Here is a 56,943-nt window from a genome sequence, read left to right as displayed (position 1 = left end):
GCAACCAACGTCGAACACAACAATCGAGCGAGCGGCTTGCGACACACAGTTGCGAGATCGCATTGCTACGGAACACCACCGGTCTGACGCGTTCGACCACAGCACGGACGAGACGCCTCGTAACCGTAGACTCACGAGATGCGACTCCATGCGCCTGCACCCTTCCCTGCACCGTTAGAGGGATCGGGGAGGTGCTCGTTCACGCAGAGAATGCGTAAGCGAATACGAATACGAATACGAGAACCACATCGGCGACCAGGATCGCCATTCCTGACCAATAAGCGGAAGCACCCGGCCCGCGATGCATCCTGACTCGCCCAAAGCCCTCAGCTCGTACAGTGTGCCTCGCGCTGAGCAGAATTAGGAACAGGCCAAACACAGCCACAACTACCAATGCTGCCCAGATCAACCAGAACAGGGTCACGTTCACGGCAATATCTCCCTAGAGCCTCGTGGGTAGGAAACGTGTCGCAGCAACTCCGAGTCCGCCTCCGACGAGACCCGATACTCCACCTTCCACCGCTCCCTCGAGCGCGCTCTGGCCGTAATTCGAACCACCTTCAACAGCTTCGGATGCAACACCCCCAGCCGCACCAAAGGCGACCCCCACCGCAACGCCCCCAAGAAGGCACCCGAGCCCGCCAGTAGACGCACAGATTACCGCGCCGGCAGCCACGCCGAGACCGTTCACCACACCACTAGCAGCGGCACCGGCGACAGACCTACCTGAGGGATCCGAGGAGTTGATCGGGTCCGCTCCTGCGAACGCGTATCGGTTGGCGTTGGAAGGGCTGAGGGGTGCGTCGAGGGTGTCGCGGTCGATCCATCCACCAGTGGTGCTGGATTGCCAGCGGTAGCCAAATTTGGTGAGCCCGGTGTCGGTGTTGCTGGAGCGGAGTCCGTTCTTGTACCGGTCGATGCCGCCGATGACTTCGCAACTAGCGAGGTCAAGGGAGAGTGCCCCTTTAATACGAGGCGCTCTCCCTTGAGAATACTTCAGCGATTAGCTCGGCTTGAGGAAAATCGTAATCAGAAGCACCGCAATTCCAATCAGAATCGCACCAATTGCCGGCGCAATGAGCACTCCAGGGGAGAATCGCTCAGGATGCGCATCCCTGTTAAGGCGTGAGGCGGACTGGAAGAATTGTGCTGCTTTGCTCGGGATTACAAGCAATACAATCCCAACGATGATTACTGCCGGACCGAGAAAAAACCCTGGTATCCACATACTTATCCAATGTCAAACTGTGTTTGGTACTGACGCCCTACCGAGATACCCCAGCCTGCGCCGACCTCGATCGCACCGGATCCGCTCCAGCCCGAGCCCAAAATAGAACCGGTCTCATGGCTTGCGTTGCCGACGATGCCCCCACCATACGCGGCGTCTGCACTGATGGAAGTGCTGTCGCTATTAGTGTTCCCGCCGGGGCCACCCTGAACACTGAAGGATGCCGATGCACGCGGGCCGAGTCCCCAACCATAGGTCACGCCGATGCCCTTGTCGTTGAAACTGACGCCAACGTTGCCGCAGATGAAAGCACAGACGTTGAACGAAGGCCCAACCCAGGCGCGACCGGAAGGATCGCTGCCGTTGATTGGATCGTCTGCTGCGTATGCGTAGCGGTTGGCATTGCTTGGGTCGAGGGGTGCATCGAGGGTATCGCGCTGCGTCCAACCACCTGTCGTCGCCGTCTGCCAGCGATAGCCGAACTTGGTGAGGCTGTTGTCCTCGCCGGCGCGGATGCCGCCCTTGAAGCCGAAAGGGTTCTGCTTCCACTGCTGGCTGCCCTCACCGTAGGTCACTACTTCCGTCCCGTACGGGTCGTAGCTGACGGTGTACGCCTTCTCCCCGGTGTCAGCGATCGCAGCAGCAGGGTTACCGATGCCGTCGAGAACCCACATCGACGTGGCGCCGTCCGTGGTCCGCAGGTTCAACGGCTGCCCGGTTGTCGGATCCATGAGCACGGCGGCAACGCCACTATCAACGACTTCGCGGGAGGTGAGGCCCTTGCCGTACGTGTACCGGTACTCGGCGCCGTCTTCGGTTCGCTGCGACAGGAGGCGCGTCATGTCCGCGCCGGCGTATGTGTAGGTGGTCTTCTTCCCGTCCTTCGTTGACGACGTCATCTGCTGCGCACCGTTGTAGGCGAACGTCGCGCCAGGTGCGGCGGTCATATTGCCGGTGCCGTCATACGAGTACCCGCTGTTGGTGATCTGACCGACCGCGTTGAACTTCAACGCCTGCGACGTGCTCCGGTCCCCGGACACGGTCTCGGTGAGCCGGTTTCCCGCTGAGTCGTACGTGTACGTCCAGGTGCTGTTCGTGTCGCCGCCGGCCTGGGTCGCCTTCTGCAGACGAGTCGTGTTCGAGGTGGTGCCATCGGAAGCCTTGGCGGTGTAGTCGTACTCAGTAGTCTGCTCGCTGATGTTGTCCTTCAGCCACTGCAGCCGATCGCGGTCGTTCGTCCCGTCCGTCGCCGCGCACGCCGAACCGACGGCAACACCCTCGAGGTAGCAGTAGGTGGTGTCGACGATGACCTTCGGGGCGGCACTGTCGGCCGAGGCCTGGACGCGGGTGACCTTGCCGGACTTGTCGTACGTCAGCTTCTGGTGCGCAGCCCACACCTCCGGATCCTCTGCCGGGTCCGCGTTCGGCGTCGCGTTGAGCCAGGTATCCGTGCGACGGCCATGGTCATCGGTCTTGTACAGCTGCTTCGCCGTACCGGAGCTCGTCGGGTACGTCGTCGACGTGAGCACCTCGGAAGGGTCGTACTCGTGCGTGACGGTGCCCTGTTCATCGGTGACCTTGACGGTGTTCCCGGCGAGGTCGTAGCCGTAGGACACGGTGCCCCCGCCGGCGGTGTTCACCGTGGAGGTGAGCCGGTTCCGCTGGTCGTACGTGCTGGTGATGGTGCCCGTGGCAGAGGTCTCGGTGAGACGGTTCCCGTTGCCGTCGTACGTGTTCGTCACCGTCGCGGTGCCGTCGTCGAACTCCGTCGTCAGGAGCCGGTCGTCGTTGTCGTACGTGTACGTGGTGACCCCACCGCCACCGTCGGTGTGGTTCTTCACCCGGCCAAAGTCGTCGTAGGCGTACTTCTGCACCCCGAGGCTGGTGCCGGTGGGCGGGGTGATCGACCCGAGCTGGTTGTTCGTGTCGTACGCGTACACCGTCGGGTTGCCGCTGTTGCCCGGGGCGGTCGCGGTCTTCACCGCACCCCACGCGTACTTGTCGCCGTCGTCCTTCTTGTTGTACGTCACCTCGGCCATGGCCGCGGGATCACTACCGGACTGCGAGGACGTCTGGTTGCCGACACCGTCGTAGCCGATGCTGGTCGACGTCTTCGAGCTCGAGGTCACCTTCGACGGCAGGTACGCCGTCGCCGCGCCTGATGCGTAGTCCGTTGTCGATGTCGATCCGGAGCTGGACTGGGACTGCGTCAGCGATTGGCCGTCGTTCTTGTCATACTTGTTCGTCGTCGTGCCGGTACCGGCAGCTCCGTCAGCGCCGACCTGCGACGTCGCGACCCCGTTGTTCGCCGGGTTGTACGTCTTGGAACGCTCACGCTTTGCCGGGTCAACGGCCTTTGTTACGAGGTCGTTGCCATCGAGCGTGTACGTCGTGTGCTTCGCGGCAGCGACCGTCGCCGACTGATCCGACCGCGGGTCAGCGACCTGCGTCGTCGTGTCATCCGCGTAGGAGAACCGGGTGACCGCGGTACCCGGCGAACCAGCAGTGGTGTTGCGCTGCTGGACCTGCGTGACCCGGTCGGACGAGTCGTACGTGAACGTCGTCACCCCGCCCGTCGGCGCCGTGATCGAGGCCAGGTCGCCGTTCGTGTACGCGAAGGTCGTCTTCGCACCCGTCGCGTCCGTGTACGTGGTGATGTCACCGGTGCTGTTCTTCGCCCACGACACGGACCGGCTGCTCGAGCCGCTGGTCTGCGAGAAGGTCTGCACGCCGTTGGCGTAGGACGAGTTCGCCGTCCGCGCACCGGTCGTGCCCGCGGTGGAGACGAGCGAGGTCAGCGCGTACCCGTCGGAGGTGTTGAAGCTGACCTGGTTCTGGTTCCGATCCACGATCGAGGTCGGCTGCCCGGCGAGGTTGAAGTGCGTGGTCGAGTTCGACGTCCACCCCTTCAACGTGTACTCGTGGGTGGTGCTGTTGTCGACCTTCGTGAGGGTCTGCTGCAGCCCCGCCGGCGTGGTGTACGTGCCGACAGTCGTGCCCGGGGTGAACTGCCACGCCGTACCGACGGCGTCGGTGTAGACCACACCGTCACCGTTGGAGGTGAGGTTGCCGGCACCGGCGAGGGCGTACTGCCACCGGTTCGCGTTCATCGTGGTGCTGTCCGCGACGTTCTTCGCCCGCGAGTTGTACGCAGCACCGATCGTGCTGTTCTGCGTCACACCCGGCAGTGACATCGCCGACGTCGTCACAAGCAGGTTGCCGGTGCCGACGTCCACGCTGGCGTTGGTCTGGTCGGTGATCGGGAACGGCAACGTCGTTGCCGACGTCCGCTGCCCGGTCTGGTTCGTGTCCGCCGGCCCCGTGGGGAGGGCGTTGTAGTAGCCCTGCAGGTCGATGATGTAGTCCGCCGTGTCTGGACCGTCGGAGTACAGCTGGATGTTGCCGTCCGCGCCGAGCGGCACGATCGCGGTGTTCGAGCGGATCGTGTTCTTCGGGAACGTGATCGAGTACATCGAACTCGGCCGGCTCACCCCGGTCGGCCACAGTGTGGCCGTACCGCCATTGGCACCCGGGTGGATCGCGGTCAGCGTCACCGCGACCGCGGACACACCGGTGCCGTTCTCCGGGACGCTCTTCACGCCCGCGATCTTGATGGTGCGGGTCTCCTTCGCCGCGTAGGACCCAGCAGTGGTGCTCTTCGATTCGTAGAGACGGTCCGCTGCGGGCGTGAACACGCCACCCGGGTTGCTCTTGGTGAAGTACCCCTGCAGCGCGATGACCATGTCGATCGTGCCGTCCCGGTTGTAGACACTCATCTTGCCGTCCGCGCTCCACGGCACCTGCATCGACATCGACGACGTCACCGCCGCCGGGTAGTTCATCGCCGTCGACCCCACCGTGCCGCCCGTGGCGTACGGGGTGATGTACCCGTTGGTCTGATTGCGGCTCAGGACGAGGAAGTTCACTGCGACCGCGGACGCACCCGCCGGAACACCATTCCGGCCGGTGACCTGAATCTGAACCGTCTTGCCCGGCCCGATCTGCGCCTGCGGGATCTGCGACCCCGACACCGAACTCGCCAGCGAGGAACCGTTTCCGGCGACGAACCCACCGGCCGCGACACCACTGTCGGTCGACGTGTAGTAGCCCTGCACGTCCAAGACCAGGTCCACAGACGTTTCCGTCGTGACCGTCACCTTGCCACCCGCGCCGATCGCGAGGGTCGACGAGTTCGTCGAGGTGTCCAGGCCGCCACCGCCGTACACCATCATCAGCGACGCACCAGGCGTATCGGCGTCCGCGCGGCCGAACAGCTGCCCCTGACTCGCCGGGTGCACCACCGTCGCAGCGAGCACCACCGCGGAAGCATTAGCGGGGATACCGAACTTGCCAGTGATCTGCACCGTACGGCTCTTGTTCGCCGCCATCGGCGTCGAGTACCCACCCGTGCCATCACGCGTGTCCAACACGCGGCCGGTGGTCGTGACGAACTGACCACCATCCCCCGTCACCACCGCCTGCGCTGGAGCAGGCGGGCTCACCACCGCCAACAGCGACCCGAACACCGCCACCAACGTGACGACCGCGAGAAACACCCAACGAGAACGAACAGACGACAGCGACGATGCGAACACGCGCAGAACCCCTCAACAGGCCGCAACCAGCGATGCCGCCCCCATGGCGTCGCCGAGCAACCAGAAAGTCACGCTACGGAACTACTCGCCCACCCGCACCCCCACATGAGGGGGTCGAATCAAGCTGCACCGACCCGATATAGCAGGCACCGATAGGGCTCGGGCCCGGTCAGTAGATAGATCCGCACAGGCTTCCAACCCAGTCCGGCAGCCGATCGACTTCCGGGGTGCGATCACGCCACGCGCGACGGCACCAGCATTCGGGAGCCGCACCGGTCACCTCAGCCTGCGCAGGCGTCTGCTGCGACACCACCACCAGCAAGGGCCAAAGGGGTCGACAGTTGCAGCGTGGAACCAATAGGGAGCTGGCACCGAGGTCCCGCTCGTAGGGTCGAGTCGTACCGACCGCACACCCGGGTGGGTCTGCGCCCCACAGCAGGCCTGACGACGGGAACAGATCGTCCCTGTTGCCGGTTGCACCACACGGTGTCGCAGCCAGTGACACGAGAGCCCAGGAGGCCACCATGACCACCACCGAGACCGCCATCCTCGCCGGCGGCTGCTTCTGGGGAGCGCAGCAGCTCCTCCGTCGTCGTCCCGGCATCGTCAGCACCCGCGTCGGCTACTCCGGCGGCGACGTGCCGAACGCGACGTACCGCAACCACGGCGACCACGCCGAGTCGGTCGAGATCGTCTTCGACCCGTCCCAGATCTCGTACCGGGACCTGCTGGAGTTCTTCTTCCAGATCCACGACCCGTCGACGAAGGACCGCCAGGGCAACGACATCGGTCGCAGCTACCGTTCGGCCATCTTCACCACCTCGGACGAGCAGAAGCAGGTCGCACTCGACACCATCGCGGACGTCGACGCGTCGGGCATCTGGCCCGGCAAGGTCGTCACCGAGGTCACCGCGGCCGGCCCGTTCTGGGAGGCCGAGGACGAGCACCAGGACTACCTCGAGAAGAACCCGCACGGCTACACCTGCCACTTCGTGCGTCCGGGCTGGAAGCTCCCGCACCGCGACGAGGCGACCGCGGCCGTCTGACCTGACGACCGCCGCGGATCAGCGTGATCCGCCGAGCAGTTCCAACCAGTCCCCGGGAAGGCGATCCGCCGGCCCGGGGACTGCCTGCGTCACGGGGTGGCTGGTGGGTGCTGCGAGCTCGAGCCCCTCGGAGCGGGTGTCGTCGCGGTAGTCCCACGCCCAGGTCTCGCCGGGCTCGTAGCTCTGGATGACCGCGTGCCCGGTCTCCTCCCAGTGCCGCGTCGCGTGCGTGTTGAGGGAGTCGTCGCAGCAGCCGACGTGGCCGCACGCCGCGCAGCGGCGCAGGTGCACCCACCACGAGCCGGTCGCGTCGCACTCGACGCACCCGTCTCCGCTCGGTGCGATCTCGGGGTGGATCATCTCGGCCTGGTCCGTCATGGCACCATCATGGCCTGAGACAGGGCACATGCGGTCGGGAGGCACGGGGCGGGCCCGCACCGCGCCTCCAGGCCGTCGTCGGGTCGCGTCCAGGGCGAGGCATGGGGCGGTCGTGCGGGTGGCCGGGCCAGGATGGCCTGGGGCCGACAGCCGATCGGCTCGCAGAGGGAGGACACCGTGGACACAGCGCCGTACTCGCAGCCGTTGCGGGAGTACATCGAACAGCTGCGGACCGAGGGGTACAGCGTCGCGGACGGCCAGACGGCCGACCCGGAGCTGATCGACCCGCACGGCAACCCGGTGCTCACCTGGCAGGACGACTACCCGTACTCGGAGCGCCTGCCGCGGGACGAGTACGAGTACCAGAAGTACCTGCTGCAGATCGAGCTGCTGAAGTGCCAGTACTGGCTCGAGGACACCGGCCAGAAGGTCGTCGTGCTCTTCGAGGGGCGTGACGCCGCGGGCAAGGGCGGCACGATCAAGCGGTTCACGGAGCACCTCAACCCCCGGACCTCGCGGGTCGTGGCACTGAGCAAGCCGACCGAGCGCGAGCGTGGTGAGTGGTACTTCCAGCGGTACGTGCAGCACCTGCCGGCCGCCGGTGAGATGGTCCTGTTCGACCGCTCCTGGTACAACCGTGCCGGCGTCGAACGGGTGATGGGCTTCTGCAGCGACGACGAGTACGAGTCGTTCATGACCCAGGTGCCGCAGTTCGAGCGGATGCTCGTCGACTCCGGCATCCACCTGACGAAGTTCTGGTTCTCGGTGACCCGGCGCGAGCAGCGGACACGGTTCGCGATGCGGCAGCTCGACCCGGTGCGGCGGTGGAAGCTGTCCGACATCGACCTGCTGTCGCTCGACCGGTGGGAGGACTACACCGAGGCGAAGACGGCGATGTTCACCCGGACGAGCAAGCGCTACGCGCCGTGGACGATCGTGCGGTCGAACGACAAGAAGCGCGCGCGGCTCAATGCGATGCGGTACTTCCTGACGCAGTTCGACTACCCGGACAAGGACACCGACGTCATCGGCAAGCCGGACCCGCTCATCGTCCGCCGCGGCAAGCGGGACGTCGACGTCGAGTGATCCCCCACCGGTGATCCCCCGCCGCTGATCCGCCCGCCGACTCGGAACGTTTACACGCCGAGGCCTGCCGTCACGCACTCGAAACAGACGGGCAACGGCGACGACACAGGGCCGCAAGACACTTGTCGCACTACCTGTCACCCGACAGGTACTCCGCGAAAGGTCTGCAGTCATGCGTTCTCCGCAAGCACCGCTCCACGCACCGCGCGCCACGTCCGACGTCGACACCCAGGGGCTCGCCCGCCTCGGCTACGAGCAGGAACTCCACCGCGGGGTCGGCTCGTTCTCCTCCTTCGCGGCGGGCTTCTCCTTCGTCTCGATCCTCACCACGGTCTTCCAGCTGTTCGGACTCGGCTTCGGGCTCGGCGGTGCCGCGTTCTTCTGGGCGTGGCCGCTCGTCTTCGGCGGGCAGCTGCTCGTCGCGCTGAACTTCGCGCAGCTCGCGGCCCGCTGGCCGATCTCCGGCGCGATCTTCCAGTGGTCGAGCCGCCTGGCCGGAGCCCGGTTCGGGTGGTTCACCGGCTGGACGATGATCATCGGCCAGATCCTCACCGTCGCGGTGGCGGCCATCGCCGTGCAGGCCGTGCTCCCCGCGATCTGGGACGGGTTCCAGGTCGTCGGCGGTCCGGGAGCGGACCCGTCCGTCGCGTCGCCGACCGGTGCCGCGAACGCGGTGGTCCTCGGTCTGGTGATGCTCGCCGTGACGACGATCGTGAACATCACGAGCGTCCGGCTGATGGCCCGCGTGACGAGCTTCGGCGTGCTCATCGAGATCGTCGGCGTGGTCGTGCTCATCGGCGCGCTGTTCCTGCTGCCGCACCGCAGCGCGTCCGTGGTGTTCACGACCGCCGGGTCGACGAGCACCGAGCCGTACGTGTGGGCGTTCCTGGCGTCCTCGCTGATGGCCGCGTACGTGATGGTCGGCTTCGACTCGGCCGGTGAGCTCGCCGAGGAGACCCACAACCCGCGCCGGACCACCCCGAAGACGATCGTCCGGGCACTCACGGTCTCCGGTCTCGGCGGCGGGCTGCTCATCATCGGCGCCCTCGTCGCGGCCCCGAACCTGACCGACGGCAAGCTCGCCACGCAGGGTCTCGCCTGGGTGATCACGTCGACCCTGGGCGACGTCTTCGGCCGGCTCCTGCTCTGCACCGTCGCCGTCGCGGTCTTCGCCTGCACCCTCGCCGTGCAGACCGCCGGCGCCCGGATGGTCTACTCGATGGCGCGCGAGAAGGCGCTGCCCTTCCACCGCACCCTCGCCCGGGTCTCGCCCCGAACCGGCACCCCGATCGCCGCGTCGATCGTCGTCGGGGTCGGCGCCGGGCTGGCCCTCGCCGTCAACATCGGGCAGTCCGCGATCTTCACCGCCCTGTCGAGCCTGTGCATCGCGATGCTCTACCTGGCCTACCTCGGGGTCACCGGGCCGCTGCTGGTCCAGCGGATCAAGCTCCGGCGCACGGGGCTGCCGACCGGGGTGGACGAGGACGGCAAGCCGCTGTTCACCCTCGGTCGCTGGGGCATCCCGCTCAACGCGCTGGCCGTGGCGTTCCAGATCGGCATGGCGATCAACCTCATCTGGCCCCGGCCGGAGATCTACGACCTGACCGGCACCTCGTGGTGGCTGCAGTACAGCGCCCTGCTGTTCATCGGCGGCGTGCTGCTCGTCGGCTGGGCGTGGTCGAGCTGGCGTCACCGGACGCACGGGCCGATCACCCTGGCCGAGGTCCCCACCACCGCGGCGGTCCCCGTCCCCGCAGCCGTGACTGCGGCGAGCCCGACCGCCGCCTCCGTCGAAGCCTGATCCGGAAGGAACCCCATGCGCGACCTCCACCAGACCGACAGCGTGCTCGCCTCCCGATCCGATGCACGCGCCCAGGCCGGCTCGCAGTCCGAGTACATGCCGTACCTGCCGGCGTCGTCGTCACCGTTCGCCCCCGAGGGCGTCGACCCCGCGCAGCTCGTCTGGGCCGAGACGGTGGCGCCGGGCGGCTACACGCACAAGGTGCTGGCTCGTGGGTCACGGCTGCGGTTCGACGACCCGACGGGTCAGGCCTGCGCCAACGTCCTGGTGTTCAACGCGCTCGAACCGTGGGAGCGGCTCAACGTCGCCGACACCCAGAAGATCCCGTGGCAGGCGTACCTGGGCCAGGGTTCGCCCCTGCTGAGCGGGGACGGCCGGGCACTCGCGACCGTGCTCGAGGACACCTCGGGGCACCACGACGCGTTCTGCGGCACCTCGACCGACGCCTGGAACGAGCGGAAGTACGGCGACGCGGCACCCGAGGGGCGCACCCCGAGCGGTCGGTCGCTGTTCGCGAAGGCCGCCGCCAAGCACGGGCTCACCAAGCGGGATCTGCCGCCGAGCATCTCGTTCTTCCAGGGCGTGCGGATCGACCCCGAGGGGGCGATGACCTTCACCGGTTCGGCCGGCGCGGGCACCCACGTCACGCTCGTCGCCGAGCTGCCGCTGCTCGTGCTGGTCGCGAACGTCGCGCACCCGATCGACCCGCGCCCGGACTACCTGGTCGGACCACTGCGGGTGCACGCCTGGCGCGGGGCCCCGACGACCGCGGCCGACGAGCGGTTCACCGCGACGCCGGAGCTCACCCGCGCCTACCTGAACTCGATCGACCACGCGGAAGCCCGAGGCCTGTGATGACCGACACGACGACCCACACCCCCGCCTCGACCGTCCCGGTCGGAGCCGTCCACGACCCGGACGTCGCCCTCGACTGGAGCGAGTCCCTGGTGCCGGGCACCGTGGTCCGCGACGACCGGGTCGCCCCGCTCGCGCCGTGGTCCGCCGTGGTCCGCGCCGGCGAGGTGCTCACCATCGTCGACGTCGGCGGCAACCAGAGCGCCGACTGCCTGCTCTACGACGCGCACGACCCCGACGAGCGGTACAGCGTGCCGGACACCCTCGCCGCGCAGGGCAACGCGTACGTCCGGACCGGCACCGTGCTGATGTCGAACGAGGGCCGCCCGCTGATGACCGTCGTCGCGAACGAGATCGACCGGCAGGACACCATCGGCGGCGCGTGCTCGAAGGAGTCGAACACCCTGCGGTACGGGCACCACACCCGGTACCAGCACGGCTGCCGCGAGAACTTCCTGGCCGAGGCCGGCCGCCACGGACTCGGCGCCCGCGACATCGTGTCGAACCTCAACTGGTTCATGAACGTGCCGGTCGAGGCCGACGGCGCCCTGGGGATCGTCGACGGCATGAGCGCCCCCGGCAAGCGGGTCGCGATCCGGGCCGAGCGGGACGTGCTCGTCGTCGTCTCGAACTGCCCGCAGATGAACAACCCCTGCAACGACTTCTCCTGCACACCGCTGCGCATGATCGTGGTCCAGCCGTGACCGCCGCGCCCGACCCCACCGGGACCGCCACCGTGAACCAGACCCCCACCCTTCGCACCGACACCGTCCTCGTCGCGAACCGCGGTGAGATCGCCCGCCGCATCATCCGGTCCGCGAAGGCGCTCGGCATGCGCACCGTCGCCGTCTACTCGGACGCCGACCGCGCGGCACCCCACGTCCGCGAGGCCGACACCGCGGTCCGGCTCGGTCCCGCCCCCGCCCGCGACTCGTACCTGCGCATCGACGCGGTGGTGCAGGCCGCGAAGGACACCGGTGCCGGACTCGTGCACCCCGGCTACGGGTTCCTGTCCGAGAACACCGACTTCGCCCGGGCCTGCGAGGACGCCGGCATCCGGTTCGTCGGGCCGACCGCCGACCAGATCGTCCGGTTCGGCGCGAAGCACACCGCCCGCGAGCTGGCCGCCGCCGCGGGGGTCCCGATGCTCGCCGGCACCGGGCTGCTCGCCAATGTCGACGACGCCGTGACCGAGGCCGAGCGCATCGGGCTGCCCGTCATGCTCAAGGCCACCGGGGGTGGCGGCGGGATCGGCATGCAGGCCTGCTCGACCCTCGACGAGGTCCGCGAGGCGTACACGAGCGTCGTCCGCCTGGCGACCGCGAACTTCGGGTCGGCCGGCATCTTCCTCGAGCGGCTGGTCCGGCCCGCCCGGCACGTCGAGGTCCAGCTCTTCGGCGACGGCGAGGGCCGCGTCGCGGTGATCGGCGACCGCGACTGCTCCCTGCAGCGCCGCAACCAGAAGGTCATCGAGGAAGCCCCGGCACCGGCACTCCCCGAGCACGTCCGCGCCGAGCTGCACGCGTCCGCCCGCCGCCTGGCCGAGAGCGTCGGGTACCGCAGCGCCGGCACCGTCGAGTTCGTCTACGACCCGGTGCGCGAAGAGGCGTCGTTCCTCGAGGTGAACACCCGCCTGCAGGTCGAGCACCCGGTCACCGAGGAAGTGTTCGGCGTCGACCTCGTCGAGCTCATGCTCCGCCTGGCCCGCGACGGTGCCGCCGGCATCGACCCCGACGTGTTCGACCGCACCTGGACCCCGAACGGCCACGCCGTCGAGGCCCGCGTCTACGCCGAGGACCCGGCGAAGGGCTCGCTGCCCTCCAGCGGCCTCGTCACCCAGGCCGTGTTCCCGAGCGCGACCACGGCATCCGGCGAGCGCACCGGCATCCGCGTCGACGGCTGGGTCGAGACCGGCTCCGAGGTGTCCGCGTTCTACGACCCGATGCTCGCCAAGGTGATCGCCACCGGGGAGACCCGCGACGACGCGCTCGACCTGCTGCGCGACGGGCTCGCGGCCACCCGCATCGACGGCATCGTCACGAACGCCGGGCTCCTCCGCGCGCTGACCGACGACCTCGAGCTCCGCACCGCCACGCACTCCACCTCGACGCTCGACGCGACCGAGGACCCGGACCCGCGCATCGACGTCGTCGCCCCGGGCACCATGACGATGATCCAGGACCTGCCCGGCCGGGTCGGGTACTGGCAGGTGGGCGTCCCGCCGAGCGGCCCGTTCGACGCGGCGTCCTTCGCCGAGGCGAACCGCGCCGTGGGCAACCCGGACGGTGCCCCCGCGCTCGAGGTCACCGCCACCGGCCCGACACTCCGGTTCTCGGCCGCCGCGGTGGTCGCGCTCACGGGTGCACCGGCACCGGTCACCCTCGACGGCGAACCCGTGGCGCTGTGGGAGCCCGTCGAGGTCGGCGCCGGCCAGACCCTGGCGATCGGCACGGCCCCCGGTCCGGGCCTCCGCACCTACCTGGCGGTCCGGGGCGGCTTCGACGTGCCGACCTACCTCGGCTCGACCGCGACCTTCACGCTCGGTGGCTTCGGCGGCCACGCCGGGCGGGCCCTGCTCGCCGGCGACGTCCTGCGCCCGGGCTCCCCGGACTCGGACGCCCCGCACCCGGCGTTCCCGTCCGGAACCCGTCTGGGCCTGGTGGGCGGCCCGACCCCGGCCGACCGCCGCACCGCGGTCACCGACGCGTGGGAGATCGCCGTCACCGAGGGGCCGCACGCGGCGCCGGACTTCTTCACCCGCGCCGACCTCGACGTCTTCTACGCCACCGACTACGCCGTGCACCACAACTCGGCGCGCACCGGCATCCGGCTCATCGGCCCGCGGCCGGAATGGGCGCGGACCGACGGCGGCGAGGCCGGTCTGCACCCCTCGAACATCCACGACACCCCGTACGCCGTCGGTGCGATCGACTTCACCGGGGACACCCCGATCATCCTCGGACCGGACGGGCCGTCGCTCGGCGGCTTCGTCTGCCCCGCCGTGGTCGCCAGCGGCGACCTGTGGAAGCTGGGCCAGCTCCGACCGGGTGACACGGTCCGGTTCGTCCCGGTCCGCGAAGCCGCCGCCGCCGCGCTCGACGCACACCGGGCCTCCAGGACGGTGCCGCGCACCGGAGGCGACGGCGACGACGGCGTGATCGCCCGCCTGGACGCGACCGACGTGCGGCCGAGCGTCGCGTACCGACGCGACGGCGACGACAACGTGCTCGTGGAGTACGGCGACATGACCCTCGACATCGCGCTGCGGATGCGCGTGCACGCGCTCATGACGAAGCTGCAGGAGCACACGCCGAAGGGGATCCTCGACATCACTCCGGGCATCCGCTCGCTGCAGGTGCACACCGACGCGTCCGTGCTCAAGGCGCGCGACGTGGCGGGGCTGCTCCGCGAGCTCGAGGACGAGATCCCGCCGACCGACCAGCTCGTCGTGCCGTCGCGCACCGTCAAGCTGCCGCTGTCGTGGGACGACCCGGCCACCCGGCTGGCGATCGAGCGGTACATGAACGGCGTGCGGAACGACGCCCCGTGGACCCCGTGGAACATCGAGTTCATCCGTCGCATCAACGGGCTCGAGAGCGTCGACGACGTCTTCCGGACCGTGTTCGACGCGAGCTACCTGGTGCTCGGCCTCGGCGACGTGTACCTCGGCGCCCCGGTCGCGACCCCGCTCGACCCCCGGCACCGCCTGGTCACGACGAAGTACAACCCGGCCCGCACCTGGACCGCCGAGAACTCCGTCGGCATCGGTGGCGCGTACCTGTGCATCTACGGCATGGAGGGGCCCGGCGGCTACCAGTTCGTCGGCCGCACGGTGCAGATCTGGAACCGGTTCCGCCGCGGTGGGCTGTTCCAGGAGAACCCGTGGGCGCTGCGGTTCTTCGACCGGATCGAGTGGTACCCGGTCGGTGCCGACGAGCTGCTCGAGTTGCGCGCCGAGACCGACGCCGGGCGGGGCTCGTTCGAGACCGTCGAGGGCGAGTTCTCGATCGCGTCGTACAACCGCTTCCTGTCCGACAACGCCGGGTCCATCGCGGACTTCCGGGCGCAGCAGGCGCAGGCGTTCGGCGAGGAGAAGGAGCGGTGGCGGGCATCGGGCGAGTTCGACGTCCGTGATGAACCGGCCGCCGTGGTGGCCGACGCCGTGACCGTGCCCGAGGGGTCGACCGCCGTGTACGCCCCCTTCACCTCGACCGTGTGGCAGGTGGACGTCCGACCGGGAGACCGCGTGGACGAGGGGCAGAAGCTGCTGGCCGTGGAGGCGATGAAGATGGAGTCGATGGTGCACGCACCGGTGCCGGGCCACGTGCTCGAGGTGTACATCAAGCCGGGCGACCAGGTCGCGCCGGGGCAGGTCCTCGCCGCGATCGGAGCGGCAGCGTGAGCGGGATCAGCGCGGCGAGTGCCGGCACGAGCGCCGGCTCGGCCGCCACGACGTTCGCCTCGGCCCGCGTCCGCGACGCCTTCGCCCGCATCGACGCCGTCGACCGGCCCGAGGTCTGGATCACGCTGCGCGACCGCGCCGACGTGCTGGCCGAGGCCGAGGCCGTCGACCCGAATCTGCCCCTGGCCGGCCTGCTCTTCGCCGTGAAGGACAACATCGACGTCGCCGGCCTGCCCACCACCGCAGCCGCCCGCTCCTACGCCCACGACCCCGCCGCCGACGCCACCGCCGTCGCCCGGCTCCGCGCCGCCGGCGCCGTCGTCGTCGGCAAGACGAACCTCGACCAGTTCGCCACCGGCCTGGTCGGCACCCGCTCGCCCTTCGGCGCGGTCCGGAACGCCTGGGACCCCACGCGGATCTCCGGCGGCTCGTCGAGCGGTTCCGCCACGGCGGTCGCCCTGGGCATCGTCGACTTCGCGCTCGGCACCGACACCGCCGGGTCCGGCCGGGTGCCCGCCGCGCTCGGCAACCTGGTCGGGGTCAAGCCGACGAAGGGGCTCGTGCCGAACACCGGCGTCGTCCCCGCCTGCCGCTCGCAGGACTGCGTCACGGTGTTCGCCCGGTCGCTCGACCTCGCGCGCACGGCGGCCGAGCTGATGGCCGGTCCGGACGGCGTCGACCCGCTCGCACGGCCCGACCGCGCCCTCGCCGACCTGCCCGCCGTCCCGCGCATCGCGGTGCCGCTGCCGTCACAGCTCGAGGGGCTCGCACCCGGCTGGGCCGAGGCGTTCGCCGCGGCCGTCGACCGGTTCCGCGCGCTCGGACACCAGGTGGTCGAGGTCGACATCGCACCCCTGCTCGACGCCGCGTCGCTGCTCTACGACGGCGCCTTCGTCGCCGAACGGTACGCGGCCGTCGGCGCCCACATCGAGGCCCACCGCGACGAGATCGGTGCCGACCTCGACCCGTCGGTCGCCGCGATCGTGCTCGGTGGTGCACGACCGACCGCCGCGGAGTTCTTCGCCGACCAGGAACGGCTCGACGCGTTCGGGGCAGCCGGTCGCGCCGCACTCGAGGGCACCACCGCCCTGCTCACCCCGACGACGACGTGGCACCCGACGCTCGAGCAGGTCGCGGCCGACCCGATCGGCGCGAACAGCCGGATGGGTCGCTACACGAACTTCGCGAACCTGCTCGACATGGCCTCGCTCGCCGTGCCCGCCGGGCTCGTCGACGGCCTGCCGTTCGGCGTCATGCTCACCGGTCCCGCGTTCAGCGACCGCCGTCTGGCGGCGTTGGCGGCCGCGTTCGCCGCCCCGACCGTCGACCTGCTGGTCGTCGGGGCGCATCTGCGCGGGCAGCCGCTGAACGGGCAGCTGGTCGCGTCCGGCGGATCGTTCCTCCGGGAGGCCCGCACCGCGCCCGACTACCGGCTGTACGCCCTCGACACGGTGCCGCCCAAGCCCGGGCTGGTCCGCGTGGGTCCGGTCGCGTCCGGCGCCGCTGCGCCGGGGTCGGGCATCGTCGGGGAGGTCTGGCGCCTGCCCGCCGCCGGCTTCGGCACCTTCGTCGCGGCCCTGCCGGCACCGATGGCGATCGGCACCGTGGCGCTCGACGACGGTACCGAGGTCACCGGGTTCCTGGTCGAGCCGTTCGCGGTCCAGGGGGCCGAGGACATCACCCACCACGGCGGCTGGCGCGCGTACCGGGAACAGTCGTGACGGACACCGGCTGTCAGGATGGGGGCATGTCCCCCGACGACCGGCCCGTGCGCCCCGGCCGACCGCGGGTCGTGCCGAACGCCGACTCCGCGATGAGCCCGCGTGACCAGATCCTCGACGCCGCCGCCGCGCTGTTCGTCGAGAACGGCATCAGCGCGACCTCGACCCGGGCGATCGCCGAACGGGTCGGGATCCGGCAGGCCTCGCTGTACTACCACTTCGCCGGCAAGGACGACCTGCTCGTCGAGCTGCTCACGACCTCGGTGCGCCCGAGCCTCGAGCTGGTTCGCGGCCTCGAGCAGCTCGTGCCGGAGTCGGCCTCGGCAGCCGGTGCCCTCGCCGCGCTGGTCGTCGCCGACGTGGACACCCTCGCCCGCACCCCGCACAACATCGGCACGCTGTACCTGCTGCCCGAGGTGCAGGGCGAGCGCTACGACGGGTTCCGGGCCGAGCGCGTCGAACTGCAGGAGGCCTACGGGCGCCTCGGCTCGCGCGCTGCCACCCCGGACGTCGCCGCCGGCGTCTCCCCGTCGCGCCTCGGTGCCGTGCTCATCCAGATCACCGAGACCGTCATCCAGCTCCGCCGGTCCGGCCCCGTGCAGGACGCCGACCGCGACGCCCTCGTCGCGACCTGCCTGCGCGCCTGCGGCCTCGACACCGCCGCCGTGGAGGGGGCCCGGCGCGACGCCGAGTCCCTGCTGGCCGCCGTCGCGGTCTGACCCCGTCCCTTTCTCCCGCAGCTCCTTCTCCCCCGGCTCCTTCCCCCAGCGAGGAACACCATGACCACGATCACCCCCGCCGCACACCGTCCGCTCGCCGACGCGCTGCTCCCCCGCACCGCCGTCGTCAGCACCGCCCTGGTCCTCGGCGGCGCGCTGCTGACCGCCGGTGCCGCGCAGGTGTCCGTGCCGATCTGGCCCGTCCCGATCACCGGGCAGACCCTGGCCGTGCTGCTCGTCGGCAGTGCCCTCGGTGCCCGTCGCGGTGCCCTGTCGATGCTCGTCTACGCGCTGCTCGGCGTCGTCGGGCTGCCGGTCTTCGCGGACGGTTCGGCCGGGGTCGGCGTGCTCGTCGGCCCCTCAGGCGGGTACATCGTCGGCTTCGTCGCCGCCGCGGCCCTGGTCGGCTGGGTCGCCGAGCGCTTCGGCGACCGCCCGCTGCGGAACGCGCTGCTGTCCTTCGCCCTCGGCACCGTCGTCACCTTCGTCGCCGGGATGGCCTGGCTCGCGGTGGCACTCGGCCTCGACCTGCAGCAGACCCTGCAGTACGGGCTGTACCCGTTCGTCCTCGGTGGTGTGGTGAAGACCCTGATCGGCGCCGGCGTGATCTCCCTCGGGTGGACCGCAGCCCTGCGCTCGGCCACCCGCCGGTGAGCGCTCCGTCAGGACTCCGGCGCCGGCCGTAGGGGTTCCGTCAGGAGGCCTTCCGCGCCGTTCGAGCGCGCGAGAGCGTGTGGTCGTGACACTGACTGCGATCATGCCGACGCTCCGCGCGTCGCTCCCCGATCCGATGGACCCGTTCCTCTGGCCGGCCCACACCACAGCGACCACCGACGACCTGCTGGTCTCGGCGATCTCGATGGTCCGGCTCGCCGACCTCACCGGCACCCCGACCGTGCACACCGCCGAGCAGTCCCCGCCCCGGTACCGCCCGCGCGGCTGGACACCCCGCGACGTGAGCGTCGCCGTCGCGGCGGTCACCCGTGTGCGGCGACCGCTCACCGGGGTGGTGCTCCTGGAACTGGACGCGGTCCTGCCGACCTGCGCCGTGCTCGACCAGGTGCGCCTGATCGGACGCCGGAGCACCGCTCCCCTCTCCCCGATGTACGTCGTCACCCGCTGTGACGGTCAGGCCGACGGTCCGTTCCACCGCCTCCCGGCTCCGTTGCCCGCCGACGTCCGCGAAGGCGACCTGGTCTGCTTCCCGTGCCTGGCGACCGTCCGGCACCGCGACGTCGTCGAACCGGTCCGGGCGGAACTCGCGCCGGTGGATCGATGACCGTCGCGCTGCCGGTCCGCACCCGGCTGCTCGACGGCGCCCACCTGTGGGGCCGGTACACGGTCCGGCCCGTCGGCCGAACACTGTGGAGCTCGCGGACCCTCGTCGTGTTCCCGCCCGGCACGACCACCGGCGAGCGCCTGCTGCTGCGCGCCTGGCACGTCTGGCCGGCCGTCGGGGCGGTCGTCGCCCTCGCTGCCCTGGTGCTCGCCGTCTCGGTCCCCGCCGTCGGCACGACCACCGCGCTGCTCCTCTACGGCGGCGGCTTCGCGGTCCTCGCCCGCGCCACCCGCGCGCTGCGGCCACGGGTGCGGTCCGTCACCGTGACGACGTTCCTGGGCGACGGCCGCCGCGAGGTCCACGGCGACGAACGCCTGCTCACCGGCTCCCTGGACGCGCTGTCGATCCTGGAACAGGCGCTCCGGGCCGACCGCATCCGCCCCGTCGACTTCGAACTCATCTGGGGCGACGTGTGGAACGCCCTGCCCGCGCCGGCCCCGGACCACCGCGCACAGCGGTCATCCTGAAGCCGGTTCCCGCGCCGCACGTTTGTATGGGTTCGGGAAGGAGTACGCGATGAAGCACATCCACTACGACGCCACCACGATCCTGGTCGGAGACGACGTCGCCGACGCCGTGATCGAGTACGCCGCGGCTCTCGCCGGGGGCGACCGGGCCGACACCGTCGACGTGCCCGCCGTCGCCGACGACGGGACGATGACCACCACGAAGATCCTCATCGGGCCCTCGAGCGAGATCGTCATCGAGGACGCGGAAGAGGACGAACTCGAGATGGACAACGGGGAGTTCGTCGGGCGGCTGCGCGCCGCCGCGAAGACCTTCGGGCACAGCGAGCCGATCCACGCGAACACGAGGACGGACCTGGCGGACGCGGCGGAGGCTGCCGAGGAGTCCTGACGCCTGGGCGTCGCGCTTCAGCGTCGAAACGGAGAGGGTCTCCTGTACTGTGGTGATTCCGGAGAGCTTCTCCGGTTCCCGACGCCACAGCCTGGAGGCCCGCCATGCCCGAGCAGACCGCTCCCGCCGGGCGCGCCCCGCGCGCTGACGCGCTGCGGAACCGGGACCACATCCTGCAGGTCGCGGAGCGCGCCTTCGCCGAGCACGGCGTGACCGGCTCGCTCGACGCGATCGCCAAGCAGGCCGGCGTCGGCGCCGGCACCCTCTACCGGCACTTCCCCACGCGCGAGGCCCTGATCGCCGAGCTCCTCGCCGCCCGCGACGAGCACCTGGTGGCGCGTCGTGAAGCACTGCGCGACGGCTCCGTGGACACCGGCGACGCCCTGCACGGCTGGCTCGACGCGGTCACCGAGTGGGCCGGCACGTTCGACGGACTGCCCGAACCGCTCCGTGCCGCCGCGTCGTCCGACTCGTCGCCGCTCGCCCTGACGTGCCAGGGGTTCATCACCACCACGGACGAGTTCCTCCGCGCCGCGCAGCGTTCCGGTCGTGCGCGTGCCGACGTCCGCGCGCGGGACCTGTTCCTCGCCGCGTTGGCCACCAGCTGGGTCCGGGGCGCCGCGATGGCCGACGACTCGTCGTCCGCCGCACTCTCCGCCCTGGCCCGGCGTGGCTGGGAAGCCCCGCTCCTTCCTTGACATCCACCTCCCGGAAAGGGCACCACATGAACCGCATCGGCATCATCGGCAGCGGAGCCGTCGGCACCGCGATCGCGCGCCTGGCCGTCGGCGCCGACCTCGACGTCCTCATCGCGAACTCGCGCGGCCCCGAGTCGCTGCAGGACCTCGTCGTCGAGCTCGGCCCGCGGGCCCAGGCCGGCACCGTGCGACAGGCCGTCGAGTTCGGCGACGTGCCCGTGCTCGCCATCCCGCTCACCGCCTACCCGGCACTCGCCCCCGACCTCGACGCCTTCGCCGGGCGGACCGTGCTGTCGACGGGCAACTACTACCCCGGTCGCGACGGCCGGATCGAGCAGCTCGACACCCTCGCGACGACCACGGCGGAGTACGAGCAGACACTCCTGCCCGGCACGCGGGTCGTCAAGGCGTTCAACAACATCGTCGCGCACCACATCCCGAACCTCGCCGACTCCACTCCTCGCACGGCGCTGCCGATCGCGGGCGACGACGAGCAGGCCAAGGCCGTGGTCGCCGAGCTCGTGCAGCTGCTCGGGTTCGACACCGTGGACGCCGGGACCCTGGCCGACTCGTGGCGCTTCGAGCCGGAATCCGGGGCGTACACGGGGATCTACGCGGCGAGTGCCGAGGGGTTCGCGGCGGACTACGTGGCCGATCAGGGAGCACCGTTGCCCGCGGAGCGGCTGCGGGACGTACTGGCGGTGTCGCACCGGGCGGATGTGGCGAACCGGCAGTTCTGACGATCGCAACTCTTGGGGGACCCTTGCGACGACGAGACCATCAGCTCCTCACTGCAGCAGCGGGCGTGGTCTGCATCGCCGTGGTCACCGGGTTGTCCGCATGTGCCGCGCCTGGGGGTGCCTCTGGGCCGCAGCCCGATGCGCTGAGCGCAGCGCGGGCGGAGACCATCCTCGACGCGAGCGCCGACCAGGCATGGCAGCTGGTCGAGTCACGCCATCCAGGGCTCGAGCGGCCGGCAGTCGACCGCGTCCGGACCGTCTCGCACGCCGACTGGGCCCCGACGCAGGAACGGTGCATGACCGCCGCGGGGTTCCCGCAGGCAAAGGCGATGCCCGACGCGAGCCTTTCCTCCGGACAAGTCCCGGCGGAACAGTCCGAGCCGTTCGCGGTCGCCGAGTACACGTGCGGTGTCGAGTACCCCTTGGCCGCGAAGTACCAGACTGCCTTCAACGAGTCCCAGTTGGAGTGGCTCTACCGCTACTCCACCGGCGAGCTCACGAAGTGCCTGCAGGACCGCGGCATTTCGGTGGAGCGTGGCCCGAGCGAACAGGAGTTCGTCGACAGCGACGGGGCGTGGTCGCCGTAACGGTCGGTCGATCTGCCGCAGTCCCAGTACTACGAGCTCGTCACCGCCTGCCCGGAGATCCCCGACTCGATCTACGGCTGAGCGGCTCGGGAACGAACGGCGATAAAAAACGAGAAGATTTCACGGTCGAAACCGGGGGCTCTTCGTCGTGTTGCTGGGGGTACCGGTGGGATTTGAACCCATTGCCGCGCATCCGCGCGGACGAGACCGATGGTCGCATCGCAGCAATTACCGGGCATCCGCTGGCTGATCTAGCCAAGCTGAGCCACCTTGAGACAGGTGGCGGTGCACCAAATTGCACCACGGGCAGACTTCGACGACGCCGCCCAAAGGCAAGCGCGATCGCAGTGCGAGGGCGTTCCCGAGCACCGTCCCAAGCGCCAGGGCCAGGGCCAGGGCAGGAACTTGTCGAGCCGTTCGGCCTATGGGCGTTCCCCACGTCACTCATCGAGCTCCCCCTGTCTCTCGGTGTTGCTATCGGTCCCGATCGTCGCGCTCAGGACTGGCGGCGGGAGTACGCCGAGGGTCCGATATCGCCGGTATGAGCTGGCTCAGGCCGCGTCAGTAGCAGCAGGCGTGGTCCGGCGGCGTACAGCCGCGCGCCACATTCAAGCCGGGACCGTGCTCCTCGTCGAGCCAGCGGACGCACACGGCCTCCGGTGTCGATGACGCCGCCCTGGCATCAACGCGGGACTGGGTTCCGTCATTCGCCAGCACCCACGCACGCACAGGGCGGAGGCCGCTGCCCGCGACCGGTGAGCCGATCGCCTCGGGCGAGAGCGAGTACCGCGCCTCCTGGGGCGCGGTGTACCGATCCCGCCGGCGACCACCCACGCTCCGGATGCGACGAGCGAGCGCCGACACCGCAGGCAGTCCGCAGGGCTACTCCGATACCTCGTCGGATGGAACAGGTTCATCCGCCTCGGGTTCTTCGAACAACTCCCGCAGCTCGGTGCTTTCGGCCTCCGTCATATCAAGCAGCAGTGGCACGAGTGACTGAACGAGTGAGGACACATGGAAAATCGTCCGAGTGTGGCCGACACCGGTAGAGGAATCGAACGAGATGTTCATCGGCCGACCTTCCGCCCTCACCACCGTGCGCGCGACAGTGCTTTCATTGAATCCGTCGGCAAGGGCCGTGATGCGTTCATCATCAACAACCGACGTCCCGTCTTCGCTGGCGTACTCCAGCGTTCGGTCGCCATCACTGAGCACGACACGCAGAACGTTGAGGTCAACCTCCCTAGCGCGACGGACGAAAGCCTTGACAGTGGGACTCAAAGCGTACCCGTCCACCGCAAACTCATCCACACTCCGAGGCGAAAGGTCAACCTGCGCACGACCGACCCGAAGCGTCAGAATGCCGTTATTCACCGCCCAAACCGCGGACGATTCCATATCAGAAGCAGTGGCCTCGTTGACGCCGGTAGCTCGAACGGCTTTGGCCTTGAGACGAGGCGCCGCCGCACGCATCAGGCGCTGGAAGCCTGCATTGCTGCTCGATATAGTCAGGCCTGCGAGGTGCTTCATTTCAAGGTTGCGCGCGATGCGAAGCCAAAACTCGTCATCGTTGACACTGATCGTATTCAGCAGCAGTAGCAGCGCTGACGGTTCCAGGTTCGAAGCAGGGAAACCTAAGCCGGGGTATGTACTCGTCTGCTGACCGCCACCTACCCATGCCGCTTGGAACAGCTCGTTAATCTGCGCGAGCCGCGGTTCGTCAAGGACGGCGAAGCTTGCTCGAATTGCGTTGCTCGTTACGTTATCTTCGCCGCTGAGCGCCGCGTAGAAACCATTAGTCACCGTCTCATCGAACTGAGAAGCGAAAGAAGGGCTGATGAGGCCCGCTCCGCCCTGTAAGACCGAGCGTGCGGCGAGCGAGCTAATCGGCTCGCCGCTGGCATTGCGACGAAGGACGTCGAGACTCGCGGGCTCGGTGATGAGGGCATGTGCCGCGACCGAAGCTTCTTGCAGCTCGGTCGACGGAGTAAACTCAACCGGGCCACCATCTGCATCGGTAGCAGCCTTCTCTAGCCCGTTGACCGGAACGAAGATCGGGTTTCGATCATGCAACAGGGTGATATCTTCACGGAGATAGTCGTCATTACTCGATGCGCGAAGAAAAACGTACCGCTCTTCCTTGGAAGCTGGCCAACGAAGAACGATATCGGGGGTATACGTATGGTTGAAGTACCCCGTTTTGACAATGCTTGTGGTTCCGTCAACACCCTCTAGGGTACGTATTACTTCCTCTTGCAGGCTGTCGATGTCAGACGCTGCGGTAGATGTGAGGTTTGCCATTCCGATACTACCTCTCGCCCCTCAGGGTGCGGATCTTATCGATTTCTGCGCGATCTTCGGTACTGATGACAAGCGTCTCCTGTCGATCGGACAGGACGATGATCCAAACTCGCTTGCTCAGGTCATCGACTATTTCCGAATCGATGGCAGTTCTTGCGTCCTCTTCGCTCACATCGCCAAAGATGCGTTCTCGCTCTTTGACGATTGCCGCATTGATCTTCTCGGCGGTGTAGAGAATCGTCCAGTCAGTCTGCCTAAACGGATGCCAGGTGATCCATATGAAGTTGTCGGCAAGCGTTGGGTTGTCGCGCAAAGTCACATAGCTCTGAGCAAGAAATTTGTCGAAATGACCACCCTGTGACGGGTTGTTGTACTTCTTGCACTCCACCAAGAAGGATTGCTGGTGCAGGTCTCCACCGAAGAAGACTCCCCCGAGGTCGTACGAATACGAGCGCTCCACCGCCGGCCAGGGGTACAGAAGCCGATCACGACCAAACTTGTCGTAGACCGACCATGTGGCCATGACGCGCGTGGTCGCATCAAGCCAGAGCTTTGCGCGACGCGCTCCATCCTCTCCCAACTTCTGGAGGAGTTCGCCGGGTTCATCGTCGGTGAGGGCAGGCACAACTGGATCGTATATCGAGGGAGGGTCAGCTACCCGCAACCAGAAGCGTGTCCGGTAGGCGATTGCCGACCGGACCCCCTGGCTGCAGCTGGTATTCCTGGTCGCGCGCACGGCTCGCGGTCTTGACCATGACGACGCCGTTGATCGACGGCCAGGGCCACTACTGGCGGCGAACGCTCACCACCTCCACAGCCGACATTGGGGCGGCGTCTCGAGCGCATCCTGGTACGCCCCCCGCCAGACAGGAGCAGTGGGCTTGCGAGCATGTGCAGCTCCCGCTCGCCAACGAGGAAGGGCCGGGCGTAGGTGCCGTCACACTTGCACCTGGCTCACCAGTACACCGCGACGATGGCCACTTCGAGCAAGGACGGAGGTGCCGGATCAGCCTCCGCCTCTTCGGGATGAGGCTCCTCCGACCAAGGCCACAGCCCGAACTCGGTTCTCACTGCGTCACGCAGCTCTGCTCTAGCAACTTCCGGTAGTGCTGATGGGTCTACCGCAATAGCGTTATCGATAGGACGGAAAAAACCGGCCTGATCCGACACAGCGAGCCGCTTCAAATCAATGCTTGCAAACGCTTCCAATTCTTCCGGTGATAGCACCGGCTGATCCACGCTCGCCACCTCGGAGACGAGTTGCAGGTATCGGAGAACAACCTCCCTACCTACCGAGTGACGGCCAACGCCAACACCTACTGCCTCCTGATGACCCGCCCGGAGAGCGCTTAGGACGGTCGATCCAAGACCGTCGACCGTTTCAGCAAGGTCGTCACTCACTGTACGAAGTATCGACCCGACGTACGAGTTGGTAGGACTGGCGCGGAGCAAGGACTGCCGTGGCGCGCGGCGACCTTGCCGCGCTCGAACGCAGCGTCAGGCAGAGCGCACTAGACGCCACGATCACCTTCGATGAGGCAGCCGACTGGCTCGAGGTCGGGAGTGCACGGATCCTCGCGCGACTCGCGTCTGGGGAACTGTTCGCGTTCGTTGCGGACGACGAAATGCTGTTCCCGGCATGGCAGTTCACGGACGACCCCGAACGCCCGGTCCTAGATCAGCTGTCGACCTTGATAGAAGCGTTCGATGACGACATGCACCCAACGGCGATCCTTGGCTTCATGACGACACCGCACTCCTCCACACAGATCGACGGCATCCCGACCACCCCTATCGAGTGGCTCGCCAGAGGTCGTCCGGTGCAGCCCTTGGTTGAGATACTCCGGGTGCGGCGACTGATGTGACGACAGTCGCATGATCGTCGGATGGGCGGGGCCGTGGGTGGTCCCTTCGATCGACGGACTCCGATATCGGTGAAACCCACGCGAGGGCGGCCGGTGTCGCGGACGGACTCGAGACTCGATCCTGGCTAGGCCTACTTCAAAAAAGCTGTTAGCTTCCTGCCATGGGCAGGGCAGAACGACGCGCGGTCATCATTGGCATCAATGAATACAAGGATGCGAAGCGTCTCGCGGGATGTGTCAGAGACGCGCGTGAGTTGGAATCGGTGTTGCGTCTCGAGCAGTACGATTACGAGACGACGCTGATAGTTGATGAAGAGGCAACACGCCGCAAGTGTCTCGAAGAGCTGTGGGACGCTGCTGAGTCAAGCGGAACGACATTGATCATCTACTTCGCTGGGCACGGCGGTCTCCGCGGCAAGTCTGGATATGTACAGACCCACGACGGCGCTTCACGCGATCCCGGGATCGACCTGCAGACCCTTGCAGAAATTGCGGCTGTCGCTTCCGACAATTACGACCACGTGCTGACGATCCTCGACGCCTGCCACTCAGGCGCGGGTGAAACATGGGCTGGACATTCTCCCCTTACGGCAACTGCTGTGAATGCGGCGATTCAATCTGTGAACTCAAGTCGATTGCTTCTCGCCGCCTGCAGGCCTGACGAAGTCGCTTACGAAACGTTGCCACCCCAGGTGCACGGCGCATTCACGCGCGTACTATTGGATGCCATGACCGATTCGGCCGTCGACTTCGACGGAAATGTCACAGCGCACACCCTTTTCGATGTCATCATTGCCAGGATGGACACGAAGTCTCAAACGCCGGTATTCAAGGGCGATTCTGCTGGCTCGGTTGTCCTGGGAAATGGATTCGAGCCCAGGGTCGGCGAGCCCTTGCGACCCCAGGCGACCGCCTTACTTCTGGCAAAAGGCGAACGACTCCTGGACGAGTACCAGCTGTTGCAGGCCGAGGAGCTTTCCCGGATTGATCGGCGTCGTGAAGGGGGACTGGACAAATGTGCACGATCACTTGCCGACATCATTCGATGGTTTGAGGATACTGAATTAGCTCAGCCAGATATCAAGCGCGAACAATCCTGGAAGGCATTCCGGCGATCTCTCGTCAATCATCAAGCAACGTTGTCTTCAATAGACGTCGGAGACGACACTCCTCTCGGTCGAGTCGTGAGCAAGGTTGGTGGCGGCGGCTTCGGCCAAGTGTGGGAAGTTGAGTCAGGTCAATCGACTCGCGTAGCTTTCAAAGTTTTCCACGGCTCAGAGTTGAGCGATAGTGAGAAACCTCAGCGGTTCCGCAACGGCTACAGCTCAATGAAAAAATTGTCTCATCCACGCATTGTCCGCGTTCACGAGTTTATCGAAGCGCCCCTGGGATTCTCGATGGATTACATAAATGGTGCCGATTTGAGCAGCGCATTCGTCGACAGGACGAATGGGGAGCAGGTACTAGCACTTTGCTTCGACATTGCCGACACGATTCGCTTCGCGCACGACGCTGGCGTGGTTCACCGCGACATCAAACCGGAAAACGTAATCCTCGCGTGGAACGACGACACAGAGAACTACGTTCCCTACCTCACAGACTTTGACCTGGCGTACATTCAGACGAATCGAACGGTGACTACAGCGGCAGTAGGCGGCGTAGTCCACTACGCGGCGCCCGAGCAGTTCTACTCGGGAGGACCTTCTTCGCGGGCACCGACGGTCGACGTCTACGGCTTTGCGCAGCTCATGTTCTATATGTACGTCGGATCAAATCCATCGGCAGACAGGCCGAAGCAGAACGTAGACCGTTTCAGGGATGAAGTAGCTTCATTGCATACGCAGACCTCGGCGGCATTGATAATCGACCTGTACGAAATGTGTAGCAAGTATCGACCGCAGGATCGGTTGCAGACCCTCCAGGAGGTATGCGATGTGCTCACCCGTGCGCGAGTCGCACACAGCGCTTCGTCCGAGACCAAATCGCTCAGCCAGGAAGACTTTTGCCGCGAGGTTGCTTTCGTCTATGCCGGGCACGGAGCATTCACTGAGGATGGGGAGGGCGGCGTCCGCCTTACTAGTCGCGCTGGAACTCTCGATGTGCAGCTACAGGCTAAAGGGGTCCCCGAAGCGGGCCGGTCGAATTTCACCATCACGTTGTCAGCGACCCAATCTCTTGGAGTCGGCGGCGCATCAACTGGCGCTCAAGGGCGACGGATCATCAATCAAAGACTCGACAGACGTCTTGGGCGCTTTGAGAACGTCAACCGAACCCCGGGCACGTCCGGTTATTTCCAGACGAAAGTACATATCTCAAATGAACACCTGACGTTCGACGGTGTGGCGGCGTTCTCGCAAGTCCTGTCCGCCGCTATTGGCGCAATTGAGCAGGTCGATTGATTCTTGGCCAGGCCCTCTACCGAGACGTGGCCGTAGTCGTTTGAGTGCGGGGAACAGATGGACTACCGTGGGCCACGATTTAGCGGCTCTTCGAGGAAGCTTATCCGCAGTTCGTCACCTATTGAATCTCGGGACCAGTCGGCCCGATGCTCTTCGACCCTTCAGAGGGCACTCTTCAGTTTATCTCCAAGTTGGCAGTCACATGCTGATCGTCGGGTTGCTGCCGACGGCAGTCCTTCAGCGATAGAAAGCGAGATCCCTATGTAGCGACCGGAACTCGGTCCATGCCTCGCGGTACCGGCACTGCTGCACGTCAGCCGCGGTGCCGGCTGGCTGTGACTCTGTGGTTTCGAAGACCTCCTTGAGCCCCTGCCACCTGACGGTGCGCTGTTCTAGATCTTGAGGATCGCCAGGCAGGGGGGCGGCTCGCTTCGGCGCGTCAAGCGAGCCAGGTGCCGAAGCTTGGTCTCGCGGCGAATCTTCGTCGGACGGGCGGGGCCGCGCCAGCTGGGAGGAACTCTCGCTGGCCACGCTGCCGAGTAGGGACCAGCCGCGGCGCGAAGCGTTGCGCTCGACACGTGCACCAAGGGTGCACCACAGGCGCTCACAGAAACAAGAAAACCCCCGCGTGAACGGGGGTTTTCTGTGGCGGTACCGGTGGGATTTGAACCCACGGTGGAGTTGCCCCCACACATGTTTTCGAGACATGATCCTTCGGCCGCTCGGACACGGTACCGGGAGAGAGTTTACACGATCCGGGAGGCCCGTGATGACACCCCGGGTCGGCTCGCCCTCCACAGGCAGTGACCCGCAGGGCTCTCCCCACACCCACAGGTCCTCCTCGTCTCCGGCAAGACCGGCGGGCGTACCGTCCACGGCATGAGATCCCGCACGCTCATCGCACTCCTCACCTCCGTCGTCGGCAGCCTCGGCGTCGTCGGTGCCGCAGCCGTCGGTGCCCGCGCCGGCGTGAAGGGCCAACGGGCAGCGGCGCAGCGGGTCGTCGACATGCTCCCGATCCACGCCGACTGGTGGCGGGAACGACAGCAGCACGAGGGGCAGCTGCTCTACGTGGCGATCGGTGACTCGGCAGCGCAGGGCGTCGGTGCGACCGCGCCCGGGCGTGGCTACGTGGGGCTGCTCGCGCGGCGCATCCGGCACCGTTCCCACATGTCGGTCCGGGTGGTGAACCTCAGCGTGTCCGGTTCGACCACGTGGGGCGCGAAGCGTGATCAGCTGCCGAAGCTCCGGCACTACGCGCCCGACATCTGCACGGTGTCGATCGGGGCGAACGACATCGCCGACTTCGACCCGGACAAGTTCGAGCGGAACATCCGGGCGATCTACGGCGCGGTGCCGTCGCACGCCGTGGTGGCCGAGCTGCCGTGCATGTTCGTGCCGGACCGGGAGCGCAAGGTTGCGGTGGCGAACGAGATCGTGCACCGGGTTGCCGACGAGTTCGGACTGACGGTGGCGCCGCTGCACACCATCACCAAGCGGGTCGGCCTCCGCCGCACCTTCTTCAACAGCTACGGCGACCTGTTCCACCCGAACGACCGCGGCTACGAGATCTGGGCGAGCGCGTTCGAGCCCGCGGTCGACGCCCGGGTCGACACGGTGGCGGCGATCCGGCACTACCTGTCCGTGCGTGAGGCCGAGAACCTCGGTCGTGAAGCCGGGGCGGTGGCGAACGCCCGCGCCGAGCAGGACACCGACGGGGCCGAGGCACTCGACCACGCCTCGCGCCAAGGTCCGGGGCCGGTCGAGCGCCTGCGCCACCGGATGACCGGGTCGATCGCGCTGCCCGACGAACGAGACCAGACGGACGAGTCGGACGAGCCGGGCGACCACCCCGGTGATGTCGGCCGTACGGCCTAGCCTCGACGACATGGCGCGCCCGCAGTCCCTCTACCGTTGCACCGAGTGCGGCTGGACCAGCATCAAGTGGGTCGGCCGGTGCGGTGAGTGCCAGACCTGGGGCACCGTCGAAGACAGCTCGGCGGCGTCGGCGAGCACCCGGGGTACCTCAGCGGTCGCCGTCACCGGCGCCCGGGCCGCGCGACCGATCACCGAAGCCCGGGGCACCTCGGTACAGCGCTGGCAGACCGGCATCGGCGAGTTCGACCGTGTGCTCGGCGGCGGGGTGGTGCCGGGTGCGGCGGTCCTGCTGAGCGGCGAGCCGGGTGTCGGCAAGTCGACCCTGCTGCTCGAGGTCGCTTCGCGAGCCGCAGCCTCGGGCAAGCGCGTCCTCTACGTCAGCGCAGAAGAGTCCGTCGACCAGGTCCGACTCCGTGCCGAACGCACCGGGGCGATGCACGACGACCTGTACCTGGCGAGCGAGGTGGACCTCGGCGTCATCATCGGCCAGATCGACCAGGTGCAGCCCGACCTGCTCATCGCCGACTCCGTGCAGACCATCTCGTCGAGCTCGATCGACGGCATCGCGGGTGGCACGTCCCAGGTGCGCGAGGTCGCCTCGACCCTGATCCGCATCGCGAAGGACCGCGCCCTGCCCGTCCTCATCGTCGGTCACGTCACGAAGGACGGCACGATCGCCGGCCCGCGGCTCCTGGAGCACCTGGTCGACGTCGTCTGCCACTTCGAGGGCGATCGGCAGACCGCCCTGCGCTTCGTCCGGGCGCTCAAGAACCGCTTCGGCCCCACGGACGAGGTCGGGTGCTTCGACATGGGCGGCGACGGCATCCACGAGGTCCCAGACCCCAGCGGCCTCTTCATGTCGAAGAACGCGACCCCGGTGTCCGGCACCTGCGTCACCGTCGCGCTGGAGGGTCGTCGAGCGCTGCCGGTCGAGGTGCAGGCGCTCATCGTCCCGAGCTCGGCACCGCAGCCCCGCCGGGTCGTGAACGGCGTCGATGCCTCGCGTGTGGCGATGCTGCTCGCGGTCCTCGAACGCCGTGCCGGCCTCAAGCTGTCCGACGCCGACGTCTACGTCTCCACGGTGGGCGGCATGAAGCTGACGGAGCCCGGTGCCGACCTGGCGATCGCACTGGCCCTCGCGAGCGCCGCACGAGACCGTCCGTACCCGCACACGCTCGCGGCCGTCGGTGAGATCAGCCTCGCCGGCGAGATCCGTCCGGCCACGGGCACGAAGCAGCGCGTGAACGAGGCCACCCGCCTCGGGTTCACGACGGTGCTCGGCTCGGACTCCGGGCACCTGCGCGAGGCCCTGCGTGTGGCGTTCTCGATGACGCAGTCCCCGCGCGAACGCGAACTCGACCGCGCGTTCTGAGGCGCTACGCGCGCAAAGCGGCCAGCAGGTCGGCCGGCGCAGCCTGCATGGTGTGCGGGCCGGCGATGTCGAAGAACACGCCCTCGAGCATGTCGAGGTGGGCGGCGAGGAACTCCTCGAGCCGCGGCCCGTCGTAGACCATGACCTGCCGGATCTTCTCGTCCGGCACCATCGCCGTGTAGGCGTCCGCCGACGAGAACAGCAGCAGGATGCGCTGGTCCGACCCCTCACGGCCGAACACCCGCACCTGCATGTCCTTCTTGCCGGTGACGAGTCGGGGGACGATCACGATGTCGTGGCGGAGCGCGAACGCCACCGCAGCGACGTCCTGCTTCGCGAGGGCTTCCTCGAGCTGTTCGCTCCGGAAGCGCTGTTCCTTGTCTGCCATCAGCTCAATTCCACCAGATTTTCGTCGTTCCGTGACGCACGGGTAGCCAGTCGGCCCAGAGCACGCTAGCCTGATGGGACCGCTTCGGCGGCGCTCAACGTCCGGGCGAGGTGGTTTGCCCCTCAACCCGGGCCCCAGGGTCACTGGCCGACAGGCCTGACCCCGAACCCGTCCCGCCGGCACCTGCCCGCGTGGCGCATCACCCCCGTCGACGTACGTCGGGGTCTCCGTCGGTGCATCTGCACCTTGGCGGAAGCAAGAAAGCTAAGGAAACGCCATCATGGCATCTACCGGTACCGTCAAGTGGTTCAACAACGAAAAGGGCTTCGGCTTCATCGCCCCGGACGACGGCAGCGCTGACGTCTTCGCGCACTTCTCTGCGATTGCTGGCAACGGCTACAAGTCGCTCGAGGAGAACCAGAAGGTGGAGTTCGACATCACCGAGGGCCGCAAGGGCCCGCAGGCGGAGAACATCACCGTCCTCGGCTGATCACATCAGCTTGAACCGGCCCCGTCGTCTTCGGACGACGGGGCCTGTTGCTGTTCCCGGCACCCCTGCCAGGCACAGCGCAGCCGGAGCGGATCAGAACCGAGAACCCGGTTACTGCAGGATGAACTGCACCGAGGTCTTCGACTCGAGGTTCCCGACGGCGACCTGCAGGTGGTAGCTCGCTCCCCCGGCGGTGACCGCCGGCCGTGACGAGTCGCACGTCGACGTGGACGAGCGGGTCCGATCCCAGGCGATCGCCGGGGTCGTGAGCGTCTGACCGGATTTGATCGTGACGTCCTGGTTCGTGCCGCCGGTCTGGCAGTCCTTCGACGACCAGTACTGTTCCTGGCCGGAGCTGATGGTCAGCACCTGCTGCGCCGATCCGAGGTCCAGGTGGCAGGAGTTCGTGCCGGAGTTCTTGATCGACATCGCGATCTTCGGGTCCTCGGTGGGGCCGTAGGCCGACTTGTCGAGCACCGGGGTCAGGACGATCTGGTCCTTCGTGCAGGTCGAGCCGTCGGCAGCAGCGGGCTTCGACGCAGAAGCCGAGGCGGAAGCCGACGGCTTCGGCGCAGCGGACCGCGAGGACCCAGGACCGGCCGCAGACCCGTCCGACGACGCACCGGCATCAGCAGATGCCGACGGGCTCGGCGCCGCCGACGTGGCCCCGCTCCCCCGCCCGACGACGATGAGCACCACGACCAGGACGACGACCAGCAGCGCCCCGAGCACGAGCGCCCGGCGGCGCCAGTAGACGACCGGCTTCTCGGGCCCGACGGGGTGACGCAACGACGACATGCGCACAGGGTAGACAACGGCGAGGGCCGCACACGGCCACCCCGCCGGTCGGCACGAGAAAGCGTCAGAGGTTCTTCAGCATGCGGGTGTTGCCGAGGGTGTTCGGCTTGACCCGGGCGAGGTCGAGGAACTCCGCGACCCCTTCGTCCGACGAGCGGACCAGTTCGGCGTAGACATCCGGCGGGACGACGCTCTCGCCGATCTCCAGGTACCCGTGCTTCGCGAAGAAGTCGACCTCGAAGGTCAGGCAGAAGATCCGGGCGACCCCGAGTTCACGAGCGTCGTGCTCGAGCGCTTCGAGCATCCGGTGCCCGACGCGCTTGTGGATCCACTGCTCGTCCAGGGCGAGCGTGCGCACCTCGGCGATGTCGTCCCAGAAGACGGCGAGCGCGCCGCACCCGATGGGGGTGCCGTCGGGCCCTTCGGCGATCCGGAACTGCTGGATCGAGCCGTACAGGGCGACGTTCTCCTTGCCGAGCAGGATGCGCCGGTCGACGTAGGGGGCGATGAGCCGCTGGATGTGCGGGACGTCCGAGGCGAGCGCCGGACGCACGAGGATCCCGTGGTCGTCGCGCTCGTGGAACGCGTGCTTCCCGTGCTCTGTCATCCGCCCCACACTACTGCGCGACGCCGGACGCGCACGCCGTCCGCGACGACGCCCGGACGGTACCGCAGGGGGACAGCGCTGCTGAGTGCCGCCCAGGTCGATCGGCCTACCGTCCGGTGCATGCCTCAGATCATCGAAACCGTCGACGTCAACGTCCCCGTCCGCCCGGCCTACGACCAGTGGACCCGTTTCGAGGAGTTCCCGCACTTCCTCGACGAGGTCGAGAAGATCGTCCAGGTGGACGACAAGACCACCGACTGGACCGTCAAGGTCGCCGGCCAGGAGCGCCAGTTCCGCGCCCTCATCACGGAGCAGCACCCCGACGAGCGTGTCGCCTGGACCGTGAAGGACGGCGAGACCGAGCACGCCGGTGTGGTCACCTTCCACAAGCTCTCCGACACCGAGACGCGCGTGACCGTGCAGATCGACTGGGAGCCCTCCGGCATCCTCGAGAAGCTCGGCTCCGCCGTGGGCGTCGGCGGCCACGCCGTCAAGAAGGACCTGCAGAACTACAAGGAGCGCGTCGAGAACGCGCCGACCCAGCCGGGCTGGCGCGGCGACGTGCAGGCGTAGTCCGCACCACACGACGGACGGGAGGCGCGGTGCCAGTCGGCACCGCGCCTCCCGTTCGTTCGTCCCCCGTTCGGCATCCCCCCATCGAAATGCCGACCTGACGAGCGAGCGCGAGCCTGGCAGAGTGGTGACACCGGCCGACGCGCTGGGTCAGTTTTATCATGTCTGAGACAGATGTGAGAGTGGGGACACGTGATCGAGTACAACGACGACGACGCGCACCGTCGGGAACTGTCGCGCAAACTGCAGCTCCTGATGGACGTCGTCGAGGCCAACTCCGGCCACCGGCCCCCGTACAAGGAGATCGCCGCCGAGATCGAGGCGCAGGGCGCGTCGATGAGCCGCCCGCGCTGGGGCTACATGCTCGGCGGCAACGGTCCGGCCGTCCGTGACCAGCGACTCCTGGCGGCCCTGGCGACCTACTTCGGCGTCCCGGCCGAGTACCTGACCGACGCGGCCGGCAACACGGACGTGCCGGAGCGGGTGCAGGCGCAGCTGGAGCTCGTGCTCGAACTCCGCAAGCGCGAGGTCGTGGCGTTCGCCACCCGGCGTCTGGGCGAGTTCGCCTCGGCGGACGAGATCCGCGAGTTCACCGACCACCTGCGTCGCCTGGACGAGTCGGGCGGCACATCGTGAGCGGGTACCGCGACCGGTTCGGCGCCCTGCGTCGGCAGACCGAGGCCCGTCGCCGCGTGCAGCGCCTCGGACTCCCCCGCCGCCTGTCCCTGCCGGAGCTGACCGCGCGGGCCGAGGCGGCACTCGGCAAGCCGATCCACGTGCGCACCACCGAGCTGCCGGGCGACCTGTCCGCGCGGCTCATCCAGCGCATCGACCACGCCCTGCTCGAGACCCGCCCCGGCCTGTCCGAGCGCTCCAGGGTGGCCTGCGTGCTGCACGAGCTCGCCCACGTGTTCATGGACGACACCGGCTGCGACCACCAGGCGTACACGGGGCTGCTCACCGGCCGGACGGCGTTCACCCGCTCGCTCGACACCCCGCACGAGCAGGCCGTCGAACTCGTCGCCGATCAGCTCGCGCTGCGGATCGGCCTGCTCGACCCCGAGGGCCAGCCCGGGATCTTCCGGTGACGCGGTGACGCTGCACGTCTGGGGGTCGATCCCGGTCTGGCTGATCCTGGCGGCGCTGGTCGTCCGGCTGATCCTGGTGCGCACCCAGTCGGCCAGCGTCACCTGGCTGATGGTCTGCTGCAGCTGCGTCGCCGTCGGGCTCACGATCAACCAGCCCGACGTCACGACGTTCCTCGCCGGTGTGACGCACGTGCCGAACATCGCCGACCTGATCGGCCGCTGCCTGATGGTGTGCGGCATGTTCGCCCTCGCGCAGTCGGTCGAGGCCGCCGCACGCTCGGCCAAGCTCCTGCGCGCCAGCCGCATCATCGGCTGCGTGCTCGTGCTCATCGCCCTCGTCGTGCTGTTCGGCCTGATCGACGCACCGACCCCGACGGCGCAGTTCATGGTGGTCTACGGCGACCAGGTGCCGACCGCGCTGTACTCGGCGGTCGAGATGACCTACATCGCCATCGTGATCGCCCGGTCGGCCGTCGCCGTGCTGCGCGGGTTCCGGAGCGACGACGGACTCGGCCGCCTGTACTGGCTCTTCGTCGTCGGCGCCGCCGGCCTCGTGCTGCTCGCCGGCATCGCGATCGCCCTCGACGCCGTGCACGTCGCCGGCGCCGACGGAGCGGTCGGGGTCCTGTCGAAGCTCTACACCCCGGTGTTCCTCGGCTCGATGGTCCTGCTCGCCATCGGCGCGGCCGGCGGCGTGCTGCCCGACGCCGCACGGGAGTTCCGCGACTGGCGGGCCGCCCGACGCCGGTTCCGGGCGCTCGAACCGGAACTCCGGCGGCTCGAGACGGCATCGGGCAACACCGGGCTCTACTTCACGATCGTGTGGCAGCGTCGCCAGTGGCGGAGTCGGCAGCACCGGCTCTCCGTCGAGATCGAAGACCGCGCGCGCGAGGCCGGGCAGGCAGTGCCGGCCGCTGCGACGCTCACCACGGCACGACTCAGGGAGATCACATGACCGGCGCACGCATCACGGCACTCGGCACCGCGGCGGGGGCGGTCGGCACGCTCGGACTCGGCGCCTTCGTCGCACGGCGGCTGCTGTTCCCGACGCCGTACACGGCGACCGCCACGGTCCGCAGCGCCACGGACACCGAGGTCGAGCTGACCGCCACCCGCGACACCCGCCTGCCGGGCACCTACGACCTGCAGCGAGACGACACCCGGGTGCAGGTCGGCCCGATCGTCGCCGCGACCGGGGCCGGCAGCGACGGCGACACCGTCCGCCGCGGCGTCACCGCCCCCGTGGCGACCGGTGACTGGGGTTGGGACGCCCTGCGGTACGACGGACCGGACGACGTGCCCGGCACCGAGCCCGAGGCCGCCACGACCCACGTGGTCCACGTGCACGGGCAGTCCCTCGGGCCGCGCCAGGTCCTGCGCGGGGTCGGGGTCTGGCGTTCGCTCGGCGCCTCGTCCGAGGTCGTCGACACCACCGACCTGCCGCTCCGCTCCCTCGACGCCGGGGCAGCGGACCGCATCGTCGCCGCCGTCCGCGCCGCCCGGGCCCGCGGTGCCCAGCGCGTCGTGCTGCAGGGCTGGTCCGCCGGCGCGCTCGCCTGCTCCGTCGCCGCCGCGCGCGTCGACGTCGACGGACTCGTGGCCGTCTCGCCCCTGCTCGACGTCGCCTCGGCACTCCGCGGGGCCGTCCGTGGGGCGCGCCTGCCCGCGTTCATCGGCACGGTCGCCGCCCGCATCGCGACCACGAACGTGCTGTCACGGCTCGCCGGGGCCCCGACTCCCGTGACGACGACCACCTGGCAGGCCTCGTCGACGCCGACGCTGCTGATCCACTCCGAGGCCGACGCCCTGGTCGCGGCCGACGACGTCGCCGCCGTCGGGGCACAGCAGGGCGCCACCACGGTCACGTTCCGCACGGCACCGCACACGCTCGAGTGGAACGAGGACCCGGAGCGCTGGGAGCGCGCAGTCCGCGACTTCGCCGGACAGCTGCCCGACGCCTCCTGACGCGGCACCACCCCGGACGTGCAACGGCCCCGGTCTGCGAACAGACCGGGGCCGGCTGCGTCTCGATCCGTTGGGGGGAACCGATCGAGCGCGACGCGCGAGGAGTTGGGGGGAACGTCTCGCGCGTGACCATCAGAGTACCCCCGGACGGGGGTCCGTGCCCGCAAGGACGCGCAGATCGGTGATGCGGGATCTGAACGCGACCCGCGAGCGGACAGGAGGCCCGGTGCCAGCTGGCACCGAGCCTCCTGTCCGTGGAGTGTCAGGTCCTAGGACTCGATCTCGCCCTGGGGCGCGTCGGTCGCGGCCTCGACCGCGGCTGCACCGGCGAGGACCTCTTCACGGCCCGGCTGACGCCCGGTCTCGAAGTGGAACACACCGTCGACGAAGTCGACCTTCACGTGGTCACCGGCGTTGAGCTCACCCTGCAGGATGTGCTCGGACAGCTGGTCCTCGACCTCGTGCTGCATCGCGCGACGCAGGGGCCGAGCACCGAGGGACGGGTCGAACCCGACCTTGATGAGCTGCTCCTTGGCCGGCAGCGTGAGCTCGACGGTCATGTCGCGGTCGAGCAGGCGGTCGGCCAGACGCTTCACGAACAGGTCCACGATCTGCAGCAGCTCGGGCTGCGACAGCTGCGGGAACACGATCGTGTCGTCGACACGGTTCAGGAACTCGGGCTTGAAGTGCTTCTTGAGCTCCTCGTTGACCTTGCCGCGCATGCGGTCGTAGCCGACGGCCGAGTCACCCTCGACCTGGAAGCCCACCGGGCCACCGGCGATGCCCTGCGAACCGAGGTTCGTGGTCATGATGATGACGGTGTTCTTGAAGTCGACCACGCGGCCCTGACCGTCGGTGAGACGGCCTTCCTCGAGCACCTGCAGCAGCGAGTTGAAGATGTCCGGGTGGGCCTTCTCGATCTCGTCGAACAGGACCACGGAGAACGGCTTGCGGCGCACCTTCTCGGTGAGCTGGCCGCCCTCCTCGAACCCGACGAACCCGGGAGGGGCACCGAACAGGCGGGACACAGTGTGCTTCTCACCGAACTCCGACATGTCGAGGGAGATCAGCGCACCCTCGTCGTCGAACAGGAACTCGGCGAGGGCCTTGGCGAGCTCGGTCTTCCCGACGCCCGTGGGGCCGGCGAAGATGAACGAGCCGGAGGGACGGTTCGGGTCCTTCAGGCCGGCACGGGTACGACGGATGGTCTTGGACAGGGCCGAGATGGCCTCTTCCTGACCGATGACGCGCTCGTGCAGTGCCTTCTCCATGAAGACGAGACGCGAGGTCTCCTCTTCGGTGAGCTTGAACACCGGGATGCCCGTGGCCTGGGCCAGGACCTCGGCGATGATGCCCTCGTCGACGGTGCCGGAAGCGGCGACGTCACCCGCACGCCACTGCTTCTCGAGGCGGAGACGCTCGCCGAGGAGCTTCTTCTCCTCGTCGCGCAGGCTCGCGGCCTTCTCGAAGTCCTGCTCCTCGATGGCGGCTTCCTTCGACCCGCGGACCGTCGAGATCTTCTCGTCGAACTCGCGGAGCTCCGGCGGCGCCGACAGGATCGACAGACGCAGGCGAGCGCCGGCCTCGTCGATCAGGTCGATGGCCTTGTCCGGCAGGAAGCGGTCCTGCACGTAGCGGTCCGCCAGGTTCGCCGCGGCGACGATCGCGCCGTCGGTGATGGACACCTTGTGGAACGCCTCGTACTTGTCGCGCAGACCCTTGAGGATGTTGATCGCGTGGGGCAGCGACGGCTCGTTGACCTGCACCGGCTGGAAGCGACGCTCGAGTGCGGCGTCCTTCTCGAAGTGCTTGCGGTACTCGTCGAGCGTGGTGGCACCGATGGTCTGGAGCTCACCGCGGGCGAGGAGCGGCTTGAGGATCGAGGCCGCGTCGATCGCACCCTCGGCTGCACCGGCACCGACGAGCGTGTGGATCTCGTCGATGAAGACGATGATGTCGCCGCGGGTGCGGATCTCCTTCGTGACCTTCTTCAGGCGCTCCTCGAAGTCACCGCGGTAGCGGGACCCGGCGATGAGCGACCCGAGGTCGAGCGAGTAGAGCTGCTTGTCCTTCAGTGTCTCGGGCACGTCGCCCTTGACGATCGCCTGGGCGAGACCCTCGACCACGGCGGTCTTGCCGACGCCGGGCTCACCGATCAGGACGGGGTTGTTCTTGGAGCGGCGGGAGAGGATCTGCATGACCCGCTCCATCTCCTTCTCGCGCCCGATGACGGGGTCGAGCTTGCCGTCGCGCGCGGCCTGGGTGAGGTTCCGGCCGAACTGGTCGAGGACCTGCGAACCCTGCTGCGCGTTCTGCTGCTGCTCGCCGCCGACGGCGACCGCTTCCTTGCCCTGGTAGCCGGACAGGAGCTGGATGACCTGCTGGCGCACCCGGTTCAGGTCGGCGCCGAGCTTCACGAGGACCTGGGCTGCGACACCCTCGCCCTCGCGGATCAGGCCGAGCAGGATGTGCTCCGTGCCGATGTAGTTGTGGCCGAGCTGCAGCGCCTCGCGCAGGGACAGCTCGAGCACCTTCTTGGCGCGCGGCGTGAACGGGATGTGCCCGGTCGGCTGCTGCTGGCCCTGCCCGATGATGTCCTGGACCTGCTCGCGCACGGCGTCGAGCGAGATGCCCAGCGACTCCAGCGCCTTGGCGGCGACGCCCTCGCCCTCGTGGATGAGGCCGAGGAGGATGTGCTCGGTGCCGATGTAGTTGTGGTTGAGCATCTTCGCTTCTTCTTGAGCGAGGACGACAACACGACGGGCCCTGTCGGTGAATCTCTCGAACATGTGCTCTCCCTTGGCCCCTGATGAGCGGAGCCGACGCTGTGCCGGTCTCGTGTGAGTCCGGCCAAGTACTTCGAGAGTAACCAGCGCTCCCCCCGGGGGCTGCCCCTGTTCGCCGTGGGCGTGACCAGGGTGCGTCTTGTGCGCAGTGAGCGAACGACGAAGCGGACTGGAGGCCCGTGGCGATTCCGCCACGGGCCTCCAGTCCGCTTCGTGGTCGCGCTGGGTCAGGCGCGCCGCACCGCGCGACGCAGGTCACGTCGGAAACGGCGCGCGTCGACGCCGAGGGCGTCGAGGACGTCGTGCGCCGATCCGGCGAGCGGATCGTCGACCGAGTCGAGCACGGCGAGGACGACGTGCGGCGGTCGGATGCGCTCCGAACGCCCGGCGGTCGTCGCGGCGCGGGCGAGCACGCGCATCGCAGCAGGCGTGCACGCGACGCGGTCGTGTTCTCCGGGGCAGGTGGTGTGGGCGCCGACGAAGGCGCGGATGCCGGAGCGGACGGCGTCGGGGGTGATCCGGTGCGCATCGAGGACGGGCCGGAAACGGGGCATGCCGGCGCAGAGCGTGACGGCGGCCAACAGCAGGTGTTCGGCGTCGACGAAGCCGAAGCCGGACTCGTGGGATTCGAGGTCGGCGAGCAGCACGATCTCGCGGCCGTGCCGGACGGAAGGGAGGGCGACGGAGAGCTGAGCGGTCTGCATGTATTCAGAATATCTCATGCCTCTGCGGACGACCAGCCCGCATCGGAGGTCCGCTCGGTACGATCCGGTCATGGAGCAGCCCGTCGTCGGCCTCGTCGTCCACCCGACCAAGAACGTGCAGGAGTCCGTGACGACCCTGCAGCGCTGGAACGCGTCCGGCCAGGGCGAGCTGCTCGCCCGGCGCGCGGACGCCCAGCGCATCGGCGGCGGGGTCGACGTGGTCGACGACGACGACTTCACCGACCGCGTCGACCTGGTCGTGGCCCTCGGCGGCGACGGCACCATGCTCGGCGCGATGCGGCTCGTGGCGAAGCGCCCGGTGCCCGTCCTCGGGGTGAACTACGGCAACGTCGGGTTCCTGGTCGAGATCGAGCCGCCCGAGCTCGAGAGCGCGCTCGAACGACTGTCCGCCGGCGAGTACCAGCTCGAGCCGCACCACGCGCTCGAGGCCAGGTTGTCCTGGGGCGGTGCCCGCACCGACTACCTGGCGTTCAACGACCTGACCATCGTGCGGCGGCCCGGCGCCGGGCAGGTCTCGGCCGACCTCAGCGTCGGGGGCCTCGGGTACGGGTACTACCGCGCCGACGCCATCGTCGCCTCCACCCCCGCCGGCTCGACCGCGTACAACTACGCCGCCGGTGGGCCGGTGCTCTCCCCCGCACTGTCCGGCTCCGTGGTGACGCCGGTCGCGCCGATGGCCGGGATCGACCGTTCCGTGGTGCTCGCCGCGCGGGAGCGCTACCGGTTCGACATCGCCGAGGGCACCAGGAGCGCAGCGCTCGAGGTCGACGGACTCGTGGTCGGCGAGGTGGCCACCGGGGCGCAGATCGACATGCGGCTCCGCAAGGACGCCGGCAGCGTGGTGCGCCTCGACGCCGAGCGGCACGGGCGTACCGGGCGGGTGAAACTCAGCCTGCTCGACCTGCCGGTGCGGCCAGACCAGTTGGTCGAGCTCATCCCGAGCGACCTGCGGCAGAAGCTCCGGCGCGAGATCGACGACTGACGCCGCGTCGGTGCTGGCCCTGGCCCTGGCCCTGGGACCGGCCCGGGCCCCGGCCCGGGCCCCGGCCCCGGGAACGTGAATGGCCCGCTCGAGCAGTGCTCGAGCGGGCCGTCCCATCACCCCACCGGATCGTCTTCCCACAGAACGACCCGGTTTCCCCGCGCCGGCACGGGTGAACGTACCGGCCGAAGTCCGCTGACCTAGTTGGTCAGGTACAGCTGCATGTCCTGCGAGACCGCCTTGGCGAACAGACGCAGCTTGGCGCGCGACTCCACGCGGCTGACGGCCTGGCGGGTCGTGTGCACGATCTTCGAGATCTCGTCGAGGGTCATCGGCTTGTCGTCGTCCAGGCCGTAGCGCATGCGGATGACGTTCGCCTCGTCGCTGGGCAGCTCGGCGACGATGGAGCGGATGTCGCGGTGCAGCAGCGTCGTCTCGGTGAGCTCGTTCGGGCTCGCGGCGTCCTCGTCCTCGATGAAGTCACCGAGTTCGCTGTCGTCGGAGTCGCCGACCACGGTGTGGATCGAGACCGGCTCGTGCGAGCGGCCCTTGAGGTCGACGAGCTCCTCGACGCTCATGCTCAGCTCGGCGGCGACTTCCTCCGGCATCGGCGCACGGCCGAGGTCGACGGTCAGGTCACGCTCGGTGCGCGAGATCTTGTTGATGAGCTCGACGGTGTGCACCGGGATGCGGATCGTGCGTGCCTTGTCGGCGAGACCACGCGAGATGGCCTGACGGATCCACCAGGTGGCGTAGGTCGAGAACTTGTAGCCCTGCGTGAAGTCGAACTTCTCGACCGCACGAACCAGGCCGAGGTTGCCTTCCTGGATGACGTCCATGAAGGGCAGGCCGCGCTGCGAGTACCGCTTGGCGATGCTCACGACGAGGCGGAGGTTCGAGGTGATCATGCGCTCCTTGGCGCGCTCACCGTCACGGACGAGCCAGCGGAGTTCACGCTGCAGGGTCTTCGCGAGACCCTTCTCGGTGGCGAGCTTCTCTTCGGCGAAGAGCCCGACCTCGATGCGGCGTGCGATCTGCGCTTCTTCCTCGGCGGTGAGGAGCGAGAGACGGCCGATGTGACGGAGGTAGTCGCCGACCTGGTCGACCGAGGCGCCGCGGACACCGGCGAGCTGCTCGTCGGCCTCGACCTCGGTGTCGAGGGAGGTGGTGGCGGACTCGGCGGTCGCGGTCTTCGATGCCGGTGCCTTCTTGGTGGCGGTGCGGCGGGTGGTGCTGGGTGCAGCCGTTGCGATCGTCATGGTGTTTCTCCCTGCGTTCGACGGTGATGGCTTCGTGGGGCGTTGCCGGGGGGTGCTGATGAGTAAAGCGGCCCGGAGGTGTACCCCACAAATCGTTCGGAGCGATTCTCAGGGTTCTCCGTGCTTCGTCATCGAAAGCGTCCCCCGCGGGGTACAGCCCACCGACAGTCTGGTCCCCCATTCGGCCCTAGTTCAAGCGGATAACGCCGTGTTTCCGGCGTTGCAGGCGTGTTTCACCAGCGTTTCCGATCGTGTACCCCAGGCGACTGCGTACTCCGGACATGCAAAAGGGGTACGTCCGACCGGATCAGTGCGATCTGGTCGTCGTACCCCGAATACCGAATGGGTGGGGGTCACCAGGAGGGTTCGAGCCACCCGTCCCGGCGCTTGGAGACCTCGAGGTCTGCGTCTCGGTCGAACTCGTCGTACTCGCTCTCGATGTCGCCGACGAGGCTGCGGCCCGTGAAGGGATGTGCGGTGGTTGCCATGCGGACGATGCTCACCCCGGCACGCGTCGGCGAGGTGAACGGTGCGTGACGGTCCGTCGGCGCTCAGACGTCGAGGTCGTCGACGTCGCCCTCGTCGTCGAGGGGTCCGCCGTCGGCTTCGCGGTCGGTTCCGTCGGCGGGCAGGCCGGCCGTGCCCGCCACCGGGTGCCCGAAGGCGTCATCCACGTCGAGGTCGTCGAGATCGTCGACGGGTTCCGGGAAGGTCGGCATGCGCGACAGCGTCACACCGCGCGGTGAACGCCGGGTGAAGTCAGCGCAGGACGTGCGCGCCGGACAGCGCGCGGGGAGCAAGGTGCTGCGGCTGTGGCTGGGGCTACTCGGCCGACGTCGGAGCCGGCGCGGGGCGACCGTGCTCACGCTCGAAGCGGGCACGCTCCTCGGCCTCGACCTTGGCGTACGCGGCACGCTCGGTCCGGTCGGCACGCATGATCGCGCGCATCACGAACCAGAAGATCAGGCCGACGACGATGGTCGGCGTCAGGGCGAAGACGATCCCGCTTACGACTCCTTCAGGCACCCGAGCATCGTACCCCGGTGGACCGGGAGTTATTTGACCAGCGGGAACAGGATCGTCTCGCGGATGCCCAGGCCCGTGATGGCCATGAGCAGGCGGTCGATCCCCATGCCCATGCCGCCCGACGGGGGCATCGCGTGCTCCAGGGCCCGCAGGAAGTCCTCGTCGACGCGCATCGCCTCGAGGTCACCGCCGGCCGCGAGCTTCGCCTGCTCGACGAACCGCTCCCGCTGCACGACCGGGTCGACGAGCTCGGAGTACGCCGTGCCGAGCTCGAAGCCGCGGACGTACAGGTCCCACTTCTCGACGACGCCGGGACGCGTGCGGTGCTGCCGGGTGAGCGGCGAGGTGTCGACCGGGAAGTTCATCACGAAGGTCGGGCGGTCGAGCGAGTCGATGACGAAGTGCTCCCAGAGCTCCTCGACGTACTTGCCGTGCGTGGCGTGGGCGACCTCGACGCCCTCGGCCTCGGCGAGCGCCTGCAGCTCGGACAGCGGGGTCTCCGGGGTGATCTCGCGCCCCGCGGCCTCGGACAGCGAGCCGTACATGTCGATGCGGGGCCACTCGCCACCCAGGTCGTAGGTGCTGCCGTCGGGCAGGGTGACCTCGAGCGCACCACCGGTGACCGCGCGGGTGGCGTTCTGCACGAGCTCCTGCGTCAGGTCGGCCATCTGCTCGTAGTTGCCGTACGCCTGGTACGCCTCGACCATCGCGAACTCGGGCGAGTGCGACGAGTCGGCGCCCTCGTTGCGGAAGTTGCGGTTGATCTCGAACACCCGGTCGATGCCACCGACGACGGCACGCTTCAGGAACAGCTCGGGTGCGATGCGCAGGAACAGCTCGGTGTCGAAGGCGTTCGAGTGCGTCACGAACGGTCGGGCCGAGGCGCCGCCGTGCTGGGTCTGCAGCATCGGGGTCTCGACCTCGAGGTACTCGTGCGCGGTGAAGGTCTGGCGGAGCGAGGCCATCACGGCAGCGCGGGCACGCACGGTGGCGCGGGCCTCGTCGCGGACGATGAGGTCGAGGTAGCGCTGGCGGACCCGCGTCTCCTCGTTGAGCTCGTTGTGCAGGTTCGGCAGCGGCAGGATCGCCTTCGCCGCGATCGCCCAGTCGTCGACCATGATGGACAGCTCGCCGCGGCGCGAGGAGATCACCCGCCCGTGCACGAACACGTGGTCGCCCAGGTCGACGAACTCCTTCCAGCGGGCGAGGGACTCGTCTCCCACCTCGGCCAGGGAGACCATCGCCTGGATGCGCGAGCCGTCGCCCGACTGCAGGGACGCGAAGCAGAGCTTGCCGGTGTTGCGCGAGAACACCACACGACCAGCGATGCCCACGACGTCCTGGGTCTCCTCGCCGGTCTCCAGGTGCGCGTACTGCTCGCGCACGGCCGGGATCGTCGTGGTGATGGGGAGCTCGGCGGGGTACGCCTCGATGCCCGACTCCAGCAGCTTCGCCCGCTTGTCGAGCCGGACCTGTCGCTGCTCGCTGGTCTCCTGCTCGGCCAGTGCGGCGGCGGCGGCGATCGCGGTGTCGGGGGTGACGGTCTCGTCGGTCATGCGGGTGCGGCTCCGATGGTCGTGGGGGTCGGGGGAAATGCTACCCGCGCCGCGGTCCCGCCCCCGAACCGTGGCCGCCCGGCCCACAGTTCCCGCCCCCTCGGCTGAATTGAGCGGTGGGTCCCGACCACCCCGGGCTGCAGAGCTACGGGCTGCAGAGCTACGGGCTGCCGGGCTGCCGGAGCCGAGACCGCGGTCACAACACCCCGCCCGCACCACGCCCGCCGGTCACAATCTGTCGGCTTGAGCACGCGCAGCCGACAGGTCGTGACCACTCGGGCGGACTGAGCGGGGAGTCTTGACCAGCCGGAGTTCCCGAGCCCGCCGGAACAGGAGCCGAGACTGGGGTCACAACTCCCCGCATGCGTCAGGCCCACCGGTCACAATCTGTCGGCTTGAGCACGCGCAGCCGACAGGTCGTGACCACTCGGGCGGAACTGAGCGGGGAGTCGCGACCTCTCGAGCGCCCGGCCCCGACTTCCTCCCCGCGCCGCGGCCCGCCCCCGAACCGCTAGAGCGTCGACTGCCCGTCGGCGGCGGTGAGCGCGTTGTCGACGGCGGAGCGGACGAGCGCACCGAGGACACGACCCGGGTGTTCGACGCCGATGCCCGACAGGGTGCCGGCGGACTGGTCCACGATCGCGGTCGAGAAGCTCACGGCGGCACGCACCGCATCGGCGTAGGCGGGCCGGTCGCCTTCGGCCACGACGAACGGTTCGGCGCCCATCTCGACCACGAGCGCCTGCGCGATCGGCAGGACGGGCGCCGGTGCGGTCACCGCGCAGTACGCGTCGCGCAGCCGGGACAGGTCGACGCTCGTGCCCGTGAAGGCCATCGCGGGGTGGATCGCCAACGGGATCGCACCGGCTGCCATCGCCGGGGCGAGGATGCCGACGCCGTGGTCCGGGCTGGTGTGCACGACGAGCTGCCCCGGTTGCCAGATCCCGGCGTCCGCCAGACCCTGCACGAGCGAGGCGAGCTGGTCGTCCGGCACCGCGAGCAGCACGAGTTCGCTCCGCTCCACCAGGTCCGGCGTCGCGAGCACCGGGGCGCCCGGCAGCATGGCCTCGGCGCGGTCACGGCTCTCGTCGGACACGGCGGTCACCCCGACGACGGCGTGCTCCGCGTTCGCCAGGGCCGCTCCGAGGACGGGTCCGACCCGTCCGGCGCCGACGATGCCGACCCCGAGACGCCCGGCCCTCATCGTGCGGCTCCGGTCGGGGGGACGTCGGCCCAGCCGGCAGGGACGGCACCGGACCGGTGGTCCGCCGTCGGTCCGGCAGGGATTCCGGACCCGGGCACGGTGTCGGCCGCAGCGTGCGTGGCCGTCGCGGGACGGGCCTCCCGTTCGCGCCAGCGGTGGGTCGTGTCGACCGCTGCGGCCTGGACGGCACGCTGCGTCGTCTCCGACCACAGGCGCTGCGCGTCACGCGCGTCGAGCGCGCCGACGCGGGCCGAGACCGGACCGGCCACGGTGTGGACGTGGACGGCTGCGAGCCGCAGGGCACGCTCGAGCGGACCCTGCTCGACCTTGACGCTCTGCACCCGGGGCAGCGGCACGATGACGAGCGAGCGCCACACGGCACCGAGCCGCAGCAGCACCGCACCCTGCACGAACCGGTAGCCGTTGCGCCGGAACGCGAACGGACGGAGCCAGGCGCCACGTCGTGGGGAGTGCACGAAGCCGCCGCGGTCGCCCGAGGTGGTGAGGCTGTCGTCGACGACGTCCACGGCTTCGGCCGCACCCTCGCGCAGCGCTTCCTGCGAGGCTTCCGGGCCGGCGACGACGGTGCCGACGAGCCCCGGCAGGATGATGTCGAGGACCTCGCGGACGTCCGCCGTGGTGCCGACGGGCAGCACGATCGAGGACACCTGCTGGTTGCTCGACGCCCCGTTGCCGGCGCTCGTCGCACGGTTGATGCGGATGTCCCACCAGCCGAACGGACGCCACAGCAGCGGCTGGGCGACGCTGACGGCGTGGATGCGGCCGGGCGGCAGCGTCTCGTTCGACGTCGAGACCAGCCCGAAACCGATCCGGATGCCGTCGCGGGTCTCGGCGATCGTGTACTGCAACGAGCGGGAGAACTTGCGGACGTAGTACCCGCCGGCACCGAGCACGGCGGGGAACAGCCCGAACAGCAGGCCGTACTCGCCGGTGACGGCGACGCTGACGATCATCGCGGTGATGACGAGCACGAGGAACAGCGTCGTGCCGGACAGCAGCATCGACGCGATGAGGCGACCGGGGCGCACCTTGACGATGCGGGTGGCGTGCACGGCTGCCGGGTCGAGCTCGGGCGAGAACATCTCGTCGACGCGGTCCTGCAGTGCTCCGTGCGACTGCCGCGACGGACCACCGTGGCCGTCGTCGTCCTTCGTGCCGGACGCCAGCACCAGGATCCGCTGCCGCAGGTCGTCGGCGGCACGGGCCCCGAGGTAGGCGAGCTGCACGTTGGCGTCGTTGCCGGCCTGCGCGATCTCGAGCTTGGCGGTGCCGAACACCCGGGGCACGAGCGGCCGCTGGATGTTGATGCCCTGGATCCGGTCGAGCCGGGCCTTCCTGTGGTTCCGGAACAGCACGCCCGAGCGCACCTCGACGATCTCGCCGGTGACGCGGAACTCGTGCATGCGCCAGGACAGGTAGAACAGCCCGATCAGCACCACGAGCAGCACCACGATGCCGAGCAGGACCCAGCCGACGACGCCGTGCTCGTACACGTACCGGACCGGGTCGCCGTCCTCCTGCTGCTCGCCCGGGATGAAGAACTCGACGAGCCGGTCACGCAGGCTGTTCAGCACGTAACCGAGGATGACGATGAGGAAGATCCCGCCCTTGAGCAGCGGGGTGAGCGGGTGCAGGCGGTGCCACTCGCCGTCGGTCAGGGGTGCCGCGGCGGCCGCGTTGCCCCGGGTGGGCGGCGCGGGCGGAGCGGGTGGCGGGGTGCCCGGTCGGAAGGTCACGGACGACCCCTACAGTCCGGCGCGACGGGACTCGGCGAGCTCGACGAGGCGGTCGCGCAGCTCGTCGGCGTCCGCTGCCGGGACACCCGGGATCCGGACGTTCGTGGCGGCGGCGGCGGTGACGAACTTCAGCTCGCTCATGCCGAGCGCCCGGTCGAGCGGCCCGCGGGCGACGTCGACGAGCTGCATCCGGCCGTACGGGACCGCCGTGAACCGCTGCCACATGAGCCCGCGGCGCACGACCAGGTCGTCGTCGCGGAGCGCGTAGCCGATGGCCCGGACCCGTCGGGGTGTGAGCGCAGCGGTGATCGCCGTGACGACCGCGACCACGATGCCGATGGTGAGCCACACGGTGCCGGCTCCGGAACCGAAGCCGCCCGTGACGATCCCGATGAGCACGCAGCCCGCGGTGAGCACGACACCGATCACGAGCGTGGCGATGAGTTCGGTCCACACGAGCTTCGCGGACACCCGCTGCCAGGCGATCCCACCGAGGCCGAGGCCGGGCTCGTCGAGTCGTTCACGCGGCATCGCGGGCCTCCTGGGGTTGCTCGGTCAGTTCACCGTCGTCGAACCGTTGCGGGGATCGTCACGGTCGTCGTCGTCACCCGGGGGTGCGATGCACATCCGCTCCGCCACGAGTGCGCAGACCGTCAGGACGATCCCGCCCCCGACGGCGATCACGTTCGGCAGGGTCGAGCCTAGCGAAGGCGTCGCGGAACGGGTGAGCAGGTACAGCACGAGGCCGAGGGCGAACCCGCCCAGCAGCGTGCCGCAGATGCTGGACGCCTTCGCGAGCACGACGACCCGCGTCGCGTAGAGCGGGTCGACCGGCCGCTGGCGCCCGGCGCCGTCGCGCGCGTGTCGGCGCACCGGGCGCGCCATGAGCACGACGGCGACACCGATGAAGGCGAGCGTGATGCCGAGCGGGATCGAGAACAGGAACGTCGGCAGTTGGCGCGACGCCAGGACGGCGTCGAGCGCGAAACCGGCGACCACCGTCACGATGGCGATGCTGAGCAGCGTGGAGGCGCGGGTGGGCTTCATGCGCTGGTCGCGCTCCCCGCCGGCCGGGAGGCCCGTGTCGGCTCCGCGAACAGGCGCGGCTCGTCGACGCGCTCGGTGTCGTCCCCCACGGCGGTGAGCAGGTCGGCCACCGGTCCGGCACCGGGCAGGACGGCCTCGGGGTCGGCGTCGAGCCACGGGGCGAGCACGAACGCGCGCTCCGCCGCCCGGGGGTGCGGCACGACGAGGGTGTCCGTGGCGATCCGCAGGTCGTCCACCGCGACGATGTCGAGGTCGAGGGTGCGGTCGCCCCACCGGACTTCGCGCGTGCGGCCGTGGGCGTCCTCGATGCCGTGCAGGGCGTCGAGGAAGGCCTGTGGCTCGAGTTCGGTGTCGACGACCACGACGGCGTTCCGGTAGCGGGGCTTCGACGTGTCGAGGCCCTCGAGGGTCACGGCGACCGACTCGACCTCGCGGCTCGAGGCCACCGGCTCGACCCCGGGCAGGGCGGCGATCGCGGTGGCGGCGGCACGGAGCGTGCTCCCCCGATCGCCGAGGTTCGCTCCGAGGGCGACGACGACCCGGTGGGTCATTCTTCTTCCTCGTCCGGCACCGTGGCGCCGCGGGTGCGTCGGATGGTGATCGACACGTCGGTGAACGGCACGGTGATCGGGGCCTGCGGCTTGTGCACCGTGACCTCGGTCGCCAGCGCGGCACGGTGGGTGAGCACGGCCGCGGCGATGCGCTCGGCCAGCGTCTCGATCAGGTCGACCGGGTCGCGTTCGATCTCGGCGACGACCTGCTCGGCGAGGACGCCGTAGTGCACGGTGGCGTCGAGGTCGTCGCTACCCGAGGCGGCACGGGTGTCGAGCTCCACGGCGACGTCGACGACGAAGTCCTGGCCGTCCTCGCGCTCGTGGTCGAAGACGCCGTGGTGTCCGCGGGCGCGGACCCCGGTGAGTCGGATGGTGTCGTTCACGATCGAGCTGCCCTCCAGGCGTCCCAGACGTCGAGCACGGCACGGGTCGGTGCCGGGTCGTGCACGCGCACACCCCACGCGCCGCGTTCGGCGGCGAGCAGGCTGATGGCGGCGGTGGCGAGGTCGCGCTCCCTGGGCGGAGCGCCCTCGGGGCTCCCGACACCGTCGAGGAACCGCTTGCGTGAGGCGGCGACGAGCACCGGCAGGCCGATCGAGGCGAAGCGCTCGTAGCCGGCCAGGATCTGCCAGTTCTGCACCCCGTGCTTGGCGAAGCCGAGACCCGGGTCGATGACGACCTGCTCCTGCCGGACGCCGAGCACGATGAGTTCGGCGACCCGGAGCTCGACCTCGCGCCGGACCTCTTCGACCGCGTGGGTGTACTCGGCGTTGCGGTACATCCGGTCGCTGTGGCCGCGCCAGTGCATGACGACGAAGCCGACGCCCGTCGACGCCACGACCCGGGCCATGTCCGGATCGGCGAGGCCGCCGGAGACGTCGTTGACGATGGCGGCGCCGAGGTCGACCGCGCGCTCGGCCGTCGCGGCGTTCATGGTGTCGACGCTGACCGGGATCCCTTCGGCCACGAGCTGCTGCACGATCGGCAGCACACGTTCCTGCTCGACCGGCACGGGCACGCGCTCGGAACCGGGCCGGGTCGACTCACCACCGACGTCGATGACGTCCGCACCGGCGGCGACGAGGTCACGTGCGTGCTGCACGGCGGCGTCGTAGGCCTGGTGCAGCCCACCGTCGCTGAACGAGTCGGGGGTGACGTTGAGGATGCCGAGCACCCGGGTGCGCTCCTCGGCCGGACCACCACGGTCACGGCGACGGCCGGTCACGACCTCCGGCACCGGCTGGGGTGCACGGAGGTCGATCGCGACCGTCGCCGGTTCGGCGGCGGCGGCGCGGGCACGACTCACCTCGGCGAGTCGACGCTCTCGTCGCGTCGGCAGCTCGGTCATGCCGGCCTACGCGGGGGCGATACCCGGGTTGCCGAACGGGCGACGACGGGTCTTCGAGGTCGACTCGGAGTCCGACGGGTCCGCTGCGGTCGAGGCGGCCTTGCCGGGCACGTCGATCGCGGGCAGGTTGCTGACCGGGCGCTTGTCGCTGGAGAGCCACTGCGGGCGCTCCGGCAGCTTGCGGACGTCCTTGAAGATCTCCACGAGCTCCGGGGCGTCGAGCGTCTCCTTCTCGAGGAGCTCGCCGGCCAGGCGGTCGAGGATGTCGCGGTTGTCGTTGAGCACCTGGTAGGCCTCGTCGTGCGCGGCCTCGAGCAGGGCTCGGGTCTCGGCGTCGACCGTCTGGGCGATGGTCTCCGAGTAGTCGCGACCGGTGCCACCGCTCATGTCACGGCCGACGAACGGCTCGCTCGAGCCGGAACCGAGCTTGACGGACCCGACGGCCTGGCTCATGCCGTACTCGGTGACCATCTTGCGGGCGGTGCCGGTGGCCTTCTCGATGTCGTTCGAGGCGCCCGTGGTCGGGTCGTGGAACACGATCTCCTCCGCGACGCGACCACCCATGGCGTAGGTGAGCTGGTCGAGGAGCTCGTTGCGGGTGACCGAGTACTTGTCCTCGAGCGGGAGCACCATCGTGTAGCCGAGGGCACGGCCGCGGGGCAGGATCGTGATCTTCGTGACCGGGTCGGTGTGCCGCATCGCCGCTGCCGCCAGGGCGTGGCCGCCCTCGTGGTACGCGGTGATCAGGCGTTCCTGGTCCGACATGATCCGGGTCCGGCGCTGCGGGCCGGCCATCACTCGGTCGACGGCCTCGTCGAGGGCACGGTTGTCGATGAGCTGCGCGTTCGAGCGGGCGGTCAGCAGGGCCGCCTCGTTCAGGACGTTCGCCAGGTCGGCACCGGTGAAGCCCGGCGTCTTGCGGGCGAGCAGCTCGAGGTCGACGCTCGCGGCGAGCGGCTTGCCCTTCGCGTGCACCTCGAGGATCTGCTTGCGGCCGGCGAGACCCGGGGCGTCGACGCCGATCTGGCGGTCGAAACGGCCGGGGCGCAGGAGCGCGGGGTCGAGCACGTCGGGACGGTTCGTCGCGGCGATGAGGATGACGTTCGTCTTGCCGTCGAAGCCGTCCATCTCGACGAGGAGCTGGTTCAGCGTCTGCTCGCGCTCGTCGTTGCCACCGCCGATGCCGGCACCACGGTGACGACCGACGGCGTCGATCTCGTCGATGAAGACGATGGCCGGCGAGTTCGCCTTGGCCTGCTCGAAGAGGTCACGGACACGGCTCGCACCGACACCGACGAACATCTCGACGAAGTCCGAACCGGAGATCGAGTAGAACGGCACGCCGGCTTCACCCGCGACGGCGCGGGCGAGCAGGGTCTTGCCGGTTCCGGGAGGGCCGTAGAGCAGCACGCCCTTCGGGATCTTCGCCCCGACGGCCTGGAACTTCGCAGGCTCCTTGAGGAACTCCTTGATCTCGTGCAGTTCCTCGATCGCCTCGTCGGCACCCGCGACGTCGGCGAACGACACCTGCGGGTTCTCCTTGTTGTTGATCTTGGCCTTCGACTTGCCGAACTGCATGACCTTCGAGCCGCCGCCCTGGGCGCTCGAGAGCAGGAACCAGAACAGGGCACCGATGATCAGGAACGGCAGCAGGATGCCGAGCAGCGACAGGAACCAGTTGCCCTGGGCGACGCGGTCGTTGTAGCCGTCGGGCAGGTTGGCGTCGTTGACCGCCTGCACGACCTCTTCGCCGCGCGGGGTGGAGTAGTAGAACTGCTCCTGCTTGTCGCCGTCCTTCAGGACGAGGTCGACCCGCTGCTCGGTGGAGTTGATGGTCGCGGACGAGACCTTGTCATCGGAGAGCTGCTCGAGACCCTTCTGGGTGTCGATCTCTTGCGTGCTGCCCTGGCTGATGACGCTCCAGCCGATGAAGATGCCCGCCAGCGCGATCAGCACGTAGAGGTACGGGCCGCGGAAGATGCGCTTGAAGTTCATGTGATCCGGGCGCGAGTGCCCGACACCTTTCTCTGCCGAAGTTGCGTGCAGGTCAGCATACGGCCGCGATTCTGTGGCGAGAATGGGTGTCCTCTGCGGGCGAACTCACCCCCGGGCCAGAGTCGGCCGAGTGCGACCCGAGCGCGGCGGGCCGCCCGTCAGGAGTAGACGTGCGGAGCGAGGACGCCGACGCCGCGCAGGTTGCGGTAGCGCTCGTCGTAGTCCAGGCCGTACCCGACCACGAAGGCGTCGGGGATGTCGAAGCCGACGTACTTCACGTCGACCTCGACCTTGGCGGCCTCGGGCTTGCGCAGCAGGGCGACGATCTCGACGCTCGCGGCACCGCGGGACTGCAGGTTCTGCTTGAGCCACGACAGGGTCAGACCGGAGTCGATGATGTCCTCGACGATCAGGACGTCACGGCCGTGCAGGTCGGTGTCCAGGTCCTTGAGGATCCGCACCACACCGGACGACTTCGTGCCGGAGCCGTACGACGACACCGCCATCCAGTCCATCCGCGCCTGCATCTTGAGGTGGCGCGAGAAGTCAGCCATCACCATGACGGCACCCTTGAGCACCCCGACGAGCAGCGGGTCGCGGCCCGCGTAGTCGGTGTCGACGACCGCCGCGAGCTCGGCGAGCTTCTCGTCGATCTGCTCGGGGGTGAAGAGCACTTCGGACAGGTCTGCCTGGACGTCGGAGAGTTCCACCACGCCAGCCTAACCGGCGCTGAACTCAATGCGGTCGCCGGTCCGCGTGGCACGGACGCCCGGCAGGTCGATCGGGCCCTGTCCGCTCCAGTCCGTGACCAGCCGGCAGACCTCGAGCGTCTGCAGGCGCGACAGCGTCACCCCGAACTCGCTCTCCACCGCCAGGCGCACGAGTCGCTGCCGGAGCGCCGGCGGGTTCGCCCCGAGCGCCCGCACCGACAGCGAGATGCCCGCCTCGGAGTGCTCGGCGATGTCCTCGGCGATCTCCTCGGCGAAGTGGTCGAGGGCGGCGGAGTCCTCGCGCAGCTGGTCGGCCGTGCGGGCCAGGGCCTCGGGCACCCCGGCACCGAGCTCCCGTTCGAGCACCGGGAGCAGGGTGTTCCGCACGCGCACCCGTGCGTACGCGGGGTCGTCGTTCTGCGGGTCGTGCCACGGCGCCAGCCCCGCTGCGGCGCACGCCTGCCGGGTCGTGTGGCGCCGGACCGACAGGAGCGGCCGGCCGTACGCCGGACCGCCGTCGCGTCGGGCGAGCGGTTGCATGCCGGACAGGCTGTCCGGCCCGCTGCCGCGCAGCAGGCCGAGCAGCACGGTCTCGGCCTGGTCGTCCAGGGTGTGGCCCAGCAGCACCAGGGGTGACCCGGTGGCGGCCGCGACCTCGGCGATCGACGCGTGGCGGGCCTCCCGGGCGGCGCCTTCCGGACCACCGTCGGAGCCGACCGTGACCCTGCGGACCGTCACCGGGTCGAGTCCCAGCTCGGATGCCTGCCGGGAGGCGCGGCTCGCGACCGCCTCGGAACCCGCCTGGAGCGCGTGGTCGACGACCACTGCCCCGGCCCGGAGACCCTGCTTGCCCGCTTCGAACGCGGTGGCCGCCGCCAGGGCGAGGGAGTCCGGTCCACCGCTCAGTGCGACGAGGACCAGGTCGCCTGCGGCGACCACACCGTCGTCGACGGCTGCGGCGAGCAGGTCTCGGACCGCCAGGCGGGTCTCGGCGACGGCGGGGTCGAGCCGGGGACGCGGAGAGTTCACCCGGTAACGTTAGCCGCGCTTTCGCAACACACGACAGTCCCCGAAGCAGACACAGGAGCGCAACATGGCCGCGTACGACGTCGTCGTCGAGATCCCCAAGGGCAGCCGCAACAAGTACGAGGTGGACCACGAGACCGGTCGCGTCTACCTCGACCGCGTGCTGTTCACCTCGTTCGTCTACCCCACCGACTACGGGTTCTTCGAGAAGACCCTGGCCGACGACGGTGACCCCGTGGACGCGCTGCTGCTGCTCGAGTTCCCGACGTTCCCCGGCGTCGGCGTCAAGGTCCGCCCCGTCGGCGTCTTCAAGATGAGCGACGAGGCCGGCAACGACGAGAAGGTCCTCGTCGTCCCCGCCAAGGACCCGCGCTGGGCACACATCCAGGACATCTCGGACGTGCCGGAGCAGACGAAGGCCGAGATCGCGCACTTCTTCGAGCGCTACAAGGACCTCGAGCCGAACAAGTGGGTCAAGGCCGAGGGCTGGGGCGACGCCGCCGAGGCCGAGCGCATCGTGCAGGCCGGTCAGGCCGCGTACGTGCCCGGCTCGCACTGACGATCCCCTGACGACGAACGGCGCCCGCTCTCCATCCGGAGGGCGGGCGCCGTTCTGTGTCGTGCGGGGCGCACGGGGCTGGGCGGGGCGGGGCGCACCTGGTCGGGGCTTACCTGGTGGAAACGGGCGTACCTGGTGCTTTGATCCGTGCAGGTACGCCCGATCTCGCTTGCTACCGCAGCCGCTCTGGGAAAGAACGGGCACACCGAGAGCGGGCTACAGGGAACCGCTCGGTCGGGCGACGTACGGCATGAGCTGGTTCGGCAGCCAGATCGCGCGCTCGACGACGCCGACGCCGGGGCGCGCGGCCTCGACCATCGTGCCGTAGCTCGTCACGATCGAGTCGTGGTACGCCCCCGACGCCGTGCCGTTCGACGAGTAGAACAGGATGTCGCCGGGCTGGCGCTGGGACAACGGGACGAGGCGGCCGATCGACTTGAAGTAGTTGTACTGCCAGACGACGTTGTGGCCGCCGGTCGCGATGCCCTGCGAGCTGTAGGCCATCATCACGAGGCCGGAGCAGTCCCAGGTGTTCGGGCCGGCGCCGCCGAGGACGTACGCCTTGCCGAGCTGACCGCGGGCGTAGGAGATCGCGCCGGCGGCCTTCGAGGGGCTGTCTCTTATACACATCT

Annotated in this window: 54 protein-coding genes and 1 tRNA gene; 27 read left to right on the top strand and 28 right to left on the bottom strand. The window is 68.9% G+C overall.

Annotation, left to right across the window (positions count from 1 at the left end; translation table 11 throughout):
* Window positions 1-442: 442 nt before the first annotated feature.
* Both DEJ30_RS18620 and DEJ30_RS00265 read right to left on the bottom strand, forming a co-directional pair.
* Window positions 443-919: an RHS repeat-associated core domain-containing protein gene (locus DEJ30_RS18620; RefSeq protein ID WP_349815127.1), complete on the bottom strand. Its 477-nt coding sequence runs from the start codon at window positions 917-919 to the stop codon at window positions 443-445.
* A 311-nt stretch (window positions 920-1,230) separates the two neighbouring features.
* Window positions 1,231-5,655: an RHS repeat domain-containing protein gene (locus tag DEJ30_RS00265; protein ID WP_220032906.1), complete on the bottom strand. Its 4,425-nt coding sequence runs from the start codon at window positions 5,653-5,655 to the stop codon at window positions 1,231-1,233.
* A gap of 692 nt (window positions 5,656-6,347) precedes the next feature.
* Between DEJ30_RS00265 and msrA the strand changes: the two genes are divergently transcribed.
* Window positions 6,348-6,869: a peptide-methionine (S)-S-oxide reductase MsrA gene (gene msrA, locus DEJ30_RS00260; RefSeq protein WP_110858541.1), complete on the top strand. Its 522-nt coding sequence runs from the start codon at window positions 6,348-6,350 to the stop codon at window positions 6,867-6,869.
* A gap of 18 nt (window positions 6,870-6,887) precedes the next feature.
* Here msrA and DEJ30_RS00255 read toward each other — a convergent pair whose 3' ends face one another.
* A complete protein-coding gene (locus DEJ30_RS00255) occupies window positions 6,888-7,247 on the bottom strand; it encodes a UBP-type zinc finger domain-containing protein (protein ID WP_071404761.1) in 360 nt (119 codons plus the stop codon).
* A 177-nt stretch (window positions 7,248-7,424) separates the two neighbouring features.
* Here DEJ30_RS00255 and ppk2 point away from each other — a divergent pair, with 177 nt between their 5' ends.
* The 14 genes from ppk2 to DEJ30_RS17730 all read left to right on the top strand — a co-directional run bounded on the left by ppk2 (window position 7,425) and on the right by DEJ30_RS17730 (window position 22,053).
* The gene (ppk2, locus tag DEJ30_RS00250; RefSeq protein WP_258369751.1) at window positions 7,425-8,333 is read left to right on the top strand and encodes a polyphosphate kinase 2; all 909 of its coding nucleotides are present in this window, start codon (window positions 7,425-7,427) and stop codon (window positions 8,331-8,333) included.
* Window positions 8,334-8,505: 172 nt separating this feature from the next.
* A complete protein-coding gene (locus tag DEJ30_RS00245) occupies window positions 8,506-10,134 on the top strand; it encodes an APC family permease (RefSeq protein ID WP_110858539.1) in 1,629 nt (542 codons plus the stop codon).
* 15 nt (window positions 10,135-10,149) lie between these two features.
* Entirely contained in the window at window positions 10,150-10,989 is an 840-nt protein-coding gene (locus DEJ30_RS00240) for an urea amidolyase associated protein UAAP1 (RefSeq protein ID WP_110858538.1), read from the top strand.
* Entirely contained in the window at window positions 10,989-11,693 is a 705-nt protein-coding gene (locus DEJ30_RS00235) for an urea amidolyase associated protein UAAP2 (RefSeq protein WP_110858537.1), read from the top strand. Before DEJ30_RS00240 ends, DEJ30_RS00235 begins: the two co-directional genes overlap by 1 nt.
* Window positions 11,690-15,391: an urea carboxylase gene (uca, locus tag DEJ30_RS00230; RefSeq protein WP_258369750.1), complete on the top strand. Its 3,702-nt coding sequence runs from the start codon at window positions 11,690-11,692 to the stop codon at window positions 15,389-15,391. Before DEJ30_RS00235 ends, uca begins: the two co-directional genes overlap by 4 nt.
* A complete protein-coding gene (atzF, locus tag DEJ30_RS00225; RefSeq protein ID WP_258369749.1) occupies window positions 15,388-17,112 on the top strand; it encodes an allophanate hydrolase in 1,725 nt (574 codons plus the stop codon). The genes uca and atzF overlap by 4 nt, the downstream gene beginning before the upstream one ends.
* 26 nt (window positions 17,113-17,138) lie before the next feature.
* Complete coding sequence (locus tag DEJ30_RS00220; RefSeq protein WP_110858536.1) at window positions 17,139-17,831, top strand: TetR/AcrR family transcriptional regulator; 693 nt, start codon at window positions 17,139-17,141, stop codon at window positions 17,829-17,831.
* Between the two features lie 60 nt (window positions 17,832-17,891).
* Window positions 17,892-18,485, top strand: coding sequence for a biotin transporter BioY (locus DEJ30_RS00215; protein ID WP_071245214.1), 594 nt, complete (start codon window positions 17,892-17,894; stop codon window positions 18,483-18,485).
* A gap of 85 nt (window positions 18,486-18,570) precedes the next feature.
* On the top strand, window positions 18,571-19,110 hold the full coding sequence (locus tag DEJ30_RS00210) for a hypothetical protein (RefSeq protein WP_146238458.1): 540 nt from the start codon (window positions 18,571-18,573) through the stop codon (window positions 19,108-19,110).
* The gene (locus DEJ30_RS00205; protein ID WP_110858534.1) at window positions 19,107-19,637 is read left to right on the top strand and encodes a DUF6611 family protein; all 531 of its coding nucleotides are present in this window, start codon (window positions 19,107-19,109) and stop codon (window positions 19,635-19,637) included. The genes DEJ30_RS00210 and DEJ30_RS00205 overlap by 4 nt, the downstream gene beginning before the upstream one ends.
* Window positions 19,638-19,686: 49 nt before the next feature.
* Window positions 19,687-20,028: a hypothetical protein gene (locus DEJ30_RS00200; protein WP_051597132.1), complete on the top strand. Its 342-nt coding sequence runs from the start codon at window positions 19,687-19,689 to the stop codon at window positions 20,026-20,028.
* Between the two features lie 104 nt (window positions 20,029-20,132).
* The gene (locus tag DEJ30_RS00195; RefSeq protein WP_110858533.1) at window positions 20,133-20,726 is read left to right on the top strand and encodes a TetR/AcrR family transcriptional regulator; all 594 of its coding nucleotides are present in this window, start codon (window positions 20,133-20,135) and stop codon (window positions 20,724-20,726) included.
* Between the two features lie 26 nt (window positions 20,727-20,752).
* Window positions 20,753-21,466 carry an NADPH-dependent F420 reductase gene (locus tag DEJ30_RS00190; RefSeq protein WP_110858532.1) on the top strand — a complete coding sequence of 238 codons (714 nt, stop codon included), beginning with the start codon at window positions 20,753-20,755 and terminating at the stop codon, window positions 21,464-21,466.
* Window positions 21,467-21,762: 296 nt separating this feature from the next.
* Window positions 21,763-22,053 carry a hypothetical protein gene (locus tag DEJ30_RS17730; RefSeq protein ID WP_146238457.1) on the top strand — a complete coding sequence of 97 codons (291 nt, stop codon included), beginning with the start codon at window positions 21,763-21,765 and terminating at the stop codon, window positions 22,051-22,053.
* An 882-nt stretch (window positions 22,054-22,935) separates the two neighbouring features.
* Here the strand turns inward: DEJ30_RS17730 and DEJ30_RS17725 are convergent.
* The 3 genes from DEJ30_RS17725 to DEJ30_RS17720 all read right to left on the bottom strand — a co-directional run bounded on the left by DEJ30_RS17725 (window position 22,936) and on the right by DEJ30_RS17720 (window position 25,755).
* Complete coding sequence (locus tag DEJ30_RS17725) at window positions 22,936-24,354, bottom strand: hypothetical protein (protein ID WP_146238456.1); 1,419 nt, start codon at window positions 24,352-24,354, stop codon at window positions 22,936-22,938.
* Window positions 24,355-24,361: 7 nt separating this feature from the next.
* The gene (locus DEJ30_RS00175) at window positions 24,362-24,979 is read right to left on the bottom strand and encodes a hypothetical protein (protein WP_110858529.1); all 618 of its coding nucleotides are present in this window, start codon (window positions 24,977-24,979) and stop codon (window positions 24,362-24,364) included.
* A gap of 329 nt (window positions 24,980-25,308) precedes the next feature.
* A complete protein-coding gene (locus tag DEJ30_RS17720; protein WP_146238455.1) occupies window positions 25,309-25,755 on the bottom strand; it encodes a hypothetical protein in 447 nt (148 codons plus the stop codon).
* Window positions 25,756-25,814: 59 nt separating this feature from the next.
* Between DEJ30_RS17720 and DEJ30_RS00170 the strand changes: the two genes are divergently transcribed.
* Together DEJ30_RS00170 and DEJ30_RS00165 are read left to right on the top strand one after the other, a co-directional pair.
* Window positions 25,815-26,219 carry a hypothetical protein gene (locus DEJ30_RS00170; RefSeq protein ID WP_110858528.1) on the top strand — a complete coding sequence of 135 codons (405 nt, stop codon included), beginning with the start codon at window positions 25,815-25,817 and terminating at the stop codon, window positions 26,217-26,219.
* A gap of 161 nt (window positions 26,220-26,380) precedes the next feature.
* The gene (locus DEJ30_RS00165) at window positions 26,381-28,618 is read left to right on the top strand and encodes a caspase family protein (protein WP_110858527.1); all 2,238 of its coding nucleotides are present in this window, start codon (window positions 26,381-26,383) and stop codon (window positions 28,616-28,618) included.
* Window positions 28,619-29,264: 646 nt separating this feature from the next.
* Here DEJ30_RS00165 and DEJ30_RS00160 read toward each other — a convergent pair.
* A tRNA-Ser gene (locus DEJ30_RS00160) sits at window positions 29,265-29,354 on the bottom strand.
* Window positions 29,355-29,497: 143 nt separating this feature from the next.
* Between DEJ30_RS00160 and DEJ30_RS00155 the strand changes: the two genes are divergently transcribed.
* Together DEJ30_RS00155 and radA are read left to right on the top strand one after the other, a co-directional pair.
* Entirely contained in the window at window positions 29,498-30,496 is a 999-nt protein-coding gene (locus DEJ30_RS00155; protein ID WP_110858526.1) for an SGNH/GDSL hydrolase family protein, read from the top strand.
* A gap of 10 nt (window positions 30,497-30,506) precedes the next feature.
* A complete protein-coding gene (gene radA, locus DEJ30_RS00150) occupies window positions 30,507-31,868 on the top strand; it encodes a DNA repair protein RadA (RefSeq protein WP_027467076.1) in 1,362 nt (453 codons plus the stop codon).
* A 4-nt stretch (window positions 31,869-31,872) separates the two neighbouring features.
* On the opposite strand, the gene DEJ30_RS00145 is transcribed toward radA, so the two are convergent.
* Window positions 31,873-32,256 (bottom strand): SseB family protein, encoded by a 384-nt coding sequence (locus DEJ30_RS00145; RefSeq protein ID WP_110858525.1) that lies wholly within the window; start codon window positions 32,254-32,256, stop codon window positions 31,873-31,875.
* Between the two features lie 280 nt (window positions 32,257-32,536).
* Here DEJ30_RS00145 and DEJ30_RS00140 point away from each other — a divergent pair, with 280 nt between their 5' ends.
* A complete protein-coding gene (locus tag DEJ30_RS00140) occupies window positions 32,537-32,746 on the top strand; it encodes a cold-shock protein (RefSeq protein WP_017887662.1) in 210 nt (69 codons plus the stop codon).
* A gap of 111 nt (window positions 32,747-32,857) precedes the next feature.
* Here the strand turns inward: DEJ30_RS00140 and DEJ30_RS00135 are convergent, their stop codons facing one another.
* Both DEJ30_RS00135 and DEJ30_RS00130 read right to left on the bottom strand, forming a co-directional pair.
* A complete protein-coding gene (locus DEJ30_RS00135) occupies window positions 32,858-33,544 on the bottom strand; it encodes a hypothetical protein (protein ID WP_110858524.1) in 687 nt (228 codons plus the stop codon).
* A gap of 64 nt (window positions 33,545-33,608) precedes the next feature.
* On the bottom strand, window positions 33,609-34,151 hold the full coding sequence (locus DEJ30_RS00130; RefSeq protein WP_181419931.1) for an amino-acid N-acetyltransferase: 543 nt from the start codon (window positions 34,149-34,151) through the stop codon (window positions 33,609-33,611).
* A gap of 120 nt (window positions 34,152-34,271) precedes the next feature.
* On the opposite strand from DEJ30_RS00130, the gene DEJ30_RS00125 reads away from it, so the two are divergent.
* The 5 genes from DEJ30_RS00125 to DEJ30_RS00105 all read left to right on the top strand — a co-directional run bounded on the left by DEJ30_RS00125 (window position 34,272) and on the right by DEJ30_RS00105 (window position 37,777).
* Complete coding sequence (locus DEJ30_RS00125; RefSeq protein ID WP_110858523.1) at window positions 34,272-34,724, top strand: SRPBCC family protein; 453 nt, start codon at window positions 34,272-34,274, stop codon at window positions 34,722-34,724.
* 192 nt (window positions 34,725-34,916) lie between these two features.
* Window positions 34,917-35,360, top strand: a complete 444-nt coding sequence (locus DEJ30_RS00120) for a hypothetical protein (protein ID WP_110858522.1) — start codon at window positions 34,917-34,919, stop codon at window positions 35,358-35,360.
* Complete coding sequence (locus DEJ30_RS00115; RefSeq protein ID WP_110858521.1) at window positions 35,357-35,812, top strand: hypothetical protein; 456 nt, start codon at window positions 35,357-35,359, stop codon at window positions 35,810-35,812. Before DEJ30_RS00120 ends, DEJ30_RS00115 begins: the two co-directional genes overlap by 4 nt.
* A gap of 4 nt (window positions 35,813-35,816) precedes the next feature.
* Complete coding sequence (locus DEJ30_RS17715; RefSeq protein WP_146238454.1) at window positions 35,817-36,767, top strand: hypothetical protein; 951 nt, start codon at window positions 35,817-35,819, stop codon at window positions 36,765-36,767.
* The gene (locus tag DEJ30_RS00105) at window positions 36,764-37,777 is read left to right on the top strand and encodes a hypothetical protein (RefSeq protein ID WP_110858520.1); all 1,014 of its coding nucleotides are present in this window, start codon (window positions 36,764-36,766) and stop codon (window positions 37,775-37,777) included. Before DEJ30_RS17715 ends, DEJ30_RS00105 begins: the two co-directional genes overlap by 4 nt.
* Before the next feature lie 269 nt (window positions 37,778-38,046).
* On the opposite strand, the gene DEJ30_RS00100 is transcribed toward DEJ30_RS00105, so the two are convergent.
* Both DEJ30_RS00100 and DEJ30_RS00095 read right to left on the bottom strand, forming a co-directional pair.
* Window positions 38,047-40,566, bottom strand: coding sequence for an ATP-dependent Clp protease ATP-binding subunit (locus tag DEJ30_RS00100; protein WP_110858519.1), 2,520 nt, complete (start codon window positions 40,564-40,566; stop codon window positions 38,047-38,049).
* A 224-nt stretch (window positions 40,567-40,790) separates the two neighbouring features.
* A complete protein-coding gene (locus DEJ30_RS00095) occupies window positions 40,791-41,267 on the bottom strand; it encodes a Clp protease N-terminal domain-containing protein (protein ID WP_181419930.1) in 477 nt (158 codons plus the stop codon).
* A gap of 70 nt (window positions 41,268-41,337) precedes the next feature.
* Here DEJ30_RS00095 and DEJ30_RS00090 point away from each other — a divergent pair, with 70 nt between their 5' ends.
* The gene (locus DEJ30_RS00090; RefSeq protein WP_110858517.1) at window positions 41,338-42,270 is read left to right on the top strand and encodes an NAD(+)/NADH kinase; all 933 of its coding nucleotides are present in this window, start codon (window positions 41,338-41,340) and stop codon (window positions 42,268-42,270) included.
* 200 nt (window positions 42,271-42,470) lie between these two features.
* Here the strand turns inward: DEJ30_RS00090 and DEJ30_RS00080 are convergent, their stop codons facing one another.
* The 15 genes from DEJ30_RS00080 to tilS all read right to left on the bottom strand — a co-directional run bounded on the left by DEJ30_RS00080 (window position 42,471) and on the right by tilS (window position 55,755).
* Window positions 42,471-43,529, bottom strand: a complete 1,059-nt coding sequence (locus tag DEJ30_RS00080; protein ID WP_110858516.1) for a sigma-70 family RNA polymerase sigma factor — start codon at window positions 43,527-43,529, stop codon at window positions 42,471-42,473.
* A 353-nt stretch (window positions 43,530-43,882) separates the two neighbouring features.
* Entirely contained in the window at window positions 43,883-44,017 is a 135-nt protein-coding gene (locus tag DEJ30_RS18420) for a hypothetical protein (RefSeq protein ID WP_258320880.1), read from the bottom strand.
* Window positions 44,018-44,080: 63 nt separating this feature from the next.
* Complete coding sequence (locus DEJ30_RS17980; protein WP_181419929.1) at window positions 44,081-44,248, bottom strand: hypothetical protein; 168 nt, start codon at window positions 44,246-44,248, stop codon at window positions 44,081-44,083.
* A 103-nt stretch (window positions 44,249-44,351) separates the two neighbouring features.
* Window positions 44,352-44,555: a hypothetical protein gene (locus tag DEJ30_RS00070; protein ID WP_071245264.1), complete on the bottom strand. Its 204-nt coding sequence runs from the start codon at window positions 44,553-44,555 to the stop codon at window positions 44,352-44,354.
* 29 nt (window positions 44,556-44,584) lie between these two features.
* Window positions 44,585-46,111, bottom strand: coding sequence for a lysine--tRNA ligase (lysS, locus tag DEJ30_RS00065; RefSeq protein ID WP_110858514.1), 1,527 nt, complete (start codon window positions 46,109-46,111; stop codon window positions 44,585-44,587).
* Window positions 46,112-46,622: 511 nt separating this feature from the next.
* Window positions 46,623-47,315: a Rossmann-like and DUF2520 domain-containing protein gene (locus DEJ30_RS00060; RefSeq protein ID WP_035809347.1), complete on the bottom strand. Its 693-nt coding sequence runs from the start codon at window positions 47,313-47,315 to the stop codon at window positions 46,623-46,625.
* Entirely contained in the window at window positions 47,312-49,072 is a 1,761-nt protein-coding gene (locus DEJ30_RS00055; RefSeq protein WP_110858513.1) for a PH domain-containing protein, read from the bottom strand. Before DEJ30_RS00055 ends, DEJ30_RS00060 begins: the two co-directional genes overlap by 4 nt.
* Before the next feature lie 9 nt (window positions 49,073-49,081).
* Window positions 49,082-49,603, bottom strand: coding sequence for a PH domain-containing protein (locus DEJ30_RS00050; protein WP_110858512.1), 522 nt, complete (start codon window positions 49,601-49,603; stop codon window positions 49,082-49,084).
* A gap of 24 nt (window positions 49,604-49,627) precedes the next feature.
* Window positions 49,628-50,119, bottom strand: coding sequence for a DUF3180 domain-containing protein (locus tag DEJ30_RS00045; protein ID WP_110858511.1), 492 nt, complete (start codon window positions 50,117-50,119; stop codon window positions 49,628-49,630).
* Window positions 50,116-50,670 carry a 2-amino-4-hydroxy-6-hydroxymethyldihydropteridine diphosphokinase gene (gene folK, locus DEJ30_RS00040; RefSeq protein ID WP_110858510.1) on the bottom strand — a complete coding sequence of 185 codons (555 nt, stop codon included), beginning with the start codon at window positions 50,668-50,670 and terminating at the stop codon, window positions 50,116-50,118. Before folK ends, DEJ30_RS00045 begins: the two co-directional genes overlap by 4 nt.
* Window positions 50,667-51,056, bottom strand: a complete 390-nt coding sequence (gene folB, locus DEJ30_RS00035; protein WP_110858509.1) for a dihydroneopterin aldolase — start codon at window positions 51,054-51,056, stop codon at window positions 50,667-50,669. Before folB ends, folK begins: the two co-directional genes overlap by 4 nt.
* Window positions 51,053-52,021, bottom strand: a complete 969-nt coding sequence (gene folP, locus DEJ30_RS00030) for a dihydropteroate synthase (protein WP_181419928.1) — start codon at window positions 52,019-52,021, stop codon at window positions 51,053-51,055. The genes folB and folP overlap by 4 nt, the downstream gene beginning before the upstream one ends.
* Window positions 52,022-52,027: 6 nt before the next feature.
* Window positions 52,028-54,016, bottom strand: a complete 1,989-nt coding sequence (gene ftsH, locus DEJ30_RS00025) for an ATP-dependent zinc metalloprotease FtsH (RefSeq protein ID WP_027467057.1) — start codon at window positions 54,014-54,016, stop codon at window positions 52,028-52,030.
* 158 nt (window positions 54,017-54,174) lie between these two features.
* Entirely contained in the window at window positions 54,175-54,726 is a 552-nt protein-coding gene (gene hpt, locus DEJ30_RS00020; protein ID WP_110858508.1) for a hypoxanthine phosphoribosyltransferase, read from the bottom strand.
* 9 nt (window positions 54,727-54,735) lie between these two features.
* Window positions 54,736-55,755: a tRNA lysidine(34) synthetase TilS gene (gene tilS / locus DEJ30_RS00015; RefSeq protein WP_110858507.1), complete on the bottom strand. Its 1,020-nt coding sequence runs from the start codon at window positions 55,753-55,755 to the stop codon at window positions 54,736-54,738.
* A 64-nt stretch (window positions 55,756-55,819) separates the two neighbouring features.
* On the opposite strand from tilS, the gene DEJ30_RS00010 reads away from it, so the two are divergent.
* Window positions 55,820-56,311, top strand: a complete 492-nt coding sequence (locus tag DEJ30_RS00010) for an inorganic diphosphatase (protein WP_027467055.1) — start codon at window positions 55,820-55,822, stop codon at window positions 56,309-56,311.
* A gap of 216 nt (window positions 56,312-56,527) precedes the next feature.
* Here the strand turns inward: DEJ30_RS00010 and DEJ30_RS00005 are convergent.
* On the bottom strand, window positions 56,528-56,943 hold a 416-nt coding region (locus DEJ30_RS00005; RefSeq protein WP_110858506.1), incomplete at its 5' end, for a C40 family peptidase.

The organism is Curtobacterium sp. MCPF17_003 (assembly GCF_003224385.1).
Classification (GTDB): domain Bacteria; phylum Actinomycetota; class Actinomycetes; order Actinomycetales; family Microbacteriaceae; genus Curtobacterium; species Curtobacterium flaccumfaciens.
The sequence above is the reverse complement of the archived record's forward strand: the minus strand, read 5'-3'. Positions and strand labels throughout refer to the sequence as shown.

What these genes read in the sequence shown, in the direction of transcription:
- msrA (WP_110858541.1), top strand. Translation starts at nt 6,348, where the DNA reads ATGACCACCACCGAGACCGCCATCCTCGCCGGCGGCTGCTTCTGGGGA.
- DEJ30_RS00255 (WP_071404761.1), bottom strand. Translation starts at nt 7,247, where the DNA reads ATGACGGACCAGGCCGAGATGATCCACCCCGAGATCGCACCGAGCGGA.
- DEJ30_RS00245 (WP_110858539.1), top strand. Translation starts at nt 8,506, where the DNA reads ATGCGTTCTCCGCAAGCACCGCTCCACGCACCGCGCGCCACGTCCGAC.
- DEJ30_RS00240 (WP_110858538.1), top strand. Translation starts at nt 10,150, where the DNA reads ATGCGCGACCTCCACCAGACCGACAGCGTGCTCGCCTCCCGATCCGAT.
- DEJ30_RS00235 (WP_110858537.1), top strand. Translation starts at nt 10,989, where the DNA reads ATGACCGACACGACGACCCACACCCCCGCCTCGACCGTCCCGGTCGGA.
- DEJ30_RS00220 (WP_110858536.1), top strand. Translation starts at nt 17,139, where the DNA reads ATGTCCCCCGACGACCGGCCCGTGCGCCCCGGCCGACCGCGGGTCGTG.
- DEJ30_RS00215 (WP_071245214.1), top strand. Translation starts at nt 17,892, where the DNA reads ATGACCACGATCACCCCCGCCGCACACCGTCCGCTCGCCGACGCGCTG.
- DEJ30_RS00205 (WP_110858534.1), top strand. Translation starts at nt 19,107, where the DNA reads ATGACCGTCGCGCTGCCGGTCCGCACCCGGCTGCTCGACGGCGCCCAC.
- DEJ30_RS00200 (WP_051597132.1), top strand. Translation starts at nt 19,687, where the DNA reads ATGAAGCACATCCACTACGACGCCACCACGATCCTGGTCGGAGACGAC.
- DEJ30_RS00195 (WP_110858533.1), top strand. Translation starts at nt 20,133, where the DNA reads ATGCCCGAGCAGACCGCTCCCGCCGGGCGCGCCCCGCGCGCTGACGCG.
- DEJ30_RS00190 (WP_110858532.1), top strand. Translation starts at nt 20,753, where the DNA reads ATGAACCGCATCGGCATCATCGGCAGCGGAGCCGTCGGCACCGCGATC.
- DEJ30_RS17730 (WP_146238457.1), top strand. Translation starts at nt 21,763, where the DNA reads ATGACCGCCGCGGGGTTCCCGCAGGCAAAGGCGATGCCCGACGCGAGC.
- DEJ30_RS17725 (WP_146238456.1), bottom strand. Translation starts at nt 24,354, where the DNA reads ATGGCAAACCTCACATCTACCGCAGCGTCTGACATCGACAGCCTGCAA.
- DEJ30_RS00165 (WP_110858527.1), top strand. Translation starts at nt 26,381, where the DNA reads ATGGGCAGGGCAGAACGACGCGCGGTCATCATTGGCATCAATGAATAC.
- DEJ30_RS00155 (WP_110858526.1), top strand. Translation starts at nt 29,498, where the DNA reads ATGAGATCCCGCACGCTCATCGCACTCCTCACCTCCGTCGTCGGCAGC.
- radA (WP_027467076.1), top strand. Translation starts at nt 30,507, where the DNA reads ATGGCGCGCCCGCAGTCCCTCTACCGTTGCACCGAGTGCGGCTGGACC.
- DEJ30_RS00145 (WP_110858525.1), bottom strand. Translation starts at nt 32,256, where the DNA reads ATGGCAGACAAGGAACAGCGCTTCCGGAGCGAACAGCTCGAGGAAGCC.
- DEJ30_RS00140 (WP_017887662.1), top strand. Translation starts at nt 32,537, where the DNA reads ATGGCATCTACCGGTACCGTCAAGTGGTTCAACAACGAAAAGGGCTTC.
- DEJ30_RS00135 (WP_110858524.1), bottom strand. Translation starts at nt 33,544, where the DNA reads ATGTCGTCGTTGCGTCACCCCGTCGGGCCCGAGAAGCCGGTCGTCTAC.
- DEJ30_RS00130 (WP_181419931.1), bottom strand. Translation starts at nt 34,151, where the DNA reads ATGACAGAGCACGGGAAGCACGCGTTCCACGAGCGCGACGACCACGGG.
- DEJ30_RS00125 (WP_110858523.1), top strand. Translation starts at nt 34,272, where the DNA reads ATGCCTCAGATCATCGAAACCGTCGACGTCAACGTCCCCGTCCGCCCG.
- DEJ30_RS00105 (WP_110858520.1), top strand. Translation starts at nt 36,764, where the DNA reads ATGACCGGCGCACGCATCACGGCACTCGGCACCGCGGCGGGGGCGGTC.
- DEJ30_RS00100 (WP_110858519.1), bottom strand. Translation starts at nt 40,566, where the DNA reads ATGTTCGAGAGATTCACCGACAGGGCCCGTCGTGTTGTCGTCCTCGCT.
- DEJ30_RS00095 (WP_181419930.1), bottom strand. Translation starts at nt 41,267, where the DNA reads ATGCAGACCGCTCAGCTCTCCGTCGCCCTCCCTTCCGTCCGGCACGGC.
- DEJ30_RS00090 (WP_110858517.1), top strand. Translation starts at nt 41,338, where the DNA reads ATGGAGCAGCCCGTCGTCGGCCTCGTCGTCCACCCGACCAAGAACGTG.
- DEJ30_RS00080 (WP_110858516.1), bottom strand. Translation starts at nt 43,529, where the DNA reads ATGACGATCGCAACGGCTGCACCCAGCACCACCCGCCGCACCGCCACC.
- DEJ30_RS18420 (WP_258320880.1), bottom strand. Translation starts at nt 44,017, where the DNA reads ATGGCAACCACCGCACATCCCTTCACGGGCCGCAGCCTCGTCGGCGAC.
- DEJ30_RS17980 (WP_181419929.1), bottom strand. Translation starts at nt 44,248, where the DNA reads ATGCCGACCTTCCCGGAACCCGTCGACGATCTCGACGACCTCGACGTG.
- lysS (WP_110858514.1), bottom strand. Translation starts at nt 46,111, where the DNA reads ATGACCGACGAGACCGTCACCCCCGACACCGCGATCGCCGCCGCCGCC.
- DEJ30_RS00060 (WP_035809347.1), bottom strand. Translation starts at nt 47,315, where the DNA reads ATGAGGGCCGGGCGTCTCGGGGTCGGCATCGTCGGCGCCGGACGGGTC.
- DEJ30_RS00050 (WP_110858512.1), bottom strand. Translation starts at nt 49,603, where the DNA reads ATGCCGCGTGAACGACTCGACGAGCCCGGCCTCGGCCTCGGTGGGATC.
- DEJ30_RS00045 (WP_110858511.1), bottom strand. Translation starts at nt 50,119, where the DNA reads ATGAAGCCCACCCGCGCCTCCACGCTGCTCAGCATCGCCATCGTGACG.
- folK (WP_110858510.1), bottom strand. Translation starts at nt 50,670, where the DNA reads ATGACCCACCGGGTCGTCGTCGCCCTCGGAGCGAACCTCGGCGATCGG.
- folP (WP_181419928.1), bottom strand. Translation starts at nt 52,021, where the DNA reads ATGACCGAGCTGCCGACGCGACGAGAGCGTCGACTCGCCGAGGTGAGT.
- ftsH (WP_027467057.1), bottom strand. Translation starts at nt 54,016, where the DNA reads ATGAACTTCAAGCGCATCTTCCGCGGCCCGTACCTCTACGTGCTGATC.
- DEJ30_RS00010 (WP_027467055.1), top strand. Translation starts at nt 55,820, where the DNA reads ATGGCCGCGTACGACGTCGTCGTCGAGATCCCCAAGGGCAGCCGCAAC.